The organism is Lentibacillus kapialis (assembly GCF_014646635.1).
In the GTDB taxonomy this organism is placed as follows: domain Bacteria; phylum Bacillota; class Bacilli; order Bacillales; family Amphibacillaceae; genus Lentibacillus; species Lentibacillus kapialis.
This window is the reverse complement of sequence record NZ_BMNQ01000002.1, coordinates 264-57,934: the sequence shown is the minus strand read 5'-3', so window position 1 is coordinate 57,934 and position 57,671 is coordinate 264. Positions and strand designations below refer to the sequence as shown.

59 protein-coding genes and 6 tRNA genes (1 of these 65 only partly in view) are annotated in these 57,671 nt (G+C 40.6%); 58 read left to right on the top strand and 7 right to left on the bottom strand.

Annotated features, from left to right (window positions below; translation table 11 throughout):
* Together IEW67_RS01355 and IEW67_RS01350 are read right to left on the bottom strand one after the other, a co-directional pair.
* On the bottom strand, positions 1-2,210 hold the 5' portion of the coding sequence (locus tag IEW67_RS01355) for a Na+/H+ antiporter subunit A (protein ID WP_188631255.1). It extends 127 nt beyond the left edge of the window; the window shows 2,210 of its 2,337 coding nt (coding positions 1-2,210); its start codon is at positions 2,208-2,210; its stop codon lies off the left edge, out of view.
* A 188-nt stretch (positions 2,211-2,398) separates the two neighbouring features.
* Entirely contained in the window at positions 2,399-2,539 is a 141-nt protein-coding gene (locus IEW67_RS01350; protein ID WP_188631254.1) for a sporulation histidine kinase inhibitor Sda, read from the bottom strand.
* A gap of 403 nt (positions 2,540-2,942) precedes the next feature.
* Here IEW67_RS01350 and IEW67_RS01345 point away from each other — a divergent pair, with 403 nt between their 5' ends.
* The 11 genes from IEW67_RS01345 (at position 2,943) to IEW67_RS01295 (ending at position 12,051) form a co-directional block, all read left to right on the top strand.
* Positions 2,943-3,458: a YqeG family HAD IIIA-type phosphatase gene (locus IEW67_RS01345; protein WP_188631253.1), complete on the top strand. Its 516-nt coding sequence runs from the start codon at positions 2,943-2,945 to the stop codon at positions 3,456-3,458.
* 2 nt (positions 3,459-3,460) lie between these two features.
* Complete coding sequence (gene yqeH, locus IEW67_RS01340; RefSeq protein WP_188631252.1) at positions 3,461-4,561, top strand: ribosome biogenesis GTPase YqeH; 1,101 nt, start codon at positions 3,461-3,463, stop codon at positions 4,559-4,561.
* 10 nt (positions 4,562-4,571) lie between these two features.
* Positions 4,572-5,417: a shikimate dehydrogenase gene (aroE, locus tag IEW67_RS01335; protein ID WP_188631251.1), complete on the top strand. Its 846-nt coding sequence runs from the start codon at positions 4,572-4,574 to the stop codon at positions 5,415-5,417.
* A 2-nt stretch (positions 5,418-5,419) separates the two neighbouring features.
* On the top strand, positions 5,420-5,710 hold the full coding sequence (gene yhbY, locus IEW67_RS01330; RefSeq protein ID WP_188631250.1) for a ribosome assembly RNA-binding protein YhbY: 291 nt from the start codon (positions 5,420-5,422) through the stop codon (positions 5,708-5,710).
* Between the two features lie 123 nt (positions 5,711-5,833).
* A complete protein-coding gene (locus tag IEW67_RS01325; RefSeq protein WP_188631249.1) occupies positions 5,834-6,403 on the top strand; it encodes a nicotinate-nucleotide adenylyltransferase in 570 nt (189 codons plus the stop codon).
* The gene (gene yqeK / locus IEW67_RS01320; RefSeq protein ID WP_188631248.1) at positions 6,390-6,962 is read left to right on the top strand and encodes a bis(5'-nucleosyl)-tetraphosphatase (symmetrical) YqeK; all 573 of its coding nucleotides are present in this window, start codon (positions 6,390-6,392) and stop codon (positions 6,960-6,962) included. Before IEW67_RS01325 ends, yqeK begins: the two co-directional genes overlap by 14 nt.
* Before the next feature lie 4 nt (positions 6,963-6,966).
* Positions 6,967-7,326, top strand: coding sequence for a ribosome silencing factor (gene rsfS, locus IEW67_RS01315; RefSeq protein WP_188631247.1), 360 nt, complete (start codon positions 6,967-6,969; stop codon positions 7,324-7,326).
* Positions 7,327-7,331: 5 nt separating this feature from the next.
* On the top strand, positions 7,332-8,084 hold the full coding sequence (locus IEW67_RS01310) for a class I SAM-dependent DNA methyltransferase (RefSeq protein ID WP_229671643.1): 753 nt from the start codon (positions 7,332-7,334) through the stop codon (positions 8,082-8,084).
* A 464-nt stretch (positions 8,085-8,548) separates the two neighbouring features.
* Entirely contained in the window at positions 8,549-9,133 is a 585-nt protein-coding gene (locus tag IEW67_RS01305; RefSeq protein ID WP_188631245.1) for a helix-hairpin-helix domain-containing protein, read from the top strand.
* A 68-nt stretch (positions 9,134-9,201) separates the two neighbouring features.
* Complete coding sequence (locus tag IEW67_RS01300) at positions 9,202-9,765, top strand: ComE operon protein 2 (protein WP_188631244.1); 564 nt, start codon at positions 9,202-9,204, stop codon at positions 9,763-9,765.
* A 9-nt stretch (positions 9,766-9,774) separates the two neighbouring features.
* Positions 9,775-12,051: a DNA internalization-related competence protein ComEC/Rec2 gene (locus IEW67_RS01295; protein WP_188631243.1), complete on the top strand. Its 2,277-nt coding sequence runs from the start codon at positions 9,775-9,777 to the stop codon at positions 12,049-12,051.
* Between the two features lie 80 nt (positions 12,052-12,131).
* On the opposite strand, the gene IEW67_RS01290 is transcribed toward IEW67_RS01295, so the two are convergent.
* Positions 12,132-12,266: a YqzM family protein gene (locus tag IEW67_RS01290; RefSeq protein ID WP_188631242.1), complete on the bottom strand. Its 135-nt coding sequence runs from the start codon at positions 12,264-12,266 to the stop codon at positions 12,132-12,134.
* Between the two features lie 392 nt (positions 12,267-12,658).
* Here IEW67_RS01290 and holA point away from each other — a divergent pair, with 392 nt between their 5' ends.
* Positions 12,659-13,672, top strand: a complete 1,014-nt coding sequence (holA, locus tag IEW67_RS01285) for a DNA polymerase III subunit delta (RefSeq protein WP_188631241.1) — start codon at positions 12,659-12,661, stop codon at positions 13,670-13,672.
* A gap of 40 nt (positions 13,673-13,712) precedes the next feature.
* Here holA and rpsT read toward each other — a convergent pair whose 3' ends face one another.
* Entirely contained in the window at positions 13,713-13,979 is a 267-nt protein-coding gene (gene rpsT / locus IEW67_RS01280) for a 30S ribosomal protein S20 (protein WP_188631240.1), read from the bottom strand.
* A 191-nt stretch (positions 13,980-14,170) separates the two neighbouring features.
* Between rpsT and gpr the strand changes: the two genes are divergently transcribed.
* The 37 genes from gpr to IEW67_RS01095 all read left to right on the top strand — a co-directional run bounded on the left by gpr (position 14,171) and on the right by IEW67_RS01095 (position 52,337).
* A complete protein-coding gene (gpr, locus tag IEW67_RS01275) occupies positions 14,171-15,274 on the top strand; it encodes a GPR endopeptidase (protein ID WP_188631239.1) in 1,104 nt (367 codons plus the stop codon).
* Positions 15,275-15,386: 112 nt separating this feature from the next.
* Positions 15,387-16,559 carry a stage II sporulation protein P gene (gene spoIIP / locus IEW67_RS01270; RefSeq protein ID WP_188631238.1) on the top strand — a complete coding sequence of 391 codons (1,173 nt, stop codon included), beginning with the start codon at positions 15,387-15,389 and terminating at the stop codon, positions 16,557-16,559.
* A 16-nt stretch (positions 16,560-16,575) separates the two neighbouring features.
* Positions 16,576-16,884 (top strand): hypothetical protein, encoded by a 309-nt coding sequence (locus IEW67_RS01265; RefSeq protein ID WP_188631237.1) that lies wholly within the window; start codon positions 16,576-16,578, stop codon positions 16,882-16,884.
* A gap of 140 nt (positions 16,885-17,024) precedes the next feature.
* A complete protein-coding gene (gene lepA / locus IEW67_RS01260) occupies positions 17,025-18,830 on the top strand; it encodes a translation elongation factor 4 (RefSeq protein ID WP_188631236.1) in 1,806 nt (601 codons plus the stop codon).
* Positions 18,831-18,904: 74 nt separating this feature from the next.
* Entirely contained in the window at positions 18,905-20,065 is a 1,161-nt protein-coding gene (hemW, locus tag IEW67_RS01255) for a radical SAM family heme chaperone HemW (RefSeq protein WP_188631235.1), read from the top strand.
* A 76-nt stretch (positions 20,066-20,141) separates the two neighbouring features.
* Positions 20,142-21,173: a heat-inducible transcriptional repressor HrcA gene (hrcA, locus tag IEW67_RS01250; RefSeq protein WP_188631234.1), complete on the top strand. Its 1,032-nt coding sequence runs from the start codon at positions 20,142-20,144 to the stop codon at positions 21,171-21,173.
* Positions 21,174-21,389: 216 nt separating this feature from the next.
* Positions 21,390-21,992: a nucleotide exchange factor GrpE gene (grpE, locus tag IEW67_RS01245; protein ID WP_229671642.1), complete on the top strand. Its 603-nt coding sequence runs from the start codon at positions 21,390-21,392 to the stop codon at positions 21,990-21,992.
* 29 nt (positions 21,993-22,021) lie between these two features.
* Entirely contained in the window at positions 22,022-23,860 is a 1,839-nt protein-coding gene (gene dnaK / locus IEW67_RS01240; RefSeq protein ID WP_188631233.1) for a molecular chaperone DnaK, read from the top strand.
* 210 nt (positions 23,861-24,070) lie between these two features.
* A complete protein-coding gene (gene dnaJ / locus IEW67_RS01235) occupies positions 24,071-25,189 on the top strand; it encodes a molecular chaperone DnaJ (RefSeq protein WP_188631232.1) in 1,119 nt (372 codons plus the stop codon).
* A gap of 62 nt (positions 25,190-25,251) precedes the next feature.
* A complete protein-coding gene (gene prmA / locus IEW67_RS01230) occupies positions 25,252-26,208 on the top strand; it encodes a 50S ribosomal protein L11 methyltransferase (RefSeq protein WP_188631231.1) in 957 nt (318 codons plus the stop codon).
* Between the two features lies 1 nt (position 26,209).
* On the top strand, positions 26,210-26,968 hold the full coding sequence (locus IEW67_RS01225) for a 16S rRNA (uracil(1498)-N(3))-methyltransferase (protein ID WP_188631230.1): 759 nt from the start codon (positions 26,210-26,212) through the stop codon (positions 26,966-26,968).
* On the top strand, positions 26,968-28,320 hold the full coding sequence (gene mtaB, locus IEW67_RS01220; protein WP_188631229.1) for a tRNA (N(6)-L-threonylcarbamoyladenosine(37)-C(2))-methylthiotransferase MtaB: 1,353 nt from the start codon (positions 26,968-26,970) through the stop codon (positions 28,318-28,320). The genes IEW67_RS01225 and mtaB overlap by 1 nt, the downstream gene beginning before the upstream one ends.
* Positions 28,321-28,400: 80 nt before the next feature.
* Positions 28,401-29,072 carry a deoxyribose-phosphate aldolase gene (deoC, locus tag IEW67_RS01215; protein WP_188631228.1) on the top strand — a complete coding sequence of 224 codons (672 nt, stop codon included), beginning with the start codon at positions 28,401-28,403 and terminating at the stop codon, positions 29,070-29,072.
* Positions 29,073-29,216: 144 nt separating this feature from the next.
* On the top strand, positions 29,217-29,390 hold the full coding sequence (rpsU, locus tag IEW67_RS01210; protein ID WP_188631227.1) for a 30S ribosomal protein S21: 174 nt from the start codon (positions 29,217-29,219) through the stop codon (positions 29,388-29,390).
* Between the two features lie 18 nt (positions 29,391-29,408).
* Entirely contained in the window at positions 29,409-29,855 is a 447-nt protein-coding gene (locus tag IEW67_RS01205; protein WP_188631226.1) for a GatB/YqeY domain-containing protein, read from the top strand.
* A gap of 319 nt (positions 29,856-30,174) precedes the next feature.
* Positions 30,175-31,512: an NfeD family protein gene (locus tag IEW67_RS01200; RefSeq protein ID WP_188631225.1), complete on the top strand. Its 1,338-nt coding sequence runs from the start codon at positions 30,175-30,177 to the stop codon at positions 31,510-31,512.
* A 19-nt stretch (positions 31,513-31,531) separates the two neighbouring features.
* A complete protein-coding gene (floA, locus tag IEW67_RS01195) occupies positions 31,532-32,539 on the top strand; it encodes a flotillin-like protein FloA (protein ID WP_188631224.1) in 1,008 nt (335 codons plus the stop codon).
* Between the two features lie 32 nt (positions 32,540-32,571).
* Positions 32,572-33,045: a YqfB family membrane protein gene (locus tag IEW67_RS01190; RefSeq protein WP_188631223.1), complete on the top strand. Its 474-nt coding sequence runs from the start codon at positions 32,572-32,574 to the stop codon at positions 33,043-33,045.
* 337 nt (positions 33,046-33,382) lie between these two features.
* Positions 33,383-33,688: a sporulation protein YqfC gene (yqfC, locus tag IEW67_RS01185; RefSeq protein ID WP_188631222.1), complete on the top strand. Its 306-nt coding sequence runs from the start codon at positions 33,383-33,385 to the stop codon at positions 33,686-33,688.
* Between the two features lie 139 nt (positions 33,689-33,827).
* The gene (gene yqfD, locus IEW67_RS01180) at positions 33,828-35,054 is read left to right on the top strand and encodes a sporulation protein YqfD (RefSeq protein WP_188631221.1); all 1,227 of its coding nucleotides are present in this window, start codon (positions 33,828-33,830) and stop codon (positions 35,052-35,054) included.
* 2 nt (positions 35,055-35,056) lie between these two features.
* Positions 35,057-36,013 (top strand): PhoH family protein, encoded by a 957-nt coding sequence (locus IEW67_RS01175; protein ID WP_188631220.1) that lies wholly within the window; start codon positions 35,057-35,059, stop codon positions 36,011-36,013.
* A gap of 107 nt (positions 36,014-36,120) precedes the next feature.
* Entirely contained in the window at positions 36,121-36,585 is a 465-nt protein-coding gene (ybeY, locus tag IEW67_RS01170) for an rRNA maturation RNase YbeY (protein ID WP_188631219.1), read from the top strand.
* A complete protein-coding gene (locus IEW67_RS01165; protein ID WP_229671641.1) occupies positions 36,563-36,934 on the top strand; it encodes a diacylglycerol kinase family protein in 372 nt (123 codons plus the stop codon). Before ybeY ends, IEW67_RS01165 begins: the two co-directional genes overlap by 23 nt.
* Positions 36,935-37,116: 182 nt before the next feature.
* Positions 37,117-38,019, top strand: a complete 903-nt coding sequence (gene era, locus IEW67_RS01160; protein WP_188631217.1) for a GTPase Era — start codon at positions 37,117-37,119, stop codon at positions 38,017-38,019.
* An 86-nt stretch (positions 38,020-38,105) separates the two neighbouring features.
* Positions 38,106-38,252 (top strand): YqzL family protein, encoded by a 147-nt coding sequence (locus IEW67_RS01155; RefSeq protein ID WP_188631216.1) that lies wholly within the window; start codon positions 38,106-38,108, stop codon positions 38,250-38,252.
* A 35-nt stretch (positions 38,253-38,287) separates the two neighbouring features.
* Complete coding sequence (gene recO / locus IEW67_RS01150) at positions 38,288-39,031, top strand: DNA repair protein RecO (RefSeq protein ID WP_188631215.1); 744 nt, start codon at positions 38,288-38,290, stop codon at positions 39,029-39,031.
* Between the two features lie 383 nt (positions 39,032-39,414).
* The gene (glyQ, locus tag IEW67_RS01145) at positions 39,415-40,296 is read left to right on the top strand and encodes a glycine--tRNA ligase subunit alpha (protein ID WP_188631214.1); all 882 of its coding nucleotides are present in this window, start codon (positions 39,415-39,417) and stop codon (positions 40,294-40,296) included.
* Positions 40,293-42,377, top strand: coding sequence for a glycine--tRNA ligase subunit beta (glyS, locus tag IEW67_RS01140; protein ID WP_188631213.1), 2,085 nt, complete (start codon positions 40,293-40,295; stop codon positions 42,375-42,377). The genes glyQ and glyS overlap by 4 nt, the downstream gene beginning before the upstream one ends.
* Before the next feature lie 86 nt (positions 42,378-42,463).
* Positions 42,464-43,093 (top strand): transcriptional regulator CcpN, encoded by a 630-nt coding sequence (gene ccpN, locus IEW67_RS01135; RefSeq protein ID WP_188631212.1) that lies wholly within the window; start codon positions 42,464-42,466, stop codon positions 43,091-43,093.
* A 16-nt stretch (positions 43,094-43,109) separates the two neighbouring features.
* Positions 43,110-43,907 (top strand): pyruvate, water dikinase regulatory protein, encoded by a 798-nt coding sequence (locus tag IEW67_RS01130; RefSeq protein WP_188631211.1) that lies wholly within the window; start codon positions 43,110-43,112, stop codon positions 43,905-43,907.
* 518 nt (positions 43,908-44,425) lie between these two features.
* The gene (gene dnaG / locus IEW67_RS01125) at positions 44,426-46,240 is read left to right on the top strand and encodes a DNA primase (RefSeq protein ID WP_188631373.1); all 1,815 of its coding nucleotides are present in this window, start codon (positions 44,426-44,428) and stop codon (positions 46,238-46,240) included.
* Between the two features lie 24 nt (positions 46,241-46,264).
* Positions 46,265-47,386 (top strand): RNA polymerase sigma factor RpoD, encoded by a 1,122-nt coding sequence (gene rpoD, locus IEW67_RS01120; protein ID WP_188631210.1) that lies wholly within the window; start codon positions 46,265-46,267, stop codon positions 47,384-47,386.
* Positions 47,387-47,624: 238 nt separating this feature from the next.
* On the top strand, positions 47,625-48,044 hold the full coding sequence (locus tag IEW67_RS01115; protein ID WP_188631209.1) for a c-type cytochrome: 420 nt from the start codon (positions 47,625-47,627) through the stop codon (positions 48,042-48,044).
* 105 nt (positions 48,045-48,149) lie between these two features.
* On the top strand, positions 48,150-48,863 hold the full coding sequence (locus IEW67_RS01110) for a tRNA (adenine(22)-N(1))-methyltransferase (protein WP_188631208.1): 714 nt from the start codon (positions 48,150-48,152) through the stop codon (positions 48,861-48,863).
* Positions 48,844-49,959, top strand: a complete 1,116-nt coding sequence (locus IEW67_RS01105; protein WP_188631372.1) for a Nif3-like dinuclear metal center hexameric protein — start codon at positions 48,844-48,846, stop codon at positions 49,957-49,959. The genes IEW67_RS01110 and IEW67_RS01105 overlap by 20 nt, the downstream gene beginning before the upstream one ends.
* A gap of 155 nt (positions 49,960-50,114) precedes the next feature.
* Complete coding sequence (locus tag IEW67_RS01100) at positions 50,115-51,428, top strand: DEAD/DEAH box helicase (RefSeq protein ID WP_188631207.1); 1,314 nt, start codon at positions 50,115-50,117, stop codon at positions 51,426-51,428.
* 15 nt (positions 51,429-51,443) lie between these two features.
* Positions 51,444-52,337, top strand: a complete 894-nt coding sequence (locus IEW67_RS01095) for a deoxyribonuclease IV (protein ID WP_188631206.1) — start codon at positions 51,444-51,446, stop codon at positions 52,335-52,337.
* A gap of 160 nt (positions 52,338-52,497) precedes the next feature.
* On the opposite strand, the gene IEW67_RS01090 is transcribed toward IEW67_RS01095, so the two are convergent.
* Complete coding sequence (locus IEW67_RS01090; RefSeq protein WP_188631205.1) at positions 52,498-52,779, bottom strand: DUF2624 domain-containing protein; 282 nt, start codon at positions 52,777-52,779, stop codon at positions 52,498-52,500.
* A gap of 161 nt (positions 52,780-52,940) precedes the next feature.
* Here IEW67_RS01090 and IEW67_RS01085 point away from each other — a divergent pair, with 161 nt between their 5' ends.
* Positions 52,941-53,348: an MATE family efflux transporter gene (locus tag IEW67_RS01085; protein ID WP_188631204.1), complete on the top strand. Its 408-nt coding sequence runs from the start codon at positions 52,941-52,943 to the stop codon at positions 53,346-53,348.
* 33 nt (positions 53,349-53,381) lie between these two features.
* On the opposite strand, the gene yqfZ is transcribed toward IEW67_RS01085, so the two are convergent.
* Positions 53,382-53,708: a protein YqfZ gene (gene yqfZ / locus IEW67_RS01080; RefSeq protein WP_188631203.1), complete on the bottom strand. Its 327-nt coding sequence runs from the start codon at positions 53,706-53,708 to the stop codon at positions 53,382-53,384.
* A 76-nt stretch (positions 53,709-53,784) separates the two neighbouring features.
* Here yqfZ and IEW67_RS01075 point away from each other — a divergent pair, with 76 nt between their 5' ends.
* The 8 genes from IEW67_RS01075 to IEW67_RS01040 all read left to right on the top strand — a co-directional run bounded on the left by IEW67_RS01075 (position 53,785) and on the right by IEW67_RS01040 (position 57,235).
* Positions 53,785-54,411, top strand: a complete 627-nt coding sequence (locus IEW67_RS01075) for an NfeD family protein (protein WP_188631202.1) — start codon at positions 53,785-53,787, stop codon at positions 54,409-54,411.
* A gap of 216 nt (positions 54,412-54,627) precedes the next feature.
* Complete coding sequence (locus tag IEW67_RS01070) at positions 54,628-56,253, top strand: Na/Pi cotransporter family protein (protein WP_188631201.1); 1,626 nt, start codon at positions 54,628-54,630, stop codon at positions 56,251-56,253.
* A gap of 396 nt (positions 56,254-56,649) precedes the next feature.
* Positions 56,650-56,721: transfer RNA gene (locus IEW67_RS01065), tRNA-Asn, on the top strand.
* Positions 56,722-56,727: 6 nt separating this feature from the next.
* A tRNA-Met gene (locus IEW67_RS01060) sits at positions 56,728-56,801 on the top strand.
* 20 nt (positions 56,802-56,821) lie between these two features.
* A tRNA-His gene (locus IEW67_RS01055) sits at positions 56,822-56,897 on the top strand.
* A gap of 26 nt (positions 56,898-56,923) precedes the next feature.
* Positions 56,924-57,000 (top strand) — tRNA-Ile (locus IEW67_RS01050).
* A 9-nt stretch (positions 57,001-57,009) separates the two neighbouring features.
* Positions 57,010-57,099: transfer RNA gene (locus IEW67_RS01045), tRNA-Ser, on the top strand.
* Positions 57,100-57,162: 63 nt separating this feature from the next.
* Positions 57,163-57,235: transfer RNA gene (locus IEW67_RS01040), tRNA-Phe, on the top strand.
* A 180-nt stretch (positions 57,236-57,415) separates the two neighbouring features.
* Here the strand turns inward: IEW67_RS01040 and IEW67_RS18040 are convergent.
* Positions 57,416-57,671: transposase (locus IEW67_RS18040; RefSeq protein WP_194466062.1), on the bottom strand; the 256-nt coding region annotated here is incomplete at its 5' end.

Below are 57,671 nucleotides of genomic sequence, written 5' to 3'. Positions count from 1 at the left end.
TTGTCACCGCCCCCAAGTGAGTGTGAGGTTTTTAGGAAATAATCGGAAATAGTTCCAAACCAGTCACTGCTGTGTGCGGAGATTCCGATCATCGTTACCATGGCACCAAAGCCGACTGATATGATAGTGTTAATTGTTTTTGTTTTTAAGGGCTCGTTACGCTTTTTAAGATCGGGCAAATGATAAAAGCATAGTAGGAACAAAGCAACTGAAACAGTTTCCACCACCAATTGTGTTAAGGCCAGATCCGGCGCTCTGTAAATGACAAACAGCAAGGATACGCCATATCCGGCAACACCAGCGATTAAGATAACCGCAAGATTCTTTTTCACAAAGATCGTGCCGATGGCCGCGGCTGCTACCATCAATGCTACAGATACCTCAATAGCAGTGACAGGAGCTAAATCGCTGAAATCTATCGTAATGCCTCCGGTTGCCAGCATAAAACCTGCAGTGACAACCAAAATAGTGCTTAGGATAATAATCATATAAGTCCGCAATGATCCGGTCATATAAAACGTTGTAATCTTTGTTGAAACAGTATCCAATTTTTCAATGACCGTATCGTAAATTTTATTGATACTTAATTTGCCGGGAAATACATGATAGAGCCCGCTCCATTTCGTTCTTGTCGCAGTCAGTACTGCGCCGATTCCCACGACAATAAGTGACATCTGAAATTGTGGAGACCCCCACCCATGCCAGAAATAAATGTCCTTTGCTATTGGCCCTCCATATACAGCCTCAGCTGCATGGGCAATAAATGTACCATTGATGGCACTTGGGAACAGGCCAATCAAAATAACACCAAAGATAAGTATACCTGGTGAGATAAGCATTCCCAAAGGTGCTTCGTGCGGTTTTTTGGTCAGCTTATCAAGTTGAGATGTGCCGCCGAATGTGCCAAAAAGAAAATAGAGTGAATAAACAAATGTGAAAATACTGCCTAAAACGGCAAGGTACGGAATTATATCCACAAGGAAACCTGCAATTGAGCTTATGTCATCCTGCAAACGCAATGTTGATTCAAAAAATAATTCCTTGCTGTAAAAACCGTTTAAAAATGGCAATGGGATTCCCGCCATCGAAAATGTGCCGAACATCGCAAGTGTTGCTGTAATTGGCATAAATGTCAATAGTCCGCCCAGCTTGCGGATGTCACGGGTTCCTGTTTCGTGATCGACAGTTCCAGCCACCATAAACAGGCTGCCTTTAAAAGTGGCATGGTTTAAAATATGGAAGACAGCCGCGAAGATGGCCACTTTGGTTCCGAATCCAAGCATCGCCATAATCATACCGAGCTGACTGATGGTGGAAAAAGCTAAAATGGCTTTCAAATCTGTCTGGTGGACGGCCATATAAGATCCCCAGCAAAGTGTGACAATTCCTGCGATAGTAACAATTATAAAAAACCATTCGTAATCCCCAAAGACCGGTGAAAATCGTGCTACAAGATACAGCCCTGCTTTCACCATCGTCGCTGAATGGAGATAAGCACTGACCGGGGTTGGTGCTTCCATGGCGTCCGGCAGCCATATATGAAACGGGAATTGGGCTGATTTAGTGAATGCGCCCAATAGCAAAAAGCCAAGAGCAAGTGGCGTATATGGACTCGCAAGAATAATATCCGTATTTGCTATCATGAATTGGATGCTCGCTGTACCAGTAATAACGGATAACAAAGCAAAACCGCCAAACATACTTAATCCGCCGAAAATGGTGATTATCATTGATTTTAATGCACCATACCTCGAACGTTCATTAAAATGCCAATAACCAATCAGCAAAAATGACGAAATTGATGTGAGTTCCCAGAATGTATACAGGACAAATACGTTATCTGACAAAACGATTCCGAGCATAGCTGACATAAACATCATCAAATAGACATAAAAATGCCCAAGCGGTTCGCTTCGGTCAAGGTAATATATAGAATATAGTACCACCAGGGTGCCGATGCCGCTGATTAACAGGGCAAACAGCAAACTAAGTCCGTCAAGATAAAAATCAAAATTTATTCCAAGCGATGGAATCCAATTATATGTATGTCGTACTGGCTCGAATCCTGAACCAATGAATTGAATAAAATAAAGGAAAATGACCAACGGAATCAGGAATACAAAGACCCCTGTATGTATTTTAAGTTTAAATTTACTGATAAACGGAATAAAACTAGCAAGCAATAATGGAATCAATACTGTATAAATCATCTGGAATGTTGTCCTCCTCTTAATCTATATGGAGCTTATAACAATTTGAGGAATATAGCTTAACGAATGGTTACATGTTTCTATATGTATTTTAATATTACCAACGTTAGCTTATCATAATCATGATTGCAGTGAAAATGAAAAACCCCTGACCGTATGAATTCAGTCAGGGGCTTGACAGGCAATTTTCAATTGTATAGTTTTACTTTGTGCATTAAATTTCGTTTGTAAATTTCTTTTTCAATCAAATATATAAAGTCGGGGCTTAAGTTCAATTCATTTGCTTTATAATAAGATTCCAGCAGCAGCTCATCAGACAAATACTCCATGAATACACAGCCCTCCTAACCTTTAAAACCACCAATTTGAATGTCGGTTGATAGTTAATAAGTTATCACGAAATAATACGTATAACAAGATTGACATTATCTACAAGAAGTTGTAGATAAGTTGTGAACAAATCATGAATTGAGGCGTAAATTGTTGATATTGCAGTGTGGATTTTGTGTATAAAGTTATCCACATATCGAAAAATGAAAGAAATTGTCGAACGTTTCTTGGCATATTTCCATGCTTTTTTACGGGATTTATTATTTTCTATAATGGAAAGGTGCTATAGAGTTGAGTTATAATAAGGTTTTGTTATACGATTGTTTTATTCAAGATGGTTAAATTTGAATCTTAATGAGCAAATATACGTTTTCTGCTAAATAATTATAAGAGGTGTGACAGTTGTTGAATCTCTTTTTACCCAATAAACACGTAAAAAGTATTTTTGATATTCGTCCTGACGCATTAAATGAAAGAGGAATTAAGGGAATTATTACCGATTTGGATAACACGCTTGTTGCTTGGGATGTTGCAAATGCTACCCCTGAAATAACCGGATGGTTCCGGCAAATGAGGGATCATAATATAAAAGTGACGATTATTTCAAATAATAAGTGGGAACGTGTGAAGCTATTCTCCGAACCGCTTGACACTCCGTTTTTGTTCAGTGCCCGAAAACCTTTGAGCCAGGCGTTCAAAAAAGCGGCCAAAGAAATGAAATTACAAAAAGAAGAAATTGTGGTCATAGGCGATCAAGTTCTGACAGATGTGCTCGGGGGCAATTTGGCAGGTTTCTATACCATATTAGTTGTGCCAATCGTTCAATCCGATGGGAAGGTCACACGGTTTAATCGAAAAATCGAGCGGCGTATCTTAAGTTATATGCGAAAAAAGGGAAAGATAAGCTGGGAGGAATAAGAATGGAAGATATAAAATGTCAAGGATGTGGTTCCTTTATCCAGACATCCAACCCGGATGCAGCCGGATACACACCAAAGTCAACACTGAATCGGGATATCATTCTTTGTCAACGATGTTTTCGTTTAAAACACTATAATGATATACAGGATGTCTCCATGACCGATGATGACTTTCTTACAATGGTTAGCCAAATCCGGGGTAAGAAAGGTCTTGTAGTCCATTTGGTTGACATTTTTAATGTGGATGGAACGATGATTAAAGGTCTTTCACGCATTGTCGGGGACAAGCCAGTAATTCTTGCGGCAAACAAAATGGATTTACTGCCCAAATCAACTAACCGCAATAAGCTGATCAAATGGCTTCAGGCTATGGGCAGAGAAGCAGGAATTGCACTTGAGGACGTCCATCTGATTTCGTCGGTGAAAGGCCATGGGCTATCTGACTTGTCAGAAGTTATTGAAACAAAGCGTAAAGATCAAGATGTTTACATCGTTGGGACAACAAATGTCGGCAAATCAACTTTTATTAATAAACTTATTCAACAAACGACCGGAACAAAAGATGTCATTACGACATCGTATTTTCCCGGGACAACGTTAGGGTTTATCGAAATACCGCTTGATGATGAAACAGCTTTAATAGATACACCGGGAATTGTTAACCAACATCAAATAGCACATTATATTTCTGATAATGACTTAAAAATTATAACACCTAAAAAAGAAGTCAAGCCTAGGGTTTACCAATTGAACAATCAACAAACACTTTATTTTGGCGGTCTTGCCAGACTTGATTTCATTAAAGGTGAAAGACAATCATTTGTGTGTTATTTTTCAAATCAATTGTCTATTCACAGGACCAAACTAAAAAATGCTGATCATTTACTGCACGAACACAGAGGTGGACTTTTATCACCTCCGGATTACGAAACGCTTGAAAAAATACCTGAATTAAGTGCCCAAACGCTCCGCATCGAGAAGGGAAAAACAGATATCGTTTTTCCCGGATTAGGCTGGGTGACGATACCAGAGGGAGGGCTGACGGTTGCCGTTCACAGCCCTGAAAAAGTCAGGATATCATTAAGAAGTTCTTTTATATAGGAGGGGTTCTATGAAATATAAATTGGGGCTTATAGGCTATCCCATTAAACAATCGATGTCTCCATGGATTCATAAGCAATTTCTAAAAAGGGCTAAGCTAGAAGGTGATTATTCCATACAGGAGATAAATCCGGACGAATCGTTTGCAGAAGAAATCGTTAGGTTAAGAAATAGCCGGTTCGATGGGTTTAACGTGACAGTTCCATATAAAAAACGAATCATGCAATACCTCGATCAATTGGATGAAGATGCTCAAACAATTGGGGCTGTTAACACAGTTGTATGCAGAAACGGGAAATGGATGGGGTACAATACAGATTGGATTGGTTTTATCACCAGCTTGAAACATCATTACCCGTCTATTTTTCAAAATAGACGGAGCAAAATATTACTGATAGGTGCCGGCGGTGCTGCACGCGGGATATATTATGGATTGCTGAAAGAGAAATTCACACGAATAGACATCGCTAACCGTACACATTCAAACGCTGAAGCTATTGCAGAATTGGCTGGTGCTAATGGCCGAACATCGATCATGACACTTAAAGATGCCGAAAATAATCTGGAATCTTATGATTTAATAATCCAGACAACGAACATAGGGATGAAACCTAACGTTTATGACATGACCATATCACTCAGTCAGCTGCATGGAAGCAGTATTGTGAGTGATATTGTTTATCAGCCAATTAATACTGAATTTTTATATCAGGCAAGTCAAAAGGGTGCCTCCATTCATTATGGGCATACAATGCTGTTATATCAGGCACAATATGCTTTTGAACTTTGGACTTCAAAAAAAGTGCCAGTTGATGATATGGAAGAACAATTAAGACATAAACTGGAAGGAGAATAAACATGTTAACAGGTAAACAAAAACGCTATTTGCGATCTAAAGCCCATCATTTAAAACCGATTTTCCAGGTTGGTAAAACAGGGGTCAATGATAACATGGTCACACAAATTAGAGAGGCTCTTGAAAAACGTGAACTGCTGAAAGTTAGTATACTGCAGAATAGTCCGGAAGATAAAAATACCGCTGCGGAAAAATTGGCTGCGGCAACAGAAGCAGAAATTGTTCAGGTTATCGGTAACATCATCATTCTTTATAAAGAATCAGAAGAACATAAAACGATTAAGCTTCCATAAAGTGCGCGTTATAAATCGGCATGTTTTATCGCTGAATGACAGGTGAACAGAATAAGTTATTCACGATCAGTCATATGCCATTTCGGGCAATTTACTGACCGTTATATGAGGAGTAATTAGTGCATGAAACGAATTGGAATACTGGGTGGGACGTTTGACCCTCCCCATATAGGACATTTAATAATAGCTGAAGAAGTGCGCGAGACACTGAATCTTGAAGAAGTATGGTTCATCCCCTCTTATGAACCGCCGCACAAACAAAAAGCACATGTTAACTCCGAAACCCGCGTTGAAATGGTGGAAAGGGCTATTTCCGGAAATCCCCATTTCCGAATCAGCACGATTGAGGTGAATCGTTTAGGCAAGTCCTATACATTTGATACAATGAAGGCGTTGACTGATGAGAATCCGGATGTTCAATTTTATTTTATCATTGGAGCCGATATGGTTGAGTATTTACCGTACTGGAACCATATTGACGATCTGCTTAATCTGGTGATGTTTGTCGGTGTTAAGCGAAGAGGGTATGCGTTTAAAACGGATTATCCAATTTTAGAAGTGGATGTTCCGTTGATCGAACTCTCATCAACTGATATAAGACAGCGTGCTCTCAAAAATAAGTCAATAAAATATATGGTGAACTCCGGCGTGGAAGCATATTTAAAGGAGAAACATTTATATGAAGACAGATGAAGCAATCGATTTAATCAGACCGCATCTAAAGCAAGCACGGTTTGACCATACTTTAAGAGTGGCAGAGACGGCAGTGTTATTAGCTGAAAAAAACAATGAACCGGTCGATAAAGTCGAACTGGCAGCTATTTTGCATGATTACGCTAAATATTTTCCATTAGAAAAGATGAGACGGGAGATTAATGAGAGTGATTTACCGCAAGACTTACTATTTTATCATCATGAACTGTGGCACGGACCTGTCGCGTCTATCGTTTTGGAACGGGAACATGGGATAACAGATGAAGCCATCAAAAATGCCATCCGGTATCATACAACGGGAAGATCCGGAATGAGTCAATTTGAAACGATTCTGTTTGTTGCTGATTATATTGAGCCCGGCAGATCTTTTCCGGGGGTGGAGGAAGTAAGGACGGCAGCAAATTCGGACTTGTACCATGCTGCATGGATGGCTTTACGGAATACTATCCAGTTCCTTGTCGGAAAAAACGGAGCCGTCTATCCTGATACGTTTTATGCATATAATAATTTGACGATACATTTGAATGGAGGTAATTGAATTCATGGACAGTAAAGAACGTGTTCAATTAATTGCGAAGGCTTGCGACGATAAACGAGCCGACGATATTGTTGCCCTCGATATGCAGGAAGTTTCATTAGTAGCCGATTATTTTTTGATCTGTCACGGTAGCAACGAACGTCAGGTGCAGGCGATCGCAAGAGCCATCAAAGAATCGATGGATGAGGCGGATATTCATGTTAAACGAATGGAAGGATTTGAACAGGCGCGTTGGATTTTAGTGGACTTGGACGATGTTGTCTGTCATATTTTCCATAAAGATGAACGGAATTATTATAATCTGGAACGTTTATGGGGCGATGCAACTAAGGTTGAGCTACAAATCGCCGGGAACAGCAGGTAATGAATATGAGTTATCATCAGATGGCGCATTACTATGACCTGCTGATGGAAGATGCGCCATATGATAAATGGGCATCATTCACTGAACAAATCATTCAGCTGTCAGGCAAGAAAGTTGAATCAATCGTCGATCTGGGATGCGGAACAGGGCAGATAACGACAAGGCTTGGCAAGTCAGGCTATCGAATGATTGGAGTGGACATATCCAGTGATATGTTGAGCGTTGCAGATCAGCGTGCAAATGCAGAAAATATAAGTGCGCAATGGCTGATGCAAGACTTGCGTACATTAAATGGTATTGAAAACCAGGATATGGCAGTCAGTTACTGTGATGTACTAAACTATGTCACAGAAGTGGACGAGCTGCGCGCAGTGTTCAAAAATATTGCCGCTACATTAAAGCCAAATGGTCTATTTATATTTGACATACATTCGCTTAATCATGTTGAAAATAATTTGGCCAACCAGACTTTTGCCGAAGTGCGTGATACTATCTCCAGCATTTGGTTCTGTCTGGAGGGGGAACGCCCCGGTGAGATGTATCATGATCTGACGTTTTTTGTTGAGGATGATGGTCAGTATGCTCGTTTTGATGAATGGCATCATCAGCGTACCTTTCCCGTTGATTTTTATGAACGTTTATTAAATGACGCTGGATTTGATATTCATCTTATATCCAGTGATTTTTTGCCGGAAAATGATAATATTAGTGGAGAGACTGAACGAATTTTTATAACTTCTGTTAAACGGTCGGAATAATTTTTCCTATTTCGATCGTTTATATTTTAACATCAAAAAATATAAATTATGGATGACCTTATAAGCTTCGTAAAATCGGTACCCTTTAGCCCGCGGTTGAGATAACTGCGACATAGTGAAAGGTCTCTTCCATTCTGAATACGAGAAGCACTTCAAGACGCTCCGGCAATATACTTCGCTTTCCATGGGCACGGCCTCAGCCTCCTCGGAAAGCGGAGTGAATGTTCCGGAGCGGTGTCATTGCACTCAACCATTAGCACTACGTCGCAGTTTATGGATTTTATGATATAAACAACAATCTTATATAAAATATTTTATTTTTAAGAAGGATTTTGGAAACATTTGTCGAATAATAAGGTGAATCCACTATCATTTATCCCGACTTAACGGGAAACAGGACTCTTGCTTCAATAATTCAAAGAAACCGGCCACCTATTAACCCCCTTAAAGGATGTGAAATCAGATTGCTTGATCCCCTCAAAAAGTACATTTTTCCGATTGCTATAACTGTTGGTATCGTTATTTTTCTCATTTTTAATAACCATGACACCGACAAAATCGTCAGCCAATCAAAACCGGTTCCCAAGGAAACATCAGCGTCTAAGGAGGATGAAACGGAACAGACATCTGCAAAAGTGATGGTTGATGTGAAAGGAGAGATTGTCCGCCCAGGTGTATATGAAATTGAAACTGAATCACGCGTGAATGAAATCATTCAAATGGCTGGCGGGTTCACGGAAGACGCTGATCGGTCGATGGTTAATTTGGCTCAAAAAGTTCAGGATGAAATGGTTATTATGATACCCAAAATGGGTGAGGAGATGTCTGCTTCTGTACCGGGAAACTCTGACCATGACAAGGTACGAATTAACTATGCAACCCAGGAGGAAATCGAAAGCCTTAGTGGTATCGGTCCATCCAAAGCAGCCGCAATCATTCAATACCGGGATGAAAACGGTCATTTTAAGACAGCTGATGATCTTCTTGACGTATCAGGTATAGGCGATAAAACGCTTGAATCATTGAAAGATGATATACAGATCCCTTAATGTTAGTGACGTATTTTATAAGCTGAAGGTAAACTATAAAACAGATATGTAAAGGTGGAAATACAATTATGGAAAGAATCTCATGGAACCAATATTTTATGGCACAAAGTCACTTGCTGGCTCTTCGCAGCACGTGTACGAGGCTGATGGTTGGGGCGACAATTGTCCGTGATAAGCGGATTATTGCTGGGGGTTACAACGGCAGCGTTTCCGGCGGTGTTCACTGCATCGATGAGGGGTGTTATGTGATTGACGGGCATTGCGTGCGCACCATTCATGCGGAAGCAAACGCACTTCTTCAATGTGCTAAATTCGGGGTTCCAACTGAAGGTGCAGAAATTTACGTAACACATTTTCCTTGTCTTCAATGCTGTAAACAGTTAATTCAAGCCGGAATAAAAACACTTTTTTATGCGAAGGATTACAAAAATCATCCATATGCTGAAGAATTATTTGCGGAAGCCGGCATTCAGACTGAGAAAGTGGCGTTAACTGACCTTGCAGTCGATTATCACTACCGTGAAAAGGCAGTTCATGTCCGTCAGCTTCTAAAAGAACTTGAAACACAGACAGACGATCCCGAAAAATATGCAGCCTTAAAAGCTGAAGCTGAATCACTGTTTAATTTGTAGGATGACGTTATGAAGGGATATTGGCACTTCCCCGCTTTAGGTATTGCGTCAAGTTTTCTGGCAATCCTGTTTGAGAGTAAATGGTTTCTCGTCTTATTTTTCTCCTGGATTTTATTGTTATCTTATCATCAGAGGTTAGGGAAAATAACGGTCTTCAGTTCCTTAGCTATCTCCATATTTACCTACACCTATATACCTGAATTAGAACGGCCCCTGGAGGATGGAAATAACGAATCTGTTAATTCTGTTTTCACAGGGCGGATTTCAAGCCCGATAAACGAATCAGAATCAAGAATTGCCTTTGAATTTAATGATCAGGCATCCGGCGATAAATACCTGATGGTTTATTTTACGAATGGTGAATCAGACCATCATAATTTAAAATACGGCGCATCATGTACTATTTATGGTAAGCCGGAATTACCGGAAGCTGCCAGAAACCCGGGGCAGTTCGATTATCAGAAGTATTTGCTCCAACAGGGAATCACGTACCAGGTTATCATTGGTTCTTTGGAGGATCTTGAATGCAGCGGCTCTTCATTTCTGAACAATATTTATCAGCTCAGGTCCGATTTCATACAATTTATCCGGAATGAAATCAGCCCCTCAACAGCTGCATGGCTTAATGCACTTGTGTTAGGGGATGATACTCAAATAAGTGATTCAACAACCGAGCTTTTCCGTCGCTGGAACTTGTCACACGTATTGGCAATTTCCGGGTTGCACGTCGGTTTGCTTGTAGGATTATTATATTTTTTGCTTGTTAAGATGACTATTCTCACCAAAGAAAAAGCACAGTGGGTGGTCATTTCCTTGTTACCGCTTTATGCAGTGATTGCCGGTGGGGAGCCATCTGTTATCAGAGCAAGCGCAATGGTTGTTTTGTTTATGGTCGCAAACAAAATGAATTGGAAGTTCAGTGTCACGGACGTACTTAGTATAGTATTTATAACACTTATCTTATGGGATCCTTATATTTTGTACCACATTGGTTTTCAACTGTCGTTTGCTGTTACGTTGGGGCTGCTTCTGTCCAAAAAATGGCTGGCACAGTCAAATGGCTGGTTTTTTACTATTCTTAAAATCAGTTTTGTCTCGCAAATGATCATTCTGCCACTCCAAGTTGAGTATTTTTTCACTTTTCAGCCGCTTTCCATTTTATTAAACCTTGTCGTTGTCCCTTATTTCACCATGTTTGTTATCCCTTTGATGTTCCTCATGCTGCTCACCGCTCCACTGTCAGGATTTTTGATTTTATGTATTGACTGGCTATTTATTCATATTCATGATCTGTTTATGATGGTGATTCAAGCGATTGATCAGACGTTGTATTTTCCATGGGTGATTGGATCTTTCCCGCTGGCAGGTAGTTTAGTGTATTATGCTCTGCTTCTGATTTTTTTGGGGAAAATGGAAACTGAACGGCAAAATCACGCTTTTTTATATGGAATCTATTTGACCTTATTACTTACGATCCTTGTTGTTAGACCTTATTTTTCGCCAACCGGTACTGTAGCAATGCTTGATATCGGGCAGGGAGAAGCCATCGTGCTTGAACTGCCTTATCGGCAAGGGGTTATTTTAATTGATGCAGGTGCAGAAATGTCGTTTGAACATAACGCAATAAGTGATGAAGTTTTTAAGCAAATTATCCGACCGTATCTTTACAGCAGAGGTATAAGCAAAGTTGACGCAGCTTTTATTTCCCATGAAGATATAGATCATATGGGAAGTTTACAGTATATCATAAAAAGTAAGATGCTTAACGCTGTTATTGTGAGCGAGTATTACACATTTTCCGATCAACTGAATGCGGAGCTGATGGATAGCAGTACTGCTATAATCCGCACATCCCCAAACGAATCATTAACAATTGGCGACCATACATTTCATGTGCTGGCACCGGGTCGGGATAAAGCGTCGACTAACGAAAATTCACTTGTTTTATACACCACAATGGGCGGGAAAAAGTGGCTGTTCACCGGAGACATCGGCAGTGAGACGGAAAGGGATCTTATAGAGGAATACCCTGCATTGCAAGCAGACGTATTGAAGGTTGCCCATCATGGAAGCAACAATTCAACAGATCAACAATTTTTGAAACGTATCCAGCCGGCATATGGGCTGATTTCAGCAGGTAAAAACAATATGTACGGCCATCCGCACAAACGTGTGCTTGATAAGCTCGCACAAGAGAACGTCCACGTTATCAGAACAGATCACAACGGGGCAATCCGGTATTATTTTAACGAAACGGAAGGAACATTTCAGACATATCTTCCATAAGCTATATTGTGACATGTAAAAAGAGACTGCAGCATTCAATGTGGCAGTCTCTTTTAAAATAAGTATTGTGATTGAATAAATCAGGAACCAATGAAATTGATGGCAGCACCAATAGCAAAAATCAGTACAAAGAATACGAAGGAAAATGTAAATCCTTTGATTGAATCAACGACATCATTATTTTTTGACTGTACGTCCTTTTCAAAATCGTTCACGATTACCCCTCCTATATAATTTCAAGTATAAAATAAATACATAAAAAAATCCACCGAAATTTTTGATTAGCATGGTCCCCATTTTTAGAAAGAGTTAACAGCTATACTTTTGATTATAGAGGTTACGCTATAACTACAAAACATCGTTTAAAAATCAGTTCCTAGGGCTGGGATTTAAACGTTTATATAGATGACAGAGGGAAGGGGCACTCCGTTTCCCTCTGCTTTCATGAAATTTTAGAAAGACTCGGCATTCGCCTCGTCTTATAGCGAATGCCGAAGCTTTTCTTATAAGGTCATCTATTTATACTTTCAGACGTTATAAAAAATGACTTGCGAATCCGCTGCATACGTTTTACGCTTATTTATATTGCATAATTGGAGTGAACCGTATGTCGTATACGCAAGTATTGCAGGAAGTAAAGCAAAAACAGATTGCACCAGTATATTTATTATATGGAACCGAATCCTATTTTATTCAAACAATCACAAAATATCTGAGTGAAGCTGTTTTGGAGGGTGAAAATCAGAATTTATCTATATACGACTTGGAAGAAACACCCATCCAAGAAGTGATTACAGATACTGAAACATATCCTTTTTTCGGCGGTAAAAAAATGATTTGCGCCCATAATCCATCGTTTTTAAAAGCAAAATCTGACAAACAGCCGTTTGAACATGATTTGGAAAGTGTTATACAATACCTGAATCAACCTGTTGACTATTCTGTGATAGTTTTCATAGCCCCATATGAAAAGCTTGACGAACGTAAAAAGATAACAAAAGCCTTTAAACAGCACAGCACTGTTGTGGAATGTAATCCGATCAGAGACCATGAATTGAGGAATTGGATTAAATATCTCGCCGACAGTATGCAGATAACAATCGAAGACGATGCATATGATATGCTTGAATCCGAACTATCAACCGATTTACATCAGGTAAAAAATGAGCTGACAAAATTGGCGTTACACGTTGGACAAAACGGTGTGGTTACTAAAGAGCTTGCAGAGAATCTTATTTCGCATACCGAAATCAGCTCTTCATTAAGGCTTGTTGATGCCGTCATTGATCGTAATCTGCATAAAACCATTTCAATTTATAAAGATCTCGAAAAAATGAAAGAGGAGCCGATCGGTTTGATTGCTTTGCTTGCATTTCAATTTCGCTCGATTTTGCATGTGAAGCTGCTCAATCAGAAAGGGTATAGTCAATCTCAGATGCAAAAACGAATTGGTGTACATCCGTATGTCATCAAAATGGCGGGTCAGAGGGAAAGAAAATTTTCGATTGAGAGACTTGAAAGCATCATTGATAAATTAACAGAAGCTGATGCAGCAATCAAACAGGGGAAAATGCAGAAAGAACTGGCCTTTGAACTTTTATTACATGAATTAACCAAATAGTCCCGATATAAAAATCGATCCTATGCAGGATCGATTTTTATTATGCGCTTAATTCATTTACCTTTTTCGTCAAACGTGATTTTTGCCGATTGCCTCTATTTTTATGAATGTTGCCGTGCTGCACTGCCTTGTCAATTTTTCTGAATGTGACAGGGAGAGCAGCTTTTGCTTCTTCTGCATCATTTTGTGCGATCATTTTCTCAAGCCGTTTGATATGTGTGCGCATATCTGATTTGAATTTGATATTATGCGTGCGTTTCTTTTGATTGATTTCAACGCGCTTTTTAGCTTGTTTAATATTTGCCAATGATGTCACCTCCTGAAAATATTTGTGATGGATAAAACATAACTTTCAATTGTTTCTATTCCAGCAAAGGACATTTTACCAAACGATGGCATCCTTTTCAATAGCGTACTATTAATGATCCTGTATGATTTGGACGAAAAACGTTAATTATATAAATGATAATCAGTTAGGAGTGAAAGAGAGGGTAAGCAATGGATAAGAACAAAGACCGCTATAATGTCAGAACTGATCTCGCCGTCGAAGCCAGGGATATGTACGTTGAAAAAGAGGAAGAACAGGAAAAGAATCAGGATATAAAAGGCGTTACGATTAAGGAAAAAAGAGAAGGAGACATAGCCGTTACTTATGTTGATATAGATAGTGAGGGTGCACAAAGAATCGGAAAAAAACAAGGATCGTATATCACGATTTATGCTGATGGGGTCAAAAAACAGGATACCGGCAAGCAAGAGAATGCGGCCCAAGTATTTGGGAAGGAACTGGAACAATTAATGAAAAAAAATAAGGTTCCTTCTGATAGTACCGGTCTTATTGTCGGACTCGGTAATTGGAATGTCACTCCTGATGCGCTGGGTCCTATGTCTGTCGAAAAAGTGCTTGTCACAAGTCATTTATTTCAAATGGAACATGAATCCGTATCAGAAGGCTATCGTCCGGTGGCAGCAGTCTCGCCTGGTGTAATGGGTGTCACTGGTATGGAAACAAGCAATATCATTTTTGGGATAGTGGAAAAGTTCAAGCCTGATTTTGTGATTGCAATTGATGCACTTGCATCCAGATCGGTCGAACGCTTCAATGAAACGATTCAGATTTCAGATGCTGGAATCCATCCCGGTTCCGGTGTAGGGAATAAACGGAAGGAGCTGAGCGAGGGGACCATCGGAGTTCCAGTGTTTGCCGTCGGATGCCCCACGGTTGTGGATGCTGTAACGATTACAAGCGATACAATTGATTTTATGTTGAAACATTTTGGCCGGGAATTGAGCGAAAAGGATAAACCGTCCAAGTCCTTAACACCTGCCAAGCTCTCTTTTGGTCATAAGGAGCTTACAGAAGAGGACTTGCCGGATGAGGAAAAGCGCGAGACTTTTCTAGGCATTGTCGGAAAATTATCGGAAGAAGAAAAGAAATCATTGATTCAGGAAGTTCTGACACCAATCGGTCACAATTTAATGGTAACACCAAAAGAAGTTGATGGCTTTATGAAAGACATGGCGACAGTAATAGCAAATGGATTAAATGCTGCTTTGCACGATAAAGTAACGGTGGATAACTTTGCATCGTATACTCGATAGTCCATCAAATGAGATGCTCTATCACATCTAAATTATTTAAAAGAGTTGGTTCTATCTTCCGGAGATTTTTCATAGATTTTAATTACCGGAAATATCTCAGGGGAGTGGAACCATGGACTTTAAACGTCAGCACAACCGAAAAGACAATAAATTCTTTAGGCACCTATACAATAGAAGCAGCATTTATGTCATGTGTGCTGCGATTATATTCATACTTGTAGGATTATTGACAACGATTTCTCCGGCATACAAGCTTTCGTCCAATACAATTACAAATTGGACAAGCGATCTGAATAGTACAACGTTTCTGTATATGCTGGGGATGGAAAACCGGGCTTTCCGGGAAGCATACCCTGAGAATAAGGAGTTGCCTGATATAGGAAATCTGCTTTTTGAAATGACAACCAGTATCAGACCCAGTGACACCAGAAGTTTGCTGGGACAGGAACTCCCGGGTTTCTCAACATTTCAGAACGAAATTATTGTAGCAGGGAAAGGGACCGATTATACAAATCTCCCTGTCGAATCAGCACCTCCGCTTGAGGACATACTGGAAGATAGAAAAGCAGTCGTGGAGGAGCCAAAAAAGCAGAAAGATACAGAAGAAGGAAAGGAGAATCAGCCGAATACGAACGGTCGTGATGTTGTATTTATTTATAATACACACAGCCGCGAGTCATTTTTGCCGCATTTGCCTGATGCCGACAATCCGGATGAAGCACAGCACGGGGAGGTAAACATCGGAAAAGTCAGTGAACGGTTTGCCGAAGCTCTTGAAACACAAGGGATAGGCACTAAAGTTGATCAGACTGACATTATGCATATTTTAAATGAGAAAAACTGGGAATATTACCAATCATATAAAGCTTCGAGGAATGTGGTCCAAGAAGCATTTGCAGGTAATGACGACTTACAATATGCGTTTGACCTGCACCGCGATGCAAGCCCCAAAAATGAAACGACAACGAAAATAAACGGAAAAGGTTATGCTCGGGTCATGTTTGTGGTTGGTGCAGAATATGAAGGTTACGAAAGAAATCTTAAAATAGCCAACAAAATGCACGAATTGATTGAGAAGAAATACCCGGGTCTCAGCAGAGGTGTTATTACAAAAAAAGGAGCAGGGAGCAACGGGGTTTATAACCAAGACTTATCGCCGAATGCCATGTTAATTGAGTTTGGTGGAGTAGGTAACAACCTGGATGAACTGTATCGGTCAGCAGACGCCGTCGCAGAAGTATTCAGTGAATACTACTGGGATGCTGAAAAAGTAAATGCGAGCTAATAGGAAGGGGAAAATTATGCGTTCACTTGTTATACTTTTATCATTGGTTGTGTTTTTTTTGACTGGTCTGACTATCGGAATGGACCGCACTCACGAGGAAAATGACAGTTCAGGGGATATCCATGAATCTGCTGTACAAAAAGAAGAAAAAATTATAGTTGAAAAGAACGTTGCCAAGGGTGATTCGGAAGGTCAAATGTTGAAGAGCCCGAAAAATTCTGAGCATTTCACATACAAGATTGCATCATTTTTAGAATCGAGTGTTAAAGGCTTTTACGAGCTTGTTGTCAGTGCTGCATATCAGCTTGTGCAAGTGTTTTTTTGACGGCAACTCTGTTAGCGAGAAACTGCCGCTTGTGTTAACATTCTTGAATGTGTGCAATGCTATTGCTATAATCAGTCCTAGTTATGCTTGTGCCAAGCCATAAGTAGCGGCGAAAGATAAAGTAGGAGTGGACTGCATTTATGACCAAACAAGAGAATGTACGTAATTTTTCCATCATTGCTCATATTGATCACGGGAAATCAACGCTTGCAGACCGTATTCTTGAAAAGACAAAAGCATTGACACAGCGTGAAATGAAAGAGCAATTTTTGGATGCAATGGACCTCGAACGCGAGCGAGGAATCACCATTAAACTGAATGCTGTACAGCTGAATTATAAACATAAAAATGAGGAAGAGTATTTGTTTCATTTAATTGATACTCCAGGACATGTTGATTTTACATATGAGGTATCCAGAAGTCTCGCGGCTTGTGAGGGCGCAGTTTTGGTGGTGGATGCTGCCCAGGGTATTGAAGCTCAAACACTTGCCAATGTCTATCTTGCGTTGGACAACGAACTTGAACTCATTCCTGTCATTAATAAAATCGACTTACCAAATGCTGATTCTGATCGTGTGGCTCAAGAGCTGGAAGATGTCATTGGAATCGATAAAGATGATGTCATTTTAGCATCGGCAAAAGATGACATCGGTGTTGATGAAATTATGGAACGTATTGTATCGGATGTACCGGCGCCATCCGGAGAACCTGACAAGCCGCTGAAAGCACTAATTTTTGATTCAGTGTATGACCCTTATCGAGGGGTGATCACTTATATTTGTATCAAAGAAGGCTCTGTCAAAGTCGGAGATAAGATTAAATTAATGGCGAACGGAAAAGAGTTTGAGGTCAATGAAATAGGCGTTTTCAGACCTAATCCGGTTCCAAAACAAGGGTTGTCTGTCGGGGATGTCGGTTTTCTAACGGCTTCAATCAAAAATGTCGGGGACACCAGGGTAGGTGATACGATTACTCTTTCCAACAGTCCGGCAGAAAATCCATTACCCGGCTACAAACGGCTGAATCCGATGGTGTTTTGCGGATTGTTCCCGGTTGATTCCAATCAGTATAATGATCTTCGCGAAGCATTGGAACGTCTGGAATTGAATGATTCCTCCTTGCAATATGAAGCTGAAAGTTCCCAGGCGTTGGGCTTTGGATTCCGTTGCGGATTTTTAGGATTATTACACATGGAAATTATTCAGGAACGCATTGAACGGGAATTTAATATCGATTTAATCACAACAGCGCCGTCTGTTATTTATGAAGTGGAGAAAACGGATGGTGACATTATGGAAGTGGATAATCCTTCGACTATGCCGGATTCTCAGCTTGTTAATGAAGTCCGGGAACCTTTTGTGGAAGCGACTATTATGGTTCCAAATGAATATGTCGGTCCCGTTATGGAAATTGCCCAGAAAAAACGTGGACAGTTCGTTGATATGAAATATCTGGATGAGGTACGTGTCAATATCGTTTATCATATCCCACTGTCTGAAATTGTATATGCTTTCTTTGATCAGCTGAAATCAAAAACAAAGGGGTATGCGTCGTTTGACTATGAGTTGATCGGCTACAGGCCTTCAAACCTCGTTAAAATGGATATTTTACTTAACGGCGACACCATTGATGCGCTATCATTTATTGTTCATCGTGATTTCGCCTATGAGCGAGGGAAGCACATTGTTGATAAACTTAAGGATTTAATTCCTAAACAGCAATTTGAGGTACCTGTTCAGGCAGCCATCGGGAATAAAATCATTGCCCGCTCGACGATTAAGGCCATGAAGAAAAATGTTCTATCCAAATGTTACGGTGGTGATATCTCCCGTAAACGTAAGCTTTTGGAGAAACAGAAGGAAGGAAAAAAGCGCATGAAAATGGTAGGGTCTGTTGAGGTCCCTCAAGAAGCATTTATGTCTGTGCTGGAAATGAATGACGATTAGCTAATTTTGACAGAGCGGGAAACTTTTGCCGGGTGGTAAGAGTTATCCCTTTTCTGCCTGTAGGAGAGAAACAAATGAAGGCACAATCTGTATATATCCATATTCCATTTTGCCAGCAAATTTGTCATTACTGTGATTTTACGAAGTTTTTTTATAACGAAAAACTGGCAACGGAATACATTGAAGCACTATCAAATGAGATAAATACACAAATTAAAGGAACCAAGAATCAGGTTCGCACGATTTTTATCGGCGGGGGAACTCCGACAGCATTGAATCTGGAACAACTGCGTTCTCTGATGCAATTGATAGATAGTAAATTTAATATAGCCGGAGCTTCTGAATTCTGTATTGAAGCAAATCCCGGTGACTTCGATAAAGAAAAAGCGAAATTGCTTAAGAGCTATGGCGTCAACCGGGTTTCTTTGGGTGTGCAAGTGTTTGATGATGCAATGCTTGAAGAGCTTGGGCGTGTGCATAAAATTAAAGATGTCTACAGTACAATCAATCTATTGCAGCAATATGGTTTTGATAACATCAGTCTTGATATGATTTATGCATTGCCGAATCAGACAGTTGAGCATTTCCGGCAAACATTGGATGAGGCTCTTTCGTTTAATTTGCCGCACTATTCTGCATATGCGCTGCAGATTGAACCCAAAACCGTTTTTTACCAACGCTATCATAAAGGTAAATTACACCGTCCGCCTCAGGAAGAAGAGGTTCGTATGTATGACATTTTAAAAGAATCCATGAAATGCAATGGGCTGAAGCAGTATGAAATCAGCAATTTTGCAAAACCTGATTATGAAAGCATGCATAATCTTGTATATTGGCAAAATGAACATTATTATGGATTTGGGGCCGGTGCTCATGGTTATTTGCCGGGAAAGCGCTCCGGTAATATACGACCGTTGCCAGCTTACATCAAACAGGCCATGGAAAACGGCTATCCGATTTTGAATATAGAAGAAATCGGTATAAAGGAAATGATTGAAGAGGAGATGTTCCTCGGCCTGCGAAAAATGGAAGGTATCAGTGATCGTCATTTTATTAATAAGTTTGGTTTTTCGTATGAATTATTATACAAAGACACACTTTCCTATTTAGGCGATAAAGGCTGGATTATGAGAGATGCTGGTTACCTGCGTTTGACTGATCAGGGAATCCTGTTCGGGAATGAAGTATTCGCCCAATTTTTGTTGGAAGAAAATGACCTGAGCGTTGTTCGTTGACAAAAAAAACCGGATTTGATAATTTATATTTAGCATTAGCACTCGGTAACCAAGAGTGCTAACAGAGGTGATCATCATGTTAACAGAACGACAATTGCTAATTCTGCAAGTTATTGTTGATGATTTCATCGAAACTGCACAACCAGTGGGCTCTCGTTCGATTTCCAAGAAAGGTGACGTTCATTACAGTTCAGCTACTATACGCAATGAAATGGCCGATTTAGAGGATATGGGGTACCTTGAAAAGACACATTCTTCTTCAGGTCGAATACCTTCAGAGAGAGGGTACCGGTACTATGTCGATCATCTGGTTTCACCTGAGCAAACAGCAGGCAATGTTCAAATTATCCGTAATATCATCCAGGATGGTCTGTTTGAGTTTGAACAAATCGTCCAGAGTTCCGCGGAAATATTGTCACGGATAACAAACTACACATCCATAATACTGGGCCCGGAAGTGTTTGAGACAAAATTAAAACAACTGCAGATTATTTCACTGTCCGGGAATACAGCTGTTGCTATTTTAGTGACGAACACCGGACATGTGGAGCATCGGTCGTTTTCCGTGCCTGAAACCATTAATGCATCAGATTTGGAAAAAATGGTTAACATCTTGAATGACCGTTTGTATGGGGTCCCTATTTTTAAGCTGCACAATAAACTCAATACTGAAATCATCAATTTGATGGATAAATATGTAACGGATTTTGAGGCATCTTATGATTATCTTAAAGCTGTATTTTTCAATGAAAACCCAGTGAGGTTATACTTTGGTGGCAAAACAAATCTGTTAATGCAGCCTGAATTCAATGACATTGATAAGGTGCGGGCATTTTATTCCATGATTGAGGAAGAGGATGAAATCGCCAATTTACTTAAAGGTGCATCTGACGGCGTAAAGGTTACAATTGGGCATGAGAATAAGGTTGATGCAATAAAGGATTGCAGCCTTATCACTGCCACTTATGAGATGAATGAAACGCAGATGGGTACGATTGCATTGCTCGGCCCGACCCGAATGGAGTACAAAAAGGTAATTAATCTGCTTGATACTTTATCAACTGAAATGTCAGACGTGTTGTATAAGTGGTATCAAGATAGTGAATAAGGGTGCTTGCTTATGCTCTGTGTTGATTTTAATCCCGCATGCAGCGGGATAGTGATCTCCTTTAAGAGGACTGTTCTTCCTTCTTAAGTATCTGAGTTAATCCAACTGATAATCAGTAAGTGATGAAATCAACTTTCTGATTGAAGTTTTACTTTATTTCATGAACGTATCATGTTATATTCTATCGTGGCAATTTCATAGTTAGGAGGTGGCGGAATGACTGAACAAAATCAGGAAACAATGAACCGCAATAATTCAAATGATGCGGAACAAGAACAGGAAGAAGTTGTTACAGAAGTCATCGATGCAGAAACAGATGATCAGGAAAACGCGGCTCAAGCGGAGTCAGCTGATAAAGAAAATGATTCGCTTCAGGCTGAGCTCAGTCGGTTGAAACAGGAAAAAGACGACCTGCAGCAGCGCTTATTGCGTACTCAGGCTGAATTTGATAATTTCAAGAAACGTTCCCAAAAAGAAAAAGAATCCGTCCAAAAGTACAAATCAGAGGAACTGGCAACCGAATTATTGCCGGCGATGGATAATTTTGAACGGGCGATGCAAGTTGAAGTTAATGCAGAAACGAAGAGCTTTGTTGAAGGTATTTCAATGGTTTACAACCAAATCAAGGAAGCACTTAAATCACAAGGTATTGAAGAGATAGAAGCTGTCGGCAAACCATTCGATCCAAATGTACACCATGCCGTGATGCAAGTAGAGGATGAGGAAGCCGAATCAGATACCATAGTGGAAGAACTGCAAAAAGGTTATATCCTTAAAGATCGCGTTATCCGGCCAGCAATGGTCAAAGTTAATAAGTAATTGCAAGAGTAGTTAAGGAGGAATTGGTTATGGGTAAAATAATTGGAATTGATTTAGGTACAACAAATTCATGTGTGGCTGTAATGGAAGGCGGCGAATCAGTTGTCATTCCGAATCCTGAAGGAAACCGCACAGCGCCATCTGTTGTAGCGTTTAAAAATGGTGAGCGTCAGGTTGGTGAAGTGGCAAAGCGTCAGGCTATCACCAACCCGAATACAGTTCAATCAATTAAGCGTCATATGGGTACAGACTATAAAGTTAAAATTGATGACAAAGAATATACACCTCAAGAGATTTCTGCCATTATTCTGCAGTATTTAAAATCGTATGCTGAAGAGTACCTGGGTGATACTGTTGAGAAAGCGGTTATCACTGTTCCGGCATACTTCAATGATGCAGAACGACAGGCAACCAAAGATGCCGGTCAAATTGCCGGTTTGGAAGTTGAGCGTATTATCAACGAACCAACAGCAGCATCGCTGGCATATGGTATTGATAAAGAAGACCAGGATCAGACGATTCTCGTATACGACTTGGGCGGCGGTACGTTTGACGTATCCATCCTTGATATCGGTGATGGCACATTTGAAGTTGTTTCAACGGCCGGGGATAACCGTCTTGGCGGTGACGATTTCGATGAGGTCATCATGGATCATATGGTTCAGGAATTTAAAAAAGAAAACGGCATCGATCTTTCGCAGGACAAAATGGCTAAACAGCGTTTAAAAGATGCAGCTGAAAAAGCTAAGAAAGACCTTTCGGGTGTAACACAAACACAAATCTCACTGCCGTTTATTACAGCTGGTGAAAATGGCCCGTTGCACTTGGAAATGAATATGACGCGCGCTAAGTTTGAAGAACTGTCATCAGAGCTGGTTGAGCGTACGATGAAACCAACCCGCAGAGCATTGAAAGATGCCGATTTATCAGCGAAAGATATTCATAAAGTTATCCTGGTTGGTGGGTCAACACGTATACCTGCTGTACAGGAAGCTATTAAAAAAGAGACAGGAAAAGACCCTTCAAAAGGTGTGAATCCTGACGAAGTGGTTGCCCTGGGTGCAGCTATTCAAGCTGGTGTATTGCAAGGCGATGTTAAGGATGTAGTCCTGTTGGATGTTACACCGCTTTCTTTGGGTATCGAAACAATGGGCAGTGTTACAACAAAATTGATTGAACGGAATACAACCATCCCGACAAGCCATTCACAAGTGTTCTCAACCGCGGCTGACAACCAGACAGCTGTTGATATTCATGTGTTGCAAGGTGAGCGTGAAATGGCTGCGGATAACAAGACGCTTGGACGCTTCCAATTGACGGATATTCCGCCAGCACCGCGCGGTATCCCGCAAATCGAAGTGACATTCGATATTGATGCCAATGGTATCGTTAATGTCAGTGCGAAAGATAAGGGCACAAATAAAGAGCAGTCCATTACCATTAAGTCTTCATCCGGTCTTTCAGATGAAGAAGTGGAGGAAATGGTCAAGGAAGCTGAAGAGAACGCCGAAGAAGATAAAAAACGCCGTGAAGAAGCGGATCTTCGCAATGAGGCTGATCAGCTAGTATTCACAACAGATAAGACTATTAAGGACCTTGGCGACAATGTAACGGATGAAGAAAAACAAAACGCAGAGAATGCAAAAGAGGAACTGCAAAAAGCCATCGAATCTGATGACCTTGATCAAATCAGAGAAAAGAAGGATGCACTGCAGGAACAAGTACAGCAGCTTTCTGTTAAAATGTACGAGCAAATGGCACAGGAGCAGCAAGCTGAACAAGGACAGCAGGAAGAAGGCCAGGATTCAGATGAAGATGTTGTAGATGGCGACTACAAAGAAGTAGATGATGAGGAAGACAAAAAATAACCTTATGTCATCAAACAAAAAAGTCAAAGTCAGGACCCTCTTGACTTTGACTTTTTTCTGGTATCAGGAATAATGCAAAATTGCCCTGCAGTGGATTAGAAAGTTAGTCGCTCCTATCATGCGGGAGCAAGGCTGTTTCTCGTTTGCTAACATGATATAATTGATGATATGATAAAATGAATGCAATAGTGTCGGGAGAGTGATTCACAAGTGAGTAAGCGTGACTATTATGAAATTCTTGGCGTTGATAAAGACGCTTCTAAAGATGAAATAAAAAAAGCTTATCGTAAACTGGCAAGAAAGTACCATCCGGATGTCAGCGAAGAAGAAAATGCGGCTGACAAATTTAAAGAAGCAAAAGAAGCTTATGAGGTGCTGAGCGACGAGCAAAAGCGAACTCAATATGATCAGTTCGGCCATGCAGGTGCACAAGGCCAAGGCGGATTCGGTGGTGCACAGGACTTTGGTGACTTCGGTGGTTTTGGTGATATATTTGATATGTTCTTTGGTGGCGGCCGCCGTCGTGATCCAAACGCCCCGCAGCAAGGTGCTGATTTGCAATATACCATGACGCTGGACTTTGAAGAAGCCATTTTTGGAAAAGAAGCGGATATCAACATTCCAAAAGAAGAAGAATGTGATACGTGTGATGGCTCTGGTGCAAAGCCAGGCACAAAAGCCAAAACATGTTCGCATTGTCAAGGTTCGGGTCAATTGAATACGGAGCAGAATACACCATTTGGCCGTGTTGTTAATCGGCGTGTGTGCCATCACTGTAATGGAACCGGTAAAATTATTCCGGAAAAATGCAATACCTGCGGCGGTACTGGTAAAGTGAAAAAGCATAAAAGTATTCATATTTCGATTCCAAAAGGAATTGACGAAGGACACCAAATAAGGGTTGCCGGCAAGGGTGAACCTGGTGTGAATGGGGGTCCTCCAGGTGACTTATTTGTCGTTATTCAAGTACGTTCTCATGAATTTTTCGAACGTGAAGGAGATCATATTAATTGTGAGCTTCCAATAACATTTGCCCAGGCTGCTCTCGGGGACGAAGTAGAAGTGCCGACAGTACATGGTAAAGTGATGCTGACAATACCTGTGGGCACACAGACAGGGAAGGTTTTCCGGTTGAAAGGTAAAGGTGCTCCGAATGTGCGCGGTCATGGCTATGGGGATCAACATGTCCAAATCAGAGTGGTAACTCCAAACAGTCTTTCGGAGCGGCAAAAAGAACTGTTACGTGAATTTAATGAAATTGGCGGAAACGAATCAACTGATGAACAAGGGTCATTGTTCCAGCGTTTTAAAAATGCATTCAAAAGCTAAATGAAGGTGCTGCCCCAGCACCTTTTACATAAAAACAGTTTTCAGGAAACAGGTGGGTTAATGTGAACTGGTCTGAAATGCGTGTTCATACAACAAATGAAGCGGTTGAACCAATTTCCAATATTATGCACGAAGCAGGGGCTAGCGGAATTGTTATTGAAGATCCCACCGATTTAGTTAAAGAACGCGATACGTTTTTCGGTGAGGTATATGATTTAAACGCTGATGAATATCCTGAGGAAGGTGTTTACATCAAGGCTTATTTGCCTGTGAACAGATCTCTCGGAAAAATGATGAAAGAAATAAAGCAGTCGATTAACAATCTGAAGTTTCACGATATTAATTTGGGACGAAATGAGATAACTTTTAGTGAAATAAATGAAGATGAGTGGGCTACAGCATGGAAAAAATATTATAGACCCATTAAAATATCTGAAAAAATTACCATCGTTCCAACGTGGGAGGACTATAAGCCCGTATCTGCCGATGAAATGATTATTGAACTTGACCCGGGAATGGCGTTTGGGACCGGTACACATCCGACAACAATGTTAAGCATCCAGGCTATTGAGCATTACATAAATAAAAATGATGTTGTCATTGATGTAGGGTCCGGTTCCGGTATTCTGAGCATTGCTTCAGCTTTACTTGGGTCGAAGGAAGTTTATGCTTTTGACCTTGATGATGTTGCTGTCAAAAGCACAGGAATCAATTCAAAACTTAATGGTATAGAAAGAAAAGTGTTTCCGGAGCAGAACAATCTACTGGAACATATTGATATGCAAGCGGATATCATTGTTTCAAATATTTTAGCTGAGATCATTGTGAGGTTCATTGCTGACGCATGGAATAACCTGAAGCCGGATGGTGTGTTCATAACTTCCGGTATTATTCAGGCAAAAAAACAAATGGTACTGGATGAACTGGTGAAAGCGGGATTCGAAATTATCACGATAGACGAAATGGAAGACTGGGTATCAATTGTAGCTAAAAAGAATCAAAGGAAGAGTGGTGTCTGATTTGCAGCGTTATTTTATACCATCAGAAAATTGGACAGATAATAAGGTTACGATTACCGGTGATGACGTACATCACATCGCACGAGTGATGCGCTCCCATACAGGTGAAGAAATCATCTGCAACCATCCTGATGGATACGCTGCAGTCTGCCGGATTACAGACATTGAAAAAGACACTGTTTATACAATTATTAGCAAATGGCTTGAAGAATCATCTGAATCGCCCATTGACGTAACGATTGCCCAGGGTTTGCCCAAAAGCGATAAAATGGAGTTTGTACTTCAAAAAGGAGCTGAGTTGGGGGCTGCTTCATTTATCCCGGTCCAAACTGATCGGTCAGTGACTGTGTGGGATCAAAAAAAGACTGATAAAAAATTAAAGCGTTATTCAAAAATTATAAAAGAGGCGAGTGAACAAAGTCACCGCAATAAAATTCCCCGGATCCAAAAAGTGATGTCGACAACCGAACTAGCAACGGACAGTGGTAACTATCAGATAAAACTATTCGCCTATGAAGAAGAAGCAAAAAATGAAGTGTTTCAATCCCTTGGAACAGCCATAAGCAAAATTAGTCGCGGTGATCGGGTCTTGCTGGTGATCGGGCCGGAAGGTGGATTTTCCGGCCGGGAGGCGGATGTGTTGAAACAAAATGAATTTATTCCAGTCAGATTAGGTCCGCGTATTTTGCGGACTGAAACAGCATCTTTATATGCATTGGCAAGCATATCGTATCATTTTGAAGAATTGAGGTGGACATAGTGCCAAAAGTAGCTTTCCATACCTTAGGATGTAAAGTGAACCAATATGAAACTGAAGGAATTTGGAATATGTTTAAAAATAACGGCTATGAACGTGTCGATTTTGACCGTCAGTCGGATGTATATGTTATTAATACGTGCACTGTAACAAATACTGGTGACAAGAAAAGCAGACAGGTTATCAGACGGGCAGTGCGCAAAAATCCGGATGCTGTTATTTGTGTGACAGGTTGTTATGCTCAAACATCCCCTGGTGAAATTATGGAGATCCCTGGCGTCGATGTGATCGTCGGAACGCAAAACAGAAAGAAAATGATTGATTATATCGAAGAGCACCAGAAGACACGCGAACCCGTGAATGGTGTTACAAATATCATGAAAAATCGCGTCTTCGAGGAGATGGACGTGCCTGATTTTACCGACCGTACACGAGCATCGCTTAAGATTCAGGAAGGTTGCAATAATTTCTGTACTTTTTGTATTATACCATGGTCCAGGGGCCTGTTACGATCAAGGGAACCTGAAAATGTCATTAAACAGGCACAAAATCTTGTTGATGCAGGGTATAAAGAGATCGTACTGACAGGAATCCATACGGCAGGTTATGGAGAAGACATGAATGATTATAACTTTGCTAAACTTCTCCAGCAGATTGAAACAGAGGTTAAAGGTCTGAAGCGGATTCGTATTTCCTCCATTGAAGCAAGTCAGATTACGGATGAAGTCATCGATGTACTGGATAAATCAGAAAAAATTGTCCGGCATTTGCATATTCCTTTGCAGGCAGGATCTGATGCAGTATTGCATCGCATGCGGAGGAAATATTCAACTGACTATTATAAGCAGAAGGTGGATAAAATCCGCAAAGCTCTGCCTGGTCTGGCTATCACATCTGACGTAATTGTCGGATTTCCGGGCGAGACGGAAAAGGAATTCATGGAGACGTATAATTTTGTTAAAGAAATCGGATACTCAGAGCTGCACGTTTTTCCATTCTCAAGAAGAACAGGTACACCAGCTGCCCGTATGACTGATCAAGTTGATACTGATATCAAAAATGAACGAGTCAATCGAATGATTGAGTTATCGAACCAGCTTGCAAAAGAATACGCATCTGATTATGAAGACGAAGTACTTGAGGTTATTCCGGAAGAACATGTGAATGAAACAGACGAGAGCATGCTTGAAGGTTATACAGATAATTACTTAAAAGTCCGGTTTAACGGAACGAAAGATTTAATCGGCCAAATTGTACGCGTAAAAATCACTCAATCAGGCTATCCTTACAACAAAGCCACATTTGTTAGGGTTATGGATGATGCTAATAGTGAAAGGGTGGAAATGCGCTCTTAATTCCCGAATAAGAAACTGTGCGTTACTGCATTATGAAGTGTTGAAAAATAAGGACAACTGATGATTGGAGGAGGTAATATATGAGTGTAAATCTTGCTCAATACATTGATCATACACAGCTGAAGCCTGATACAGCGAAGGAGAAAATTGAGCAAATTGTTCAAGAGGCACGGGAACATGGTTTCGCTTCTGTCTGCGTCAACCCGTATTGGGTCCCGTTCTGCTACGATAGTTTGAAAAATACTGGCGTAAAAGTATGTACTGTCATAGGATTTCCCCTTGGTGCTACCTCGACTTCGAGCAAAGTGTACGAAGCAAAACAAGCCATTCAAGATGGTGCTGAAGAAATAGATATGGTGATCAATATCGGCGAAATAAAGGCAAAAAATGATAATGCCGCACAGCAGGACATCGAAGCTGTTGTTGAAGCGGCAAAAGGGAAAGCTTTAACTAAAGTGATTATCGAAACGTCACTGTTGACAGACGATGAAAAAGTGCGTGCATGTAAGGCAGCAAAAGCAGCGAGCGCAGACTTTGTTAAAACATCTACAGGTTTTTCCGGTGGTGGAGCGACTATAGAAGATGTCAAATTAATGCGTCAAGCAGTTGGCAGTGAAATGGGAATTAAAGCTTCAGGCGGTATTCGTGACCTGGCGACAACAAGAGCTATGATTGATGCAGGTGCAACACGTATCGGTGCAAGTGCCAGTGTTGATATCATAGCTGGTGAAAGAGGAACATCCGACTATTAATTCGTGCTTGAATTTTTGTCCTTTGACAATATTTAAGTTGACCTAATCTGTTCTATTATATTATAATTAGCAGAGACATGTGATATATAATACATGTTTTTGCTATTATTTTTTGTTTTGTGCTTCGGAGGGAGGGAAATTAGCATGTCAAATACAACTCGCGTTCGTAAAAACGAGTCTCTTGAAGATGCTCTTCGTCGCTTTAAACGCAACGTATCCAAAAGCGGTACATTGCAGGAATATCGTAAGCGTGAACATTATGAAAAGCCAAGCGAACGACGCAAGAAAAAGTCAGAAGCTGCCAGAAAACGCAAATAGTAAAGAAGGTGCGGGGCCATGACATTAGCTGAACAGCTGAACCAGGATATGAAACAGGCGATGAAAAGCAAGGAAAAAGACAAACTTGCAGTCATACGAATGTTAAAAGCCTCATTGCAAAATGAGTCCATTAAACTTGGTAATAAAAATCTTTCTGAAGACGAGGAACTGACAGTACTTTCAAGAGAACTGAAACAAAGGAAGGATTCCCTCCAAGAATTTAAATCAGCTGGACGCGATGATCTCGTTGATAAACTTAAAGTCGAAATTGATGTGATTCAGGCGTATATGCCCCGGCAGCTGACCGAAAAAGAGCTGGAGGAAATAGTGAAAACAGCTATTAAGGAAATCGATGCCACTTCCAAAAAAGATATGGGCAAAATAATGAATACGGTCATGCCTAAAGTCAAAGGTCAGGCAGATGGCGCACTGATTAATAAACTTGTTCAAAAGCACTTAAACTAAATAGTTAAGGGTGAAAATAAAATGGACCAGAACATCGGATGACAAAATCCTTACTGGCCAAAACTTACGGCCGACGCAAACAGTCAGCAATGAATCAGGTGGTTCGTTTTCACCGGCTATTTGAACAATTTTGCAGATTCTTTTTAAAGGTCTTGTCATGGATGGCAAGGCCTTTAATATGTTTAGACTTTATTTTTAACAGAGAACTATCAACGAGACCTCGGGTTATGTTACGATTTACTCATATACATAATTGAAACCATTTACATTTTTAAAACGTAAGAATCATTGTCGGGTTCATCAGAGAGGGGGGATCAGTTTGTATGATGGCAGACGCAGAGCGCTCAGAGTGTTCGCACTTTTACTTATTGTAATATGTTTTGTGCCGAGCTTGTTTTCTGCTTCGCATGCTGAAGGCAGTGGGGGGGAGACGGTTTATGTTATCCCGATAGAAAATGAAGTGGAAAAAGGACTGGAAGCTTTTCTGAAACGAGCTACTGAAGAGGCTGAACAGGAAGGTGCCGATCATATTATTTTTGAAATTGACACTCCGGGCGGTGCTGTCGCAGCTGCTGAACAAATCGGTGAGTTAATACAGAATTTAGAAATTAAAACGACATCTTTTATTGTTAATAAAGCATTATCTGCCGGATCCTATATTGCACTGAATACAGATAACATTTACATGAAACCCCATGCCACTATGGGTGCAAGCGGCGTCATCAATCAGGATGGAACAGCTGCTGATAAAAAAGCCCAGTCAGCATGGATCTCGGCTATGAAAAGTTCAGCAGAATCAAAAGGCCGCAATCCGTTGTATGCAGCCGCAATGGCAGACCCAAGTATTGATCTTCCGGAGTATGATGCTGAAGAAGGCAAGTACTTGACACTGGGCTCTGGACCAGCTGAAGAAGTCGGTTATTCAAACGGTACCGTTAAAAATCGCACAGAACTACTGAAGGCACTGGATCTTAGTAATGCAACTGTTGTTGAACAAGAGATGACAATTTCTGAACGCATAGCACGTTTTATCACAAATCCTGTTGTGGTTCCTATTCTGCTGTCAATTGCAAGTCTTGGCCTGGTAGTTGAAGTATTTTCCCCTGGGTTTGGAATCCCTGGTATAATGGGCGTGCTGGCATTAATTCTGTTTTTTTACGGTCATATGGTCGCAGGGCTGGCAGGCATGGAAGCACTGGTGTTATTAATTCTGGGTGTCGTTTTAGTTGTAGCAGAGTTATTTCTTCCCGGCGGAATTGCAGGATTGATTGGTATTGGAGCAATTATCACCTCGCTAATCATGTCGGGTCAGGATATAGGCCATATGGCGATGAGTATCAGTATTGCTTTTATTGTTACGATTATTGCGTCCATAATTTTATTTAAAACGATGGGAGGGAGTAAAGGATTCTTTCAACGGATGATATTAACTGATCAGACGTCAACAGAACTGGGTTATGTATCTTCTGAGAACCGCCTTGAACTAATTGGCTTGAAGGGTAAAACCGTAACGCCACTTCGTCCTTCAGGCACTGCCCTGTTTGGTGATGAACGTTTGGATGTCGTAACAGAGGGAGGATTTATCGAAAAAGACCAGCCGGTAAAAGTTGTTAAAGTTGAAGGCGTTCGAGTTGTAGTACGTGAGATGAACACATAGATGGACAGGAGGAATTTGCATGGGTATTGAACAATTAATGCCAATTATAGTCATTGCGATCATTATAATCGCTTTAGCGGTGTTGTTTACTTTTATTCCAATTATGCTTTGGATTAGTGCCCTGGCTGCAGGGGTGAAAGTAGGTATTTTTACACTTGTTGGTATGCGCTTGCGCCGGGTTGTACCTTCGAGGGTGATCAATCCGCTGATTAAGGCACATAAAGCAGGACTGGATCTCTCGACGAATCAGCTGGAAAGCCACTATCTGGCTGGCGGTAATGTCGATCGGGTGGTAAATGCTCTGATCGCAGCACATCGTGCTAATATCGAATTGTCATTTGAACGAGCGGCAGCAATCGATTTGGCGGGTCGTGATGTGTTGGATGCTGTTCAGATGAGTGTTAACCCAAAAGTTATTGAAACTCCTTTTATTGCAGGTATTGCAATCGACGGCATTGAAGTCAAAGCAAAAGCACGTATCACGGTAAGGGCGAACATTGATCGTCTTGTCGGTGGTGCCGGAGAAGACACAGTCATTGCACGTGTCGGTGAAGGTGTTGTAAGTACCATTGGGAGTTCAGAAGCACATACGAAGGTACTGGAAAATCCTGATGCCATCTCACATAATATTTTGGGGAGAGGCTTGGATGCAGGTACAGCGTTTGAAATTCTGTCAATTGATATTGCTGACGTAGATATCGGGAAAAATATTGGTGCAATTCTTCAAACGGATCAAGCTGAAGCGGACAAAAATATTGCTCAAGCTAAAGCTGAAGAAAGACGCTCGATGGCCGTTGCACAAGAGCAGGAAATGGTTGCCCGGGTTGAAGAAATGCGTGCCAAGGTGGTTGAAGCCGAAGCTGACGTGCCACGTGCACTTGCGGAAGCTTTACGTTCCGGCAATATGGGTGTCATGGATTATATGAACTATAAGAACATTGATGCTGATACGGGTATGCGTGATACGATTGGTAAGTTAAGTCAGGATAATGATAATGAGGGAAATGATGATCATCATAGCAACTAATTTGGCAGATCATCCACATAAGGAGGGATAAGATGGAAGTCATTTTAATTATCCTTGCTATCGTTGCTTCAATTTCGGGGTTGTTTAAGGATAAATCTGATACGGATACGCCGGTCCCGCAACGCAAGAATAATCAGTCGGAACCGACTCCTGCTCCCTCAGGAAGCGGGCAAACCCGCAGCAGTACTGAGAACGAAACAGAAACACAAACGACGGTTTCCGCTTCGTCAATTGAAGAACAACAGGATGAACAGCGCAAGCAATTGGCTGAGCGGATGAACACAACGAAACACCAGTATACAGAACAAGAACATGATGCAATAATCAGCCATAAAACCCGGAAATCAGACACTGATTTAACAGATCAACAACTGAAATTGAGAAAAAACATGAATAACAACTTAACACGGTCAGGTTTAATCAACGGTGTTATCATGTCTGAGGTTTTAGGACAGTCAAGAGCTGTAAAACCGTATCGCAGTATCATTACACAGCGAAAAAAATAATGGAATTTTCATTAGAAGAGGTTGTTCAAAAAGTCCGGTAAACATGACACTTCGAATTTCTTCGTTGGCTTGTTTCTCCGCTCCTTGGAAAAGAACACCACTTTTCCTACGTGCGATGCAGATTCATGGAAGCATTACTTATGCTCATGTATTTAAAAGCATACATTCCGCTGCTCGAAACTGCGCCGCCTCGAACTTCTTGGTCCTTTTTATCCTCCTTTTTGAACACGCACTAGAACCGATATCGGGTCGACCGAAAACTGCCCGATATCGGTTCTTTTTTTGTTCTTATCCAGCCGCCCAATTCATAAATATATTGTGAGAGGGGGCCTCATCAATGAGAAAATGGCAACAGCAGATTAGGCCATGGTTATCAAAATATTTTTCACTTCCTTCAGATGTCATGATGGAGCTGCCCAGGATCACAATGATTGGACAGCTTCATATCTATATTGAAAATCACCAAGGGTTAACGGTTTACTCTGATAAAGAATTGAGACTTAAGTCGAACAAAGGCTATATACAGATCACTGGAAGTCAATTTGTTTTAAAAATGATGCTCCCTGAAGAGATATTGCTAGAAGGTACTATAGAGGAAGTGAAATTTATAACTGGCGGTAAGACCTCCACTTTAAACATTTGAGTTAGTAAACTGTGACGTGAAGACTTGACCACTAAAAAAACTGATGCGTTTAACTCACAATCAGCAGCGGATGGATTGTCTGTTCCTGCTGATTGAAGACTCACTTTATATTACAGTAAATGGATAATAGGAGGAGGAAATGAAACATATACAGGGCACTTCAATGAAGGGGTTTATTACAGTGCTGGTTGAGGGTAGGCAGCCAGAGCTATTCTTTCAAAGATGTATTGAACGGGGTGTTGTCGTTTGGAACGTGGAAAAAAAATCCGAAACCACTTGTTCCGGAAGCATTAAATTAAGCGACCTCTCCAATGTAAAAAAATTGAGAAACGGGACAGATTATAAGTTAATTTTTACAAATAAGGGCGGTATGCCATTTTTACTTAAACGTTTTGCCCGGAAAAAAGAGCTGCTCGTTGGTCTTTTACTAAGTATACTGCTCACTTTTTTCTTGTCCAACATTATTTGGGAAGTCAAGATAACAGGAGTTCCCAAAGATATTGAAGAGAAAATCAGTGAAAAATTGGAAGCATATGGTATACATCAAGGGACGTGGGCACTCTCATTGGACTCACCAAGTGATATTCAGCAACGCCTAATAAACGATATACCTGAATTACTATGGGTCGGAATTCAACAAAATGGGACAAGCTTTAAGCTGGAAGGTGTTGAAAAAAAAATTGTTGAGGAAGAAGAAGTTGAGGGTCCAAGAAACCTTGTGGCGACCAAAAAAGGTGTGATTGAAAACATGTATGTTGCCAAGGGATTGCCCAAGGTACAAGTGAACGACTTTGTCGAGCCGGGAGATGTGCTTGTTTCCGGTAAAATACAATTTAAAAACGAAGATGATAGTGATGTAAATGATGAGAAAGAAGACGATTCATATGAACTGATTGCAGCAGAAGGAGAAGTTATTGCGAAAACGTGGTATGAAACAGAAGTGACAATACCGCTAAAAGCCAGTCATGAGCGTTTGACCGGTAATAACGAAATGAAATACCATCTTAAAATCGGAAACTTGGAATTACCTCTATGGGGATTTGGGGATCCGGAGTACCAGGATATTCATCGTGACCGGCATGAAAAGGATCTGTATTTTTTTAAATGGAAATTACCGGTATCGCTGATGGAAACAACATTAAGTGAAAAAAGATATTTTAAGACTGAAAGGACCAAAGCGGAGGCTGTTGATATAGGAATAAGGCAAGCTAAAAATGAATTGCAGTTAAAGCTAGGGCCTGAAGCGGAAATAATTTCTGAAAATATTTTGCAAGAAACCACCGAGAGTGGTAAAGTTAAATTAATCTTATATATGGCTGTGGAAGAAGATATTGTTAAACAAGAACCAATCGACCAAGGAGATTGATTATGCCGAACAACTTGAAAACAATTGAGTTACAGCTGGCAGGTCCAAATGAAGCTTTGGCATTGTTTGGGACCAATGATAAATATTTAAAGCAGATTGAAGAACTTCTTAATATTTCACTCGTTACAAGAGGCGAGCAGGTGAGTGTTTCAGGCAGCAATGAACATATAGCATTGGCAGAGGAAATTCTTATGGCACTGCTATCAGTTGTCAGAAAAGGACTTGACATTACCGAACGGGATGTTGTTTATGCGGTGGAGTTGGCTAAGAAAGATCAGACCGATCAATTTGAAACTCTTTTTGAAGATGAAATAACCAAAAATGTAAAAGGAAAGTCAATCCGTGTCCAAACATTGGGTCAGAAGCGCTATATAGAAGCTATCAAATCTGATGATTTAGTCTTTGGTATAGGGCCGGCGGGTACCGGCAAAACATATCTTGCAATAGTTATGGCCGTACATGCCTTGAAAAACGGAGAAGTTAAACGGATTATTTTAACGCGTCCTGCCGTCGAAGCAGGTGAAAGCTTAGGCTTCCTGCCGGGTGATTTAAAAGAAAAAGTGGATCCATATTTACGGCCTTTATATGATGCTTTACATGATGTGTTTGGCAGTGAGCATACATTAAGGCTGATCGAGCGCGACACGATTGAGATTGCACCATTAGCTTATATGCGCGGACGGACGCTTGATGATGCATTTGTTATATTGGATGAAGCGCAAAATACTACACCGGAACAAATCAAGATGTTTTTGACTCGCCTGGGCTTTGGATCAAAAATGGTTGTCAATGGGGATATAACCCAAATCGATTTGCCCAAAGGGGTTCAATCAGGTCTGCAGGTAGCTAACCGGCTTTTAGCATCGGTTGATGGCATATCATTTATTTATTTAAGCGGTTCAGATGTTGTACGTCATCCTTTAGTGCAAAAAATCATTGATGCTTATGAAGCTAATTGAGTTCTAAAGCAGCGTTTACTCGGAATTTTGTACCAGGTCAATGGCGAATACTGACTGTAATGGACTTTCGTTTAATAGTTTAATATCCCATCAAGGAGGCTCCAATCATGCATATCGATTTTCACGATCAGACAAAATCCGTACCTTCCGATTACATTGATTTACTGCAACGGTTGCTGGTATATACAGCTGAAAAAGAAGCAATCGCCAGTGAAGCTGAAGTTTCCGTTACGTTTGTCAGCAATCAGGAGATTAAAGAAATCAACCGGAATTATCGACAACAGGACAGACCAACAGATGTCATCTCATTTGCGATGCAGGAAAAAGTAACAGATGAGGTGGAGATTATAGGCGAGGATCTTCCGCTGATGCTGGGTGATATTGTTATTTCCGTTGACAAAGCCGAAGAACAGGCAGACGAGTACGAGCACTCGTTGGAGAGGGAATTGAGTTTTCTGACTGTTCATGGTTTTCTCCATCTTCTTGGCTATGATCATATGAACAAAGAAGATGAAGCGGAAATGTTTCAAAAGCAAGAGGACATATTGGGTGAGTTTGGTATTGAGCGATAAACGGAAGGGATCACTATTCGGTTTTTCGCATGCATGGGATGGCCTTAAAGCCGTTGTCAGAACTGAAATGAATTTCAGAATACACCTTATAACCGCTTTTCTAGTTATGTTAGCCGGCTTATTCTTTCGTCTGACTGCTGTTGAATGGATCATGATTTTTTTCGCAATAGGTCTGGTTCTGATTGCTGAGATGCTGAATACAGCTATTGAGAAAACGCTGGATTACTTAAAACCAGATTTACATCCGCAGGCAAAGCTAATCAAAGACCTTTCGGCAGGTGCAGTGCTGATTTCAGCTTTGGTTGCTACTGTGGTGGGATTGCTTGTTTTTCTTCCTGAATTTCTCTAACTTATTTTTAATAGTATTTAATCAGAACCTTCCACTGCTGAAGGTTTTTTGCTTGTCGTTTTTTGTTGTAATAAGAGTTCTTTTTAAAGGTTTTGTCCAATTACATGAAACATACTGGATTTTATAGTATGATAAAAATATCGATAGAAAAACATTGAAATTAACGTCTCGGAGGAAACATCATGGCAGATAATTTTAAATCAGGGTTTATTACTATAATCGGTAGACCAAATGTCGGAAAATCAACGTTCATGAATCGGATGATCGGACAAAAAATTGCAATTATGAGTGATAAAGTACAGACAACACGAAATCGCATCCAGGGCGTGCTTACATCCGAGGATACTCAGCTGGTATTCATTGATACGCCGGGGATCCATAAACCGAAGCATCGTCTTGGTCATTTCATGGTGCAAGTAGCTGAAGATACCTTAAATGAAGTTGATGCGGTTCTGTTTATGATTAATGCAAAAGAAGGATATGGAAAAGGGGATCAATATATACTGGACAGGCTGCAAAAAGTAAAACGTCCGGTTTTTCTAGTCATCAATAAAACAGACCTTATACATCCCGATGATTTATTGCCTCTAATCAATGATTATAAGGATAAATACGATTTTGAAGAAGTTATTCCAATTTCTGCTTTGCAGGGCAATAATTTGACGCATCTGCTTAGTGAACTGAAAAAACATATCCCTGAAGGTCCGCAATATTATCCTGAAGATCATGTGACCGATCATCCCGAACGATTTATTATCGCGGAATTAATACGTGAAAAAGTGTTGCAGTTAACCATGGAAGAAGTACCGCACTCGATTGCGGTTGTACTTGAAAATATGGAAGAAAGAGCGTCCAATACTGTCTTTATACAGGCAACAATCATAACAGAACGCCAGTCACAAAAGGGGATCGTGATTGGAAAGCAAGGTACGATGCTAAAGAATATCGGAAAAAACGCCCGAAGAGATATTGAAACACTTCTCGGATCGAAGGTGTATCTGGAACTTTGGGTGAAGGTCCGGAAAGATTGGCGTAATAAACAATCCCAGCTTCATGAATTCGGTTTCCGTAGTGATGAGTATTAACGGCACTTGGTAAATTTTAAAACTCATTGTTTCAGCTCCTGTGGAAAATCTAATAGTGAACACATTATGGAAAGGCGGGGTTTCTTGTGATCGACTTTACATGGAAAGTATTCAGTCAGACAGGAAACATTGAAACCTATTTATTATTAAAAGAGCTTGAAAAAAATGAATCATTTGAACAAACCAGGAATCACCAGAAGGAAAAAAGGAATTCCTTGAATACAGAATCATGATCAGTCATCTCCACTATTTAAGAAGGTGATAGGGATTGCTCGAAAAAATGCAGGGTATTGTGTTGAAGACACAGGATTATGGGGAGACACATAAAATCGTTACAATGTTCAGTGATAAAGCGGGCAAGATTTCAGCAATTGCAAGAGGTGCAAAAAAACCCAAAAGCAGAATGGCTGCTGTCACGCAGCCATTCATACTTGGTGATTTTTTTGTTTATCTTAATTCAGGTCTTAGTACCATACAACAAGGTGATGTTCTCAATTCATTGCGGCGTATTCGGGAGGACATTATCAAGACGGCATATGCCTCTTATATTGTTGAACTGACCGATAAAATAATAGACTCCCATTTACCGGATCATGATCTTTTTAAACAGCTTGATCAAACGCTGAATTGGATTGCAGAACACGATGATGCTATCATTCCTATTATAATGTATGAATTAAAACTCTTTAACAGAGGTGGTTTTGCACCAACCGTTAGTAAATGCGTTCATTGCGGCAATGAAGGCGGGACTTTCGCTTTTTCAATAGCAGAAGGCGGTTTGCTTTGTACAGCATGTCAACATATCGACGCGAATGTTGTTCGACTTCCCAACAACTTGGCACGATTATTTCATATATTCTCCGAGGTCGAACTGGAACGGATTGGAACTATTTCAGTTAAGCCAGAAAACCAAAAACTGCTCCGTACTATTATGGATGCATATTATGATCAATATGGGGGTTATTATCTTAAATCAAAACGTTTTTTGAAGCAGCTTGATAAACTGAAATAATTTGACTTCTTGACAATAAGCATGTCGTGTCGTAATATTTTTATATATAATGTTAGTAGATGTAACTATTGCGTTGACGGAGAAAAGTACTTAATGTCTGCTGCTATAAGCGAGTCCGGGATGGTGGAAACCGGATAACAGCGCATAAGGAATGGCGCTCCCGAGCAATCCGAATAAAGCGGCTCTGACGTAAGAGCAAATAGGGTGGAACCGCGGATTAACCCCCGTCCCTATACATGTATTGTACATGTATAGGGACGGGGGTTTTATTCTAACGTCACAAAGTATAAATTATGGTTGACCTTACAAAAAACTTTGGCACTCGCTATAAGACGAGGCGAATGCCAAGTTTTTCTAACGTAAATGATATGGAGGATATATTTATGACAATTCAGGAGATGATTTTGACACTGCAAAAACATTGGTCAAATCAAAATTGCATTCTCATGCAAGCATACGATGTGGAAAAAGGAGCCGGAACAATGTCACCGATGACATTGCTCAGAAGTCTGGGGCCGGAGCCATGGAATGTGGCATACGTTGAGCCGTCACGACGCCCTGCCGATGGAAGATATGGTCAGAATCCAAACCGCCTGTATCAACATCATCAGTTTCAAGTCATTATGAAGCCATCACCGGATAATATTCAGGAGTTATATCTTGAATCTCTTAAGGCACTAGGGATTAACCCATTAGAGCACGATATTCGATTTGTGGAGGACAACTGGGAAAACCCTACTCTTGGCGCTGCCGGCCTAGGCTGGGAAGTATGGTTGGATGGCATGGAAATTACTCAATTCACTTATTTTCAGCAGATTGGCGGACTCGAGGCACATCCCGTTTCAGTTGAATTGACATATGGGATTGAACGTCTTGCATCCTATATACAGGATAAAGAAAACGTCTTTGACCTCGAATGGACAAAAGGAGTCAGTTTCAACGATATCTTTTTTCAGCCGGAATATGAACATTCTAAATATACTTTTGATGAATCTGACACGGATATGCTTTTTCAACTTTTCACGATGTATGAGAACGAAGCAAAGATAACGATGGAAAAAGGGTTGGTATTTCCTGCGTATGATTATGTACTGAAATGCTCCCACACATTTAACCTACTTGACGCAAAAGGTGTTATCTCAGTAACTGAGCGAACCGGGTATATTTCCAGAATCCGTAATCTCGCCAGAAGTATTTCCAAAGCATATGTTGAAGAACGGGAACGGCTGGGCTTTCCAATGCTGGCTAAGGAGGAAGAAAAATGACAAGAGATGTACTGGTGGAAATAGGGCTTGAGGAACTTCCTGCGCGATTTGTGGATGATGCCGAAAATCAGTTACTGGCTAAAACAGGTAACTGGCTTAACGAATTACGCATCTCCTATACATCAATCGTTTCTTTTTCAACACCGCGCAGACTCGCCATACTCGTCAAAGATGTAGCAGAAGTTCAAACATCAAAGGTGGAGGAAGTAAAGGGTCCGGCGTTGAAAATCGCTCAGGACGAAAATGGAAATTGGACAAAAGCTGCTGCCGGTTTTACAAAAGGTCAGGGAAAATCGTTAGAGGACATTTATACGAAGGACGTAAAAGGCACGACGTATATTTTTGTCAAAAAACAGATTATCGGCAAGCAAACACATGAGTTATTGCCGGAGTTCAGCAAGATCATCACATCTATCCAATTCAAGAAAAGCATGCGCTGGGGTGAACAATCACTGCGATATGCCCGTCCTGTCCGCTGGCTTGCAGCATTATTCGGTCAAGACATTATTCCGTTTGAAGTTGCTGGAGTTCCAACAGCTAACCATACGTATGGACATCGATTTTTAGGAAAAATGATTACGTTATCCGCACCTGATGAATATGAACAAGCACTTGAAGAGCAGTATGTCATTGTCAATCCGGAAAAGCGCAGGAAAATGATTATGGATGGCTTGAAACAAGCCGAAGCAAAGCACGGTTTTCAGATTCCAGAGGACGATGACCTGCTGAATGAAGTATGTAACCTGGTAGAATATCCTACCGTATTTATCGGTTCATTCGATGAATCATATCTGACACTTCCGCCGGAGGTTTTGATAACGTCAATGAAGGAGCATCAGCGCTATTTCCCTGTCCAGTCAAAAGAAGATAAATTGCTCCCGAACTTTGCCGGAGTCAGAAATGGGGACAATTATGCACTTCAAACGGTCATTAAAGGGAATGAGAAAGTGTTGCGGGCTAGATTATCGGATGCCCAGTTCTTTTTCGAGGAAGACCAGAAACATCCCATCGATTATTATTTGGAAAAGCTGGATCGAATTGTATTCCAAGAGAAACTTGGAACAATGGGCGATAAAGTTAAACGGATTAGAGCCATTTCAGATCAATTGACACAGTGGCTCAAACTCGATGAAGAAACACGTTCTAATACCCTCAGGGCAGCAGAAATTTGCAAGTTTGACCTGCCGACGAGTATGGTTGATGAATTTACCAATCTGCAAGGCATTATCGGTGAAACATATGCCCTTAATGCTGGTGAGTCACAAGCTGCTGCCAGAGCTATGGCTGAGCATTATATGCCTGTTCAATCAGATGGCAAACTCCCCGAAACGGTTGAGGGTGCAATTATTAGTATTGCTGACAAACTCGATACAATAGTCGGTTGTATTTCAGCAGGGCTGATTCCAAGCGGATCTCATGATCCATACGCACTTAGAAGGCAGGCGACTGGCGTGTTGAAAATAATGAAGGCGTACGATTGGAAAATAACTGTTGAATCATTACTGAACGTAGCTGAGTATCAATACGGTATTTTGGATAATGAGTCATCGGAAAGAGAAAAAACAAAAGCCGAAATAGATCAATTCTTCAATGATCGCACGACGTATCTTTTAAAGGAGTCTGGTATTCAACTGGATGTTATCCAGGCTGTTTTATATAACGGTATCGGAATCATTCCATATTTGGCCGCAAAGGCGGAAAACCTATCACGTAAACGGAATAATCCGGAATTCAAGCCAGTTCAAGAAGCCCTTGTTCGTGTCTTGAACTTGGCTGCAAAAACAGATTCCGCTACAGTCAAACAGGAAATTTTTGAGACTGACTCGGAAAAAAAACTGTATGACATGTATTTAAAGGTAAGGGATGATTACCACAATGCAACTAAAGACCGGGAAGCTGTTAATGCACTACATCAACTGGGAAATCTTGCACAGCCGATCCACGACTTCTTTGATCATAATATGGTTATGACCGATGTTGAGTCAGTCCGCGGTAATCGGCTGGCACTGCTCAATAATATAGCTGGTTTAATTTATGACTATGCGGATTTATCAACAATTGAATGGAAACAACATTTTTAAGGCCGCCGCTATTTCCTTTTTCACTGTGAAGCGTGTATAATATTTGGAAACAGTATGTCACATTAGAGCTCTCAGGTGGTGAGAAAGTGGAATTATCGAACAGACAAGAACAAATTATCAGCATTGTAAAAGAAAATGGACCAATCACAGGTGAAAATATAGCAGATGAACTGAATTTAACACGGGCAACGTTGCGTCCGGATTTGGCTATATTGACGATGGCAGGATTTTTAGATGCAAGACCGCGGGTGGGTTATTTTTATACCGGAAAGACGGGCATGGAACTGTTGACTGAGAAAATAAAACAATTTAAAGTTTATGAATATCAGTCGGTTCCTATTGTCGTCAAAGAAAATGCTTCTGTATATGATGCCATTTCTACAATGTTTCTTGAAGATGTGGGGACATTGTTTGTTGTCGATCAGAATTCCTTTTTAACCGGCGTTTTATCGCGCAAGGATTTATTGCGGGCCAGTATCGGGAATCAGGAATTAAACGCAATACCGGTACATATTATCATGACGCGAATGCCCAATATTACAGTCTGTTACCGGAATGATCTGCTGATTGATGCAGCCAAAAAATTGATTGATAAACAAATTGATGGTCTTCCAGTTCTTAAGGAATCGGAAAAAGGTTTTGAGATAGTTGGACGAATCACAAAAACGACCATCACGAAAGTATTTGTTGAACTGGTTATGGATGAGCATTTGTAAGAGAGGAGGATGATTCATGCAAGATAAACCACTTGTTTATGTTCTCTCCGATTCGGTCGGTGAAACAGCAGAGTTAGTTATCAAAGCGGGATTAAGTCAGTTCAAAGGTGAATATAAAGTACAGCGGATTCCATATGTAGAAGATAAAAAAACGATTGATGAGACATTGCAACTGGCCACAGAGAAAGAGGGGATTGTCGGCTTTACATTGGTAGACCCCGGTTTGCGGTCATATTTGAATAAACAAGCGGATGAAAAAAACATCGAGGCAATCGATATTATGGGGCCGATGATTGATGCTATGAAACGCTCTTTTGGCAGTGATCCGCGTTTGGAGCCTGGATTAGTTCATCAGCTGGATGAAGACTATTTTAAACGGGTCGAAGCGATTGAATTTGCTGTCAAATATGATGATGGCAGAGATCCCCGTGGAATCGCGCGTGCAGATATCATTCTGATTGGTGTCTCCCGTACTTCTAAGACACCACTGTCCCAATATTTGGCACATAAACGGCTGAAGGTTGCCAACGTTCCGATCGTTCCGGAAGTTGATCCTCCTGAAGAACTGTTTGATGTTAACCCTGATAAATGTATCGGGTTACGGATAAGCCCTGCTAAGCTTAACGACATTCGGAAAGAACGTCTTAAAGCTTTGGGGCTGGGAGATCAGGCAACTTATGCAAATATGGAACGAATTCATCAGGAACTGCAATACTTTGATGAAGCTGTCGAAAAAATCGGTTGCCGGGTTGTCGATGTATCACACAAAGCAGTTGAAGAAACAGCCAATACGATCCTGCGAATGATAAAGTAAATAGTCGTAATTCAGAACCATAGACCTAAAATATAAAAACATTCTGCAGCAATGCGGAATGTTTTTATGATTGACAAGTGATTTAAAGAAGGCTGTCAGTTAAAAATGAATCCAAAAAGCAACAATGAAGAAAGCTAAAATTTACTATAGTCTTTTTAATGATTTTGTATTATAATTATTATTTGTATAAAAATATAATACTAATGAATATGACCGATTAGTGAACGGGGGTTAATCTAAAAAAATAAATATTTGAGATTCAAGAAGGAATTATGAATCATTGTGTAGAATATAGGTAGTAAATACGTTTACGCAATTGATTGAGGAGGAACAATAATACAGTGACCTGATAGTCCTTCCAGGGTTTGGTCGGGAAGTCCAAAAAACATATGATTTTGGACTTGCAGCACAGATTTTTGCAAAATGGAAGGAATTTTTTGTGGTTAAAGTAAAAAAGTTTGTCGAATAATGCAGGATTTTCTTTGTTAATATCGAATTATGAAGACATGGTGATACGTATGCCTGACCAGATATCGGAAGAGGTTATTGAGGAAGTTCGAAAAACGAATGACATAGTGGATGTCATTGGTGAATATATACAATTGAAAAAACAAGGACGGAATTATTTTGGTCTTTGTCCCTTCCACGGTGAAAAAACACCGTCATTTTCCGTAACTCAGGAAAAACAAATTTTTCATTGTTTCGGGTGCGGAAAAGGCGGAAATGTCTTGACATTCATTATGGAAATGGAACAATATACGTTTTATGAAGCGTTAAGACTTCTTGCGGATAAAAGCGGCGTGGATTTGCCGGATATGAATCACAAGCAGCAGTCATCCGTCTCACAGGAAAATCAGAGTATACTTTCAGCTTCAGAATGGGTAACCAAGCTCTATCACCATCTTCTTCGCTATACAAAAGACGGAAAAGAAGGTTATCAGTATCTTAAAGACCGCGGTATAACAGATGAAACAATTGATATATTCCAGATGGGATTCGCTCCGAATGTAAAGGACTTTACAGCCGAATTTCTGCAGAAAAAAGGCTTTCATCAACAAATACTTGTTAAAGCCGGTCTGTTGTCATTAAATGAAGATAATTCGATAACAGACAGGTTCAGGGGAAGAGTTGTATTTCCGATTCGTAATCACCTTGGTAAAACAATTGCTTTTGGAGGCCGCACAATTTCGGATCAAGAGCCTAAATATTTAAACAGTCCTGAAAGTGATTTATTCCAAAAAGGTAAAATTCTTTACAATTTTGACTTGTCAAAGAGATACATCCGTAAACAAAGTGAAGCTGTTTTATTTGAAGGCTATATGGATGTTATAACAGCTTACCAAGCCGGAGTGAAAAATGCTGTAGCTACGCTTGGGACATCTTTAACAGAAGCGCAAGCAAGATTGCTCAGAAGGTATGTTGATACAGTCATTATTTGCTATGACGCTGATGAAGCAGGTACCGAAGCCGCATATAAGGCTGCCGTACTGCTGCAAAAGGCAGGTAGCCACGTCAAAATAGCTAATATGCAGGATGATAGAGATCCAGATGATTTTATAAGGGAATTTGGTGCTGAGGCATTTCAAGATCAGGTTATCAAATCGAGCCTTCCTTTTACAAGCTTTTATATGAAGTATCTAAAAAAAGACTATAATCTTAGTCTTGAAGGAGATCGCATACAGTATATTGAAAAATTGTTGGAATATCTTGCGACGATTGAAAGCCCCGTGGAACGGGAATATTATTTAAAAGAGATCGGGGACTCATATAATGTATCAATGGATTCATTAAAACAGGAAATTCTGACTAACCGTGAAAAGATGGGCCTTAGTAAGGATAAGATAAACAAGAACAGTTATACTAATAAGACATCTGAACATGGTTACACGAAAAAATTATTGCCTGCTTTTCATAACGCAGAACGGCAGCTTCTTGCATATATGTTGCAAGATGTGTCTATTACTGATAAAGTGCAGGAGGAAATAGGTGCATCTTTTAATATTGAAGAGCATAAAGTTATTGCTACGCATTTATACGCTTTTTATGAAGAACATCAGCAAGCTGATGTCAGTATGTTCGTTGAAATGCTTACAGATGACAGACTGAAGCGATTGGTGACAGATATCGCCATGATGCCACTGCATGACAATATATCAAATGATGAAATTAATGATTATATCCGAAACATCCGTGCCGAAAACAGTAATATGAGAGATATTCAGTCATTGAAAGAAGAACAAAAGTTGGCAGAGCAGCAAAATGATCCAATCAAAGCAGCCAAAATAGCAATGCAAATCATTGAACACCAAAGACAATGGAAAAGTATAAATTGATTGTAGTTGGAAGGAGGGGGACTCATGGCCGAAAATAAGCCTTCACAAACAAAGGATAATAACAGTGAATTAACACTGGAACAAGCGAAAGACCAGCTGCTCGAGATGGGTAAAAAGCGTGGCGTTCTGGCTTATGAAGAAGTTGCCGACCGTCTATCGAGTTTTGCGATTGAGTCAGAACAGATGGATGAATTTTATGAGTACCTGACAGAGCAAGGTGTGGAAGTGATCGGGGATTCGGAGGAAGATCCCAAAATGCAGGAAATTGCCAAAGAGGAAGAGTTCGATCTAAACGATCTCAGTGTTCCGCTTGGCATCAAGATTAATGATCCTGTCCGTATGTATTTAAAGGAAATAGGCAGGGTTGATTTATTATCAGCTGCAGAAGAAATCGATTTGGCCACCAGAATTGAAAATGGCGATGAAGAAGCGAAAAAGCGGCTTTCAGAAGCGAATTTACGACTGGTTGTCAGTATCGCCAAACGTTATGTCGGACGCGGTATGTTATTTCTTGACCTGATTCAGGAAGGCAACATGGGCTTAATTAAAGCTGTTGAGAAGTTCGACTACCGGAAAGGTTTTAAATTCAGCACGTATGCTACGTGGTGGATTCGTCAGGCGATTACACGGGCAATAGCGGATCAGGCACGAACAATCAGAATCCCGGTCCATATGGTTGAAACAATCAATAAATTGATTCGTGTCCAGCGGCAATTGCTACAGGATCTTGGCAGAGAACCGACTCCTGAAGAGATTGGTAAAGAAATGGAACTTTCGCCTGATAAAGTCCGCGAGATATTGAAAATAGCGCAGGAACCTGTTTCACTAGAAACGCCAATCGGTGAGGAAGATGATTCACATTTAGGTGACTTCATCGAGGATCAGGAGGCTGTATCGCCATCTGACCACGCATCATATGAATTGCTGAAAGAACAGTTGGAAGATGTTCTGGATACACTGACAGATCGCGAAGAAAATGTATTGCGATTGCGTTTTGGACTGGATGACGGCCGGACAAGGACGCTGGAGGAAGTTGGCAGAGTATTTGGCGTAACCAGAGAAAGAATACGCCAAATTGAAGCGAAAGCATTGCGCAAATTGAGACATCCAAGTCGCAGCAAGCGTCTGAAGGATTTTTTGGAATAGTATTGGCCAGTCATTGAACACAAATTTCGTGTGCAATGGCTGCTGTACATATTTATGAGAGTGTTTTTTAATGGTTTTAGCTAGCGGTCGGTTGATATATTATAAACTCAACAGGTTTCATTCGCTATTTTTCCTTAAATGTCACATTTTTTCCTTTCATCTTAAAACGTTTTAAAGTAAAATGTATATAGGTATGTTATTATTCTCAGTTCAGCATGATACATAAGGAGGAAATACGATGGGTAAAAATGCAGTCATACCTTACGCTTTAATTGCCGGTATCGGGATATTATTAGTTATCGTCGTATCATTTGTTGGTTTAAACCAGCAAGAGGCTATTCAGGATGAAGAAAATGGCGAGAAACAGAGTGAACAGCAGGAAGGACAATCCGGTGATGATGGTGGCGGTGAATCCTCCGGTGGCGGGGAAACAGCCGCAAATGGTGAAAAGGTTTTTAAAAATAACTGTGCCAGCTGTCATGGACAAGACTTATCCGGCGGTATGGGGCCTGCACTGAAGACTGTCGGCAGTAAGTATTCCAAAGATGAAATCAAACAGATTATAGCTGATGGATTTCCTGATGCAGGAATGCCTCCTGGCGTGGTTGAGGGCGAGGATGCCGACGCTGTCGCGGAATGGCTTTCCAAGCAAAAATAATACAGTCTTATGAGCGATGTTAACGCAAAAGAGTAAGCTTACTGGAAATACAGCAAGCTTGCTCTTTTAAACTTTTAAAGACGTATAGTACATGAGGGGATCAAGATGGACAAGAAGTTAAGACTGTCAAGACGTTTGGACAAAGTGGCATCATTTATAGCAAAAGGCACAGTATTCGCAGATATTGGATCAGACCACGCATATCTTCCCTGTTATGTGTGCCTGCATGATAACAGTACATACGCGGTCGCAGGTGAAGTACATGACGGCCCGTATCAGAGTGCCAGAGAAACTGTCAATCGCTATGGCTTATCAGATCGGGTGGATGTCCGTCTTGGGGATGGTTTACAGGTTCTGCGGCACGGTGAAGTAACTGCAATTGTGATAGCGGGCATGGGTGGTTCCCTTATAACCTCCATCTTAGAGGGAGGATTAGATCGTCTTGATGCAATTGAACAGATCATTGCTCAGCCAAATATCGATGAACGAAGTGTGCGCTATTGGCTCATTAACCACGGCTACTCAATTTTGAATGAAGCAATGGTTGAAGAAAAAGGGCATATTTACGAAATAATAATAGGCACAAAAAAAGGCGGGGTAAACGATTTGACCGAAAGACAAATGCTTTTTGGTCCATATTTATTAAGCAAAAAACCGGAGCTTTTTTACCGAAAATGGAAACATGAATATACGAAACGAGAACGGATAATCGAACAGATGAAAAAGGCCACTGTACCAGAAGAGGCGAAAATAACAGCTTTCTCGGACGAATTAACATGGATTGAGGAGGTTTTAAATGATGACAACGATTATGCGTAACGTGGATATTTTTAAGGCAATGGAATCATGGGCACCTTTAAACCTGGCTTATGATTGGGATAATGTCGGCCTGCAGATCGGCTCTTTTCATAAGCCCGTCAAAAAGGTCATGGTGACGCTTGATGTTTTGGAAACAACGGTTGATGAGGCAATTGAGAATGATGTTGATTTAATCATCGCACATCATCCATTATTGTTTAAGCCTCTGAAGCAGGTAAATGTGGATACACCAAAGGGGATCATCATTCAAAAATTGCTGCAAAATAATATTTCTGTCTATGCGGCCCATACAAATCTAGATTCGGCAAACGGTGGTGTCAATGATATGCTATGCGATTTGCTTGATGTTCAGAACACAGAAATACTTGACCAAAACACTGTTGAAAAACTGGTTAAGCTTGCTGTGTTTGTGCCGAAAACACATGCAGGAGAAGTACGGGATGCCATGAGTGAAAACGGCGCAGGTCATATCGGTAATTATAGCCATTGCACATTCCAATCACCAGGTCAGGGGACATTTAAACCACTGGAAGGGACAGATCCATATATCGGTACGCAAGGTGACGTGGCATTTGTTGATGAGGTCAAGATTGAAACGATAATGCCGCAGTCAAAATTGTCACCTGTACTGGCAGCCATGATGACAGCTCATCCATATGAAGAAGCTGCATATGATATCTATCCGGTTGAAAATAGCGGTACCGCCTATGGCATTGGACGTATTGGCACATTGAGTCAAGAATCGACACTCGAGACCTTATGCGAGCAAGTGAAAACGGCATTTAATGTGCCGAGTGTCCGTGTAACCGGTGACTTAGCTAAAAAGGTCAGCAAGGTTGCTATATTAGGCGGGAGTGGAGAAAAGTATATTAATAAAGCAAAAAAAATGGGTGCCGATGTTTATATAACCGGTGACATGACGTTCCATGTGGCCCAGGATGCCCAGGAAATGGGGTTATCAATCATTGACCCCGGCCATCATGTCGAAAAAGTGATGAAAGATTATGTCAAATCATTTCTTGAAAATTATTTTACCAGTGATGAATTGGAAATTAGTATATCTAAGGCGAATACCGAACCATTTCAATTTATCTGATGCATAAAATTCCAATAGCATATATAATAAGGTAGAATTTCATTTAATGGTGTTATTTTTCCAATGCATGAATGCTAGTCGCAGGGAATTGGATCTTTATGTTTAGATAAGAATGAACATTAATCAATTTTGCATCAATAAAAGGAGTCCGCAATATGGATAATCAATTCAGTAAATTTTCATTTCGCCCCGTTTTGACGAATGCTATTGAACAATTAAATTTTTATGAACCGACAGCCATTCAACAGCAAGTTATTCCAGCTGTATTGGAAGGGACAAGTGTTATCGGACAATCAGAAACAGGGTCCGGAAAAACGCATGCCTATCTTCTGCCACTATTGAACCAGATTAGTACAGACAAGCAGGAAATCCAGTTTGTAATGACAGCTCCAACACGCGAATTGGCGATGCAAATTTACGAAGAAGTGAGAAAAATTATTGATTATGCCAATATGCGCGGGGTATGGAATGCTAAATTACTTGTCGGTGGAACCGATAAACAAAAGGCGATGGAAAAATTAAAAAGGCCGCCACACATTATTATTGGTACGCCGGGAAGAATCCTGGATATGATAAAGGAAGAGGCCATATCTATTTACACTGCATCCGCTTTTGTTATTGACGAGGCCGATCTAATGCTTGATTTAGGCTTTATCCGGGATGTTGACCAATTACTTGTCAGATCAAAAGAGAATATTCAAATACTCGCCTTTTCTGCAACAATCCCGCAACAATTGGAGCAATTTTACCGAAAGTATCTTGAAAATCCATTGCACATAAAAATGAATGATAAATTATCACCGGAGACATTGGAACATCGCCTGATTCCGCTTAAACACCGGGATGCATCCAATATTATTCTGGAAATTTCCAAGGCAATACAACCTTATTTAGCCATTATTTTTGCAAACGGAAAAGAGGCGGCTGATACATTAGCCTCTTCTCTTCAGCAAAAAGGGCTTGACGTTGGGATTATTCATGGTGGTTTGACACCGAGAGAGCGGAAAAGAACGCTGAAGGAAATCCAAAACCTCCGCTATCAGTATATTGTCGCCACAGATCTTGCTTCACGGGGAATCGACATTAAAGGTGTCAGCCATGTTATTAACGCGCAACTGCCAAAAGAGGAAGATTTTTATGTCCATCGTTCGGGCCGAACAGCAAGAGCCGGGATGGAAGGAACAGTCATCAGTTTATACGGAGATCAGGATAAAAAACTAATTGAGAAATTACAGCAAAAAGGCATATCCTTTACATTTTGGGATGTAAAAGATGGCGAATGGAAAGAATCCAAATCGTGGAACGAGCGCAATCGCCGCCAGAAAACAACGGATCATATCGATTCGGCAGCATGGAAACAAGTTAAAAAATCTAAAACTGTGAAGCCGGGTTATAAGAAAAAAATGAAAAAACAACAGGAACAGATCAAAAACCAGATGAAACGAAAGTCGAACAACAAGCGAAAATGATGTTGGGGTGAGGATATGTTAAAAATAGGATCTCATGTATCGATGAGTGGAAACAAAATGTTGAAAGGATCCAGTGAGCAAGCTGCTTCATATGGTTCCAACGTATTTATGATTTATACCGGAGCACCACAAAATACAAAACGCAAGCCCGTTGGAGAGCTGAATATTGAAGCCGGCAGAGAGCATATGAATGAGCATGGTATCATCGATGTTGTGGTTCATGCACCGTACATTATAAATATCGGTAACACAACAAAACCCGAAACGTTCAAATTGGGTGTTGATTTTCTGCGGAATGAAATTGAACGGACAGCAGCAATTGGTGCAAAACAAATTGTCCTGCACCCGGGCTCGCACGTAGGAGCCGGTGCCGATAAAGGAATTGACAAAATTATTGAAGGTTTGAATGAAGTGCTTGATAAAAATAAAGATGTTCAAATTGCTTTGGAAACAATGGCAGGAAAAGGATCTGAGATTGGACGGACGTTTGAGGAACTTGCTCAAATTATTGATGGCGTCACCCACAACGAGAATTTGTCTATCTGTCTTGATACCTGTCACATTCATGATGGTGGTTATGATGTTGTCAACGACTTTGACGGGGTTCTGCATGACTTCGACAACATTATTGGGATTGATCGTTTGAAAGTAGTCCATGTCAACGACAGCAAAAATGAGCAAGGCGCTCACAAAGACCGCCATGAAAACATTGGCTTTGGCTATATTGGTTTTGAGGCATTGCACTATGTGATTAATCATCCCCAGCTGAATAAACTACCGAAAATTCTAGAAACTCCTTTTGTTGGAGAAGATAAGAAAAACAGAAAGCCGCCGTACAAATTTGAAATTAACATGATTAAAAATGGTAAATTTGAAGAAAATTTAAAAGAAAAAATTATGAATCAATAAAAAAGAAGGAATGATGTTATCATACGTCATTCCTTCTTAATTTATAACGTCGGAAAGTATAAATTATGGATGACCTTATAAAAAAAGCTTCGGCATTCGCTATAAGACGAGGCGAATGCCAGGTTTTTCTAAGCTGCTTTTTGTTTGTAATGCGTGTTTATCAGAAAAACCCTTCCAATCCATAAGATTTAATTATTCCTTGAAATAAAGATCGTGCCTTATCTGCGGTTTCTTTGTCGGTTATGTGTGCAATCTCTTTAAACATTCTAGCACGGTACTCCGGGTCAAATGGTTCAATTGGATGCTGCTTTAAATAAGTTGTAATGTCCTCGGCCTGTTTTCGGCTTATGGAAAAGTTATACTGGTGTGCATAATGCAACAGTTCGTCAGGTGAAAGCTGCTTTAATTTTTTGTTAATCAGTTGTTTTAAAAACGCTGACATAATAATTCCCGCTCCTTGTAATGGTATGATTCAGTATATGTTTAAAATCGGAAAATATATCTTGTACTAAAAATGACTGCACCATAAAATACCAGCTGTATAATTGACATTCATACATAAACTATAGATGCACCTCGTTTCAGGAAAGAGAGGTCTTGCTAATGGATGAAAACAATCGCCGTCTGAACAGTTCAGAAAACGGCCCAAAGCTGGAAGAACAGCCGGATCCTGATGATTTGGTTACCACTAATTTTGAGGGTGACCAGCCACGTGTGGAAGACACTCGAAGCCGTCGGGATGAGGAATTCGCCTCTGAGATGACTGCAGATGATATTGATGAGCCGGATTATTCAGATGAAGATGGCACAGAGGTAAACAGTGCTTTTGGATGGATTGCCTTGGCGTTATCGATTATCTCATACTTCATGATGCCAATTATTCTTGGTGGTGCGGGGATTATAATGGGATTTGTATCAAGAAACCGAGGTGCGGATACACTGGGCAACACAGCAATAATTGCAGGTGCCATCTCCATTCTCATCACATTGTTTGTGCTTCCATATGTATAACAGAAAAGGGCTGGATTATTCAGCCCTTTTCTGTTAATACAAAGGGAAATAATAATATTCCCCAGGTTCGACGTGCAGTGCTTGTACGTTAGGGTTTAACGCTTCGAAATCGGCTTGAATTTGCGGAATGTCCAATTGTTTGTCATTCTGATCATTTAACTCCTCCACAATGGTTAAAACAGTATCGCCTTCATTCACTTTTACTTCTACGGCGGTTAACGATTCCTGTTTAAACGTTTTGGTGCCATTCTGCATCTCTGGCTCAGAATCCATAGGTGTCCCAACGGTTAGATCCTTATGGATGCTAACCAAAAACAACACTATCAAAACGTATATAAACAATCTTTTTATTGAATTCATACTTTTTTGCCCCTTAAAATGAAACTATAGTCATGTTCAGGCCGTATTATAAGGCGGGGAATGGAGGGGGAAGTTAATGGCTATTTTTTCATTGGACTGGGCCGGCTTTATTTTGACTGGCTTTGCAACTTTATTTCTAGTCGGTGAACTGCTTGTTAATATGCGCGGAATATTTGGCTTGCTTGGAATGGGCTTCATTATCGTCTATTTTGCAATTTACCTGGAAACAGGCTCTTTTATCTTTATGCTTATTATTTATCTGGCTGGAATATTACTTATTACAATTGACGGTAAAATTGTTAATGATGGGACACTTGCAACAGTTGGGCTTGCTTGCATGCTTTTGACTGTTGCATTAGCGGCGCCAAACTTGTTTGCCGGCATGTATGCCATTATTGGTGTGCTGATTGGGGGATTTGCCTCATTTCTCTTTTTAAAGGTATTCAAACATAGGGAAATGTGGTCCAAAATCACACTGAAGGACCAATTGACCAAAGAAAAGGGATATAATTCCATGAACCAGGAATATGAAACATTGCTTGAGAAAGAAGGCGTTACGTTAAGTGATATGCGTCCGGTTGGAACCATTCGAATCAGTAATAAAAATTATAGCGCTATCTCAAATGGTGAGTGGATTCCTAAAGATAGTGATGTAAAAGTCGTGCATGTTGATGGAACAAAAATATTAGTGGAAAAAATATAGTAATGCGTCAAGTTATACCCATGAATCATGAGGATTCATGGGTATTGTGTTGGAATGAAAATTCAACATTCAGGGTATCTAATAAAACAAGGACAATAAAGGGAATGTAAATTTAATGTTAAGTTTTCAATATAGCCTTTACAAAACATCAAACATGCATTAATAATGGAAAAGGTATGTGACAGATTTCAACATGGTTCGAAGGGTGGAATATTTTTGAATATCGATGTGCAGACACTGATATTTGAATTTGTCGGTGGCCTTGGTATTTTCCTTTTGGGTATTAAGTATATGGGGGAAGGTTTGCAAAGGTCTGCTGGCGACAGGCTTCGGGATATACTGGATAAAACCACGAGTAATCCATTTCTTGGCGTACTGGCTGGTATTGTTGTGACTATCCTGATTCAAAGCAGTTCGGGAACAACTGTACTTACGGTCGGTTTAGTTAATGCGGGATTTATGACACTTAGACAGGCTATTGGTGTCATTATGGGAGCAAACGTCGGTACAACGGTGACTGCATTTATTATCGGGATTGATCTGGGGGAATACGCCTTACCCATCATAGCTGTCGGTTGTTTAATGTTATTTTTCTTTAAAAATCAAACAATAAATAATATTGGACAGGCTATCTTCGGTTTTGGTGCGTTATTTTTTGGTTTGGAATTGATGAGCAGCGGTATGTCACCACTGCGTGAAGTCCAGGCATTTCAGGATTTAACCCTGAATATGAGTGAACACTCCATTTTAGGGGTTGTCATCGGAACATTGTTTACGTTTATTGTACAAAGTTCAAGTGCGACGATCGGTATCCTGCAGGGGCTATTTTCTGAAGGCGCAATTGAACTGAAAGCTTCAATGCCTGTTCTTTTTGGTGATAATATTGGAACAACCATTACAGCAGTACTTGCATCCATTGGCGCAACGGTAGCTGCAAAACGTGCCGCCTATATTCACGTTATTTTTAACCTTGCAGGTGCCACTATCGGGCTTCTGCTTCTTGGATTCTTTACACAATATGTCACATATTTGCAATCCGTATTGGGACTTAACCCCGAAATGACAATTGCCTTTGCTCATGGAAGCTTTAACCTTGCCAACCTGATCATTCAATTTCCATTTATCGGGACTCTTGCATGGGTGGTTACAAAAATCATCCCCGGTGATGATACGGTTATTGAGTATAAACCAAAACATTTGGATCCAATTTTTATCCAGCAATCATCTACATTAGCACTGGATCAGGCAAAGACCGAAATCATTCGCATGGGTGAATATGCCTCTAAGGGACTTGAAGAAACAAATTTATATTTAACCACACAAAGTCAAAAGCACTCGGAAATGGCTATGCAAGTTGAAGGTGCCCTAAATAATCTGGATCGTAAAATCACTGATTATTTAGTTGAGCTTTCCGGTGGATCAATGACTGAGATGGAAGGCGCCAAACATACGGTGTTAATGGATTCTGTCCGTGATGTTGAACGTATAGGTGACCATTTTGAAAATATTATTGAACTGATTGATTATAAAATTTCAAATAAAGTTAATATGACCGAACAAGCCCAGGAAGATTTGAATAATATGTTTGATCTGACGATTTTGACTGTAAGACAGGCGGTTCAAGCACTTGATAACATGGATCGTGAAGAGGCACTTGCTGTGGTGCAAAAAGAGGACCAAATTGATAGGCTTGAGCGCAATTACCGAAAAAAGCACATTATTCGTATGAACGAAGGTCTTTGCTCCGGATCAGCAGGCATTGTTTTTGTAGATATTATCAGTAATCTTGAGCGTATAGGTGACCACGCGTCTAATATTGCTGAAGCTGTGCTAGGTGAATAATCGCTAAAGAGGTGCAAAAGCACCTCTTTTTAACGTTAGAAAATTTAAATTATGGATGACCGAAGCGCGAATATCGAGTTTTTCTAATTGCTGCAAGCTTTCAGCGGCTCTTTGGGGATTGAACGACATAATTACAATATATACGATTTATATTGAAAACAATATCGGAACATGCTATAGTATTTAGTGTTGTTATATATTGCTTAGCGATATGTCTCTTACATAATTTCATTCATACAGGATATTGACAGATTCTGTCGGACGTGGTAAATTATATTTCGTTACTGATTACTGAACAACGAAATGCAGTTCGGTAAGAAGTACAGCTACTTTGAGAAGATACAACACAACAGTTAAAAATTATTTAGAAATAATATTGTGAATCTCTCTTATTATTCCACAGTAGCTCAGTGGTAGAGCTATCGGCTGTTAACCGATCGGTCGCAGGTTCGAATCCTGCCTGTGGAGCCTTATGGCGGCGTAGCTCAGCTGGCGAGAGCGTACGGTTCATACCCGTGAGGTCGTGGGTTCGATCCCCTCCGCCGCTACTATCATTTATAATTCAACGGCGGCCGTGGCGAAGCGGTTAACGCACCGGATTGTGGCTCCGGCATTCGTGGGTTCGATCCCCACCGGTCGCCCCATAATCTGATCGTAAATAACACTATACGGACCCTTAGCTCAGCTGGTCAGAGCTATCGGCTCATAACCGATCGGTCGCAGGTTCGAATCCTGCAGGGTCCACCACTCATATTTGGAGGTATACCCAAGTCTGGTTGAAGGGATCGGTCTTGAAAACCGACAGGCGGGTCAAACCGCGCGGGGGTTCGAATCCCTCTACCTCCTTCATACATAATCATTAAAACGGTATTGGACGGTTGAAACGTAAGTAATAAACAAATACTATACGGCTCGGTAGCTCAGTCGGTAGAGCAACGGACTGAAAATCCGTGTGTCGGCGGTTCGATTCCGTCCCGAGCCACCTTTTCAACAAGCCTAGTGCTTGTTTTTTTATTGCTGAATTTATACTATGGTTAACCCCCAAAAACGGGGGAATTTCATAAATCAATAAAAAAATCATAAGCGTCTATTTTCAGAGAAAATGTTGCTTCATAACCTGAAGTTTTCTAAAAATACGCTGTTCGGCCGAAATAAGGTGACATTACGCTGCCTTTAATCCGTTTTTCCAGAACATCTTGAAGTTTAATGCCATCACTTTGGCATTAACCCAGATTTTTGAGCGCACGTGTCCTCTTACAGGTATATGGTCAATGTGAAAGACCCTGCGGAGAATCGACGGGATCCCTTCAATACCAGCTCTGTAATTGGATAGTTCCTTATGGCGCTCAGCTCCCATCTGGCTGCGGATGATATCCGTTTGAAGCTTGTTTCCGGTAAAGCGGACATTGTTGTATTTT

Excerpts from the sequence above, each read along its gene's own strand:
- IEW67_RS01350 (WP_188631254.1), bottom strand. The coding sequence starts at position 2,539 with ATGGAGTATTTGTCTGATGAGCTGCTGCTGGAATCTTATTATAAAGCA.
- yqeH (WP_188631252.1), top strand. The coding sequence starts at position 3,461 with ATGGAAGATATAAAATGTCAAGGATGTGGTTCCTTTATCCAGACATCC.
- aroE (WP_188631251.1), top strand. The coding sequence starts at position 4,572 with ATGAAATATAAATTGGGGCTTATAGGCTATCCCATTAAACAATCGATG.
- yhbY (WP_188631250.1), top strand. The coding sequence starts at position 5,420 with ATGTTAACAGGTAAACAAAAACGCTATTTGCGATCTAAAGCCCATCAT.
- IEW67_RS01325 (WP_188631249.1), top strand. The coding sequence starts at position 5,834 with ATGAAACGAATTGGAATACTGGGTGGGACGTTTGACCCTCCCCATATA.
- yqeK (WP_188631248.1), top strand. The coding sequence starts at position 6,390 with ATGAAGACAGATGAAGCAATCGATTTAATCAGACCGCATCTAAAGCAA.
- rsfS (WP_188631247.1), top strand. The coding sequence starts at position 6,967 with ATGGACAGTAAAGAACGTGTTCAATTAATTGCGAAGGCTTGCGACGAT.
- IEW67_RS01310 (WP_229671643.1), top strand. The coding sequence starts at position 7,332 with ATGAGTTATCATCAGATGGCGCATTACTATGACCTGCTGATGGAAGAT.
- IEW67_RS01300 (WP_188631244.1), top strand. The coding sequence starts at position 9,202 with ATGGAAAGAATCTCATGGAACCAATATTTTATGGCACAAAGTCACTTG.
- IEW67_RS01295 (WP_188631243.1), top strand. The coding sequence starts at position 9,775 with ATGAAGGGATATTGGCACTTCCCCGCTTTAGGTATTGCGTCAAGTTTT.
- holA (WP_188631241.1), top strand. The coding sequence starts at position 12,659 with ATGTCGTATACGCAAGTATTGCAGGAAGTAAAGCAAAAACAGATTGCA.
- gpr (WP_188631239.1), top strand. The coding sequence starts at position 14,171 with ATGGATAAGAACAAAGACCGCTATAATGTCAGAACTGATCTCGCCGTC.
- spoIIP (WP_188631238.1), top strand. The coding sequence starts at position 15,387 with ATGGACTTTAAACGTCAGCACAACCGAAAAGACAATAAATTCTTTAGG.
- IEW67_RS01265 (WP_188631237.1), top strand. The coding sequence starts at position 16,576 with ATGCGTTCACTTGTTATACTTTTATCATTGGTTGTGTTTTTTTTGACT.
- lepA (WP_188631236.1), top strand. The coding sequence starts at position 17,025 with ATGACCAAACAAGAGAATGTACGTAATTTTTCCATCATTGCTCATATT.
- hemW (WP_188631235.1), top strand. The coding sequence starts at position 18,905 with ATGAAGGCACAATCTGTATATATCCATATTCCATTTTGCCAGCAAATT.
- hrcA (WP_188631234.1), top strand. The coding sequence starts at position 20,142 with ATGTTAACAGAACGACAATTGCTAATTCTGCAAGTTATTGTTGATGAT.
- grpE (WP_229671642.1), top strand. The coding sequence starts at position 21,390 with ATGACTGAACAAAATCAGGAAACAATGAACCGCAATAATTCAAATGAT.
- dnaK (WP_188631233.1), top strand. The coding sequence starts at position 22,022 with ATGGGTAAAATAATTGGAATTGATTTAGGTACAACAAATTCATGTGTG.
- deoC (WP_188631228.1), top strand. The coding sequence starts at position 28,401 with ATGAGTGTAAATCTTGCTCAATACATTGATCATACACAGCTGAAGCCT.
- rpsU (WP_188631227.1), top strand. The coding sequence starts at position 29,217 with ATGTCAAATACAACTCGCGTTCGTAAAAACGAGTCTCTTGAAGATGCT.
- IEW67_RS01205 (WP_188631226.1), top strand. The coding sequence starts at position 29,409 with ATGACATTAGCTGAACAGCTGAACCAGGATATGAAACAGGCGATGAAA.
- floA (WP_188631224.1), top strand. The coding sequence starts at position 31,532 with ATGGGTATTGAACAATTAATGCCAATTATAGTCATTGCGATCATTATA.
- IEW67_RS01190 (WP_188631223.1), top strand. The coding sequence starts at position 32,572 with ATGGAAGTCATTTTAATTATCCTTGCTATCGTTGCTTCAATTTCGGGG.
- yqfC (WP_188631222.1), top strand. The coding sequence starts at position 33,383 with ATGAGAAAATGGCAACAGCAGATTAGGCCATGGTTATCAAAATATTTT.
- yqfD (WP_188631221.1), top strand. The coding sequence starts at position 33,828 with ATGAAACATATACAGGGCACTTCAATGAAGGGGTTTATTACAGTGCTG.
- IEW67_RS01175 (WP_188631220.1), top strand. The coding sequence starts at position 35,057 with ATGCCGAACAACTTGAAAACAATTGAGTTACAGCTGGCAGGTCCAAAT.
- ybeY (WP_188631219.1), top strand. The coding sequence starts at position 36,121 with ATGCATATCGATTTTCACGATCAGACAAAATCCGTACCTTCCGATTAC.
- era (WP_188631217.1), top strand. The coding sequence starts at position 37,117 with ATGGCAGATAATTTTAAATCAGGGTTTATTACTATAATCGGTAGACCA.
- glyQ (WP_188631214.1), top strand. The coding sequence starts at position 39,415 with ATGACAATTCAGGAGATGATTTTGACACTGCAAAAACATTGGTCAAAT.
- glyS (WP_188631213.1), top strand. The coding sequence starts at position 40,293 with ATGACAAGAGATGTACTGGTGGAAATAGGGCTTGAGGAACTTCCTGCG.
- IEW67_RS01130 (WP_188631211.1), top strand. The coding sequence starts at position 43,110 with ATGCAAGATAAACCACTTGTTTATGTTCTCTCCGATTCGGTCGGTGAA.
- dnaG (WP_188631373.1), top strand. The coding sequence starts at position 44,426 with ATGCCTGACCAGATATCGGAAGAGGTTATTGAGGAAGTTCGAAAAACG.
- rpoD (WP_188631210.1), top strand. The coding sequence starts at position 46,265 with ATGGCCGAAAATAAGCCTTCACAAACAAAGGATAATAACAGTGAATTA.
- IEW67_RS01115 (WP_188631209.1), top strand. The coding sequence starts at position 47,625 with ATGGGTAAAAATGCAGTCATACCTTACGCTTTAATTGCCGGTATCGGG.
- IEW67_RS01110 (WP_188631208.1), top strand. The coding sequence starts at position 48,150 with ATGGACAAGAAGTTAAGACTGTCAAGACGTTTGGACAAAGTGGCATCA.
- IEW67_RS01105 (WP_188631372.1), top strand. The coding sequence starts at position 48,844 with ATGACAACGATTATGCGTAACGTGGATATTTTTAAGGCAATGGAATCA.
- IEW67_RS01100 (WP_188631207.1), top strand. The coding sequence starts at position 50,115 with ATGGATAATCAATTCAGTAAATTTTCATTTCGCCCCGTTTTGACGAAT.
- IEW67_RS01095 (WP_188631206.1), top strand. The coding sequence starts at position 51,444 with ATGTTAAAAATAGGATCTCATGTATCGATGAGTGGAAACAAAATGTTG.
- IEW67_RS01090 (WP_188631205.1), bottom strand. The coding sequence starts at position 52,779 with ATGTCAGCGTTTTTAAAACAACTGATTAACAAAAAATTAAAGCAGCTT.
- IEW67_RS01085 (WP_188631204.1), top strand. The coding sequence starts at position 52,941 with ATGGATGAAAACAATCGCCGTCTGAACAGTTCAGAAAACGGCCCAAAG.
- yqfZ (WP_188631203.1), bottom strand. The coding sequence starts at position 53,708 with ATGAATTCAATAAAAAGATTGTTTATATACGTTTTGATAGTGTTGTTT.
- IEW67_RS01075 (WP_188631202.1), top strand. The coding sequence starts at position 53,785 with ATGGCTATTTTTTCATTGGACTGGGCCGGCTTTATTTTGACTGGCTTT.